The following is a 54909-nucleotide window of genomic DNA, read 5'->3' as shown; positions in this document are numbered from 1 at the left end:
GAGGATCGTGGCGAAGGCGACGGCGGAGATGACGGCGAGCATCACGGCGCCGCCGGTGGTCCCGAGCCCGCCGAGGTACTCGGCGAGCTGGGGCGCCGCGGCGTTGCCCGCCGGGTTCTTCGCCTTGATCTCCTCGGGCCCGATGAGGGCCGCCGCGCCGAAGCCGAGGGCGATCGTCATCAGGTAGAAGGCGCCGATGATGCCGATGGCCCAGTTCACGGACTTCCGGGCGGCCTTGGCGGTGGGCACGGTGTAGAAGCGGATCAGGATGTGCGGCAGGCCCGCGGTGCCGAGGACGAGCGCGATACCGAGCGAGATGAAGTCCAGCTTCGACACGTCGGTGGCGCCGTACTTGAGACCGGGCTCGAGGAACGCGGCGCCGTGGCCGCTCTTCTCCGCGGCGGTGCCGAGCAGGTCGGAGACGTTGAAGTCGAACTTCCACAGCACCATGAGGGTCATCAGCAGGGCGCCCGCGATGAGCAGCACGGCCTTGACCATCTGCACCCAGGTGGTGCCCTTCATGCCTCCGATGGTGACGTAGAGGATCATGAGCACGCCGACCAGCGCCACGATGAGGATCTTGCCCGCGTCGCTGGTGATGCCGAGCAGCAGGGCGACGAGGACGCCCGCCCCCGCCATCTGGGCCAGCAGGTAGAAGATCGACACGACGATGGTGGAGACACCGGCGGCGGTGCGGACGGGCCGCTGCCGCATCCGGTAGGCGAGGACGTCGCCCATGGTGTAGCGGCCGGAGTTGCGCAGCGGTTCGGCGACGAGCAGCAGGGCCACGAGCCAGGCGACGAGGAAGCCGATGGAGTAGAGGAAGCCGTCGTAGCCGAAGAGCGCGATGGCGCCGGCGATGCCCAGGAACGACGCCGCCGACATGTAGTCGCCGGACACGGCGAGGCCGTTCTGGAAGGCGGTGAACTGCCGTCCGCCGGCGTAGAAGTCCGAGGCGCTCTTGGTCTGCCGGCCGGCCCAGACGGTGATGCCCAGGGTCGCCGCGACGAAGACCGCGAACAGGGTGATGATCAGCGGCCGGTGCTCGCTCGTCGACGAGGTCGACGCGGCGAGCTGGGTCACGGCGTGCGATGCGTACGCGGCGCTCATGCGTCGGCCTCCAGACGGGACTTGATGGCCGCCGCCTGCGGGTCGAGCTTGTTCGTGGCGTGGCGCGAGTAGAACCAGGCGATGAGGAACGTGGTGGCGAACTGGGCGAGGCCGAACACGAAGGCGACGTTGAAGTTCGCGAAGAGGATCTTGCTCATGAAGCCGTCGGCGTAGCTGGAGAGCAGCACGTACAGCAGATACCAGGCGATGAAGCCGACGGTCAGCGGAAAGGCGAAGGACCGGTGGGAGCGGCGCAGTTCGGCGAACTCCGCACTGTTCTGCGCCTCGAGGAACGCCTCGGTCGTGGGCTGGACGGGACTGCCGTCCTCAGGGGGCTGGGGCGGCGGTGCTTCGGTGGCCACGGATTCTCCTCGCGACGCGGGTGCGGTGGTGGGAACGGTGGATTTCACGGGGAGTCCTCTGCGTTGTGGGGGTGATGAGCTGGACGCACGGCTCCCTGTGCAACGGCACGGAGAGCGCGGCGAAGCGGTTCACCGCAGGTTCGGTCTTCTCCCGCCGGCTCCCGTGGACGCGACTCCCCGAGGTCACACCTCGAACTCACTTGCCCGTATTCATTGATGCTTCGGGAAGATCAGCGATAACTTCACAGGTCATGTACCGGACCGGACACGCCTGTGTCCGGCCCCACGGCACGGATGATGTGGAGAACCCATGGCTCATCTGGCATCCAGACGGACTCGCGTACTCACGCTGCCCGTCGGACTCGCGCTCACGGCCTCCCTCGGCTTCCTCCCGACGGGGACCGCGGCCGCGGCACCCGCACAGGAGCCGGTGGCGGCGGTTCCCGCGGACGGCCCCCAGCTGTCGTACGTCGTGAACACCCGTGCGAGTCACGGCACCGTCAAGCAGGTGCGCAAGGCGATATCCGCGGCCGGCGGAACCGTCGTGACGTCGTACGACAAGATCGGCGTCATCGTCGTCCACTCGCGGAACCCGGACTTCGGCGCGACGATACGCAAGGCCAAGGGCGTCCAGTCGGCGGGTGCCACGCGCACCGCTCCGATCGAGCCGCAGGCGACGAAGGACGTCGGGGCCGGCCAGCCCCTCACCGCCGGGCAGGCGCGGGCCGCGGCGAAGGAGGCGGTGGCGGGCGAGGACCCCCTGCAGCCCCTGCAGTGGGACCTGCCCGCCATCAAGGCGGACAAGGCGCACCAGAAGTCGCTCGGCAGCAGCAAGGTCACGGTCGGCGTCATCGACACGGGTGTGGACGACACGCACCCGGACCTGGCCCCCAACTTCGACCGCGAGGCCTCGGTGAACTGCGTGTCCGGCGCCCCGGACACCACGGACGGCGCCTGGCGGCCGGCCGCCGGGGAGAGCGACCACGGCACGCACGTCGCGGGCACCATAGCCGCGGCAAAGAACGGCATCGGCGTCACCGGTGTGGCGCCGGGTGTGAAGGTCTCCGGCATCAAGGTGTCCACGCCGGCCGGCTTCTTCTACACCGAGGCCGTCGTCTGCGGCTTCGTCTGGGCCGCCGAGCACGGCGTCGACGTGACCAACAGCAGCTATTACACCGACCCGTGGCTGTTCAACTGCAAGAACGACCCGGACCAGGGCGCACTGGTCGAGGCGGTCACCCGCGCCACGCGTTACGCGGAGGGCAAGGGCGTCGTCAACGTCGCCGCGGCCGGCAACTCCGACCACGACCTGGCCCTCGACGCCATCGAGGACACGACGAGCCCCAACGACACGACGACGGTCACGCGCACGGTCGACCCGAGCGCCTGCCCCGACATCCCGACCATGCTGCCGGGTGTCGTGACGGTCTCCGCGACCGGTGCGAAGAACCTGAAGTCCTCGTACTCGAACTACGGCCTGGGTGTCATCGACGTGGCCGCCCCGGGCGGTGACTCGACGCGCTACCAGGCGCCCGACGCACCGGCCGACAACGGTCTGATCCTGTCGACGACGGTCGGCGGCGGCTACAACTACAAGGCCGGTACGTCGATGGCGTCCCCGCACGTCGCGGGCGTCGTGGCGCTGATCAAGTCGACCCACCCGTACGCCTCGGCGGCCGCGGTGAAGGCGCTGCTGACGCTCCAGGCCGACGCCACCGCGTGCGGCGCGCCGTACGACATCGACGCCGACGGCACCGTGGACGCGGTCTGCCAGGGCGGCAAGCACTACAACGGCTTCTACGGAGCCGGGATCGTGGACGCGCTCGACGCGGTCCGCCGGTAGGACGTGAGGGAAGGGCCGGGGACTGCCGTCCCCGGCCCTTTTCCGCGTACGGCCGCCGCTACGGCTTGATGAGGACCTTGAGCGCCGTGCGCTCGTCCATCGCCTTGTAGCCGCCCGGTACCCCCTCCAGCCCGACGGTCAGGTCGAAGACCGGTGACGGGTCGATGGTGCCGTCCAGCACGTCGGGAAGCAGCTCCGGGATGTACGTGCGCACGGGTGCGACACCGCCCCGCAGGGCGATGTTGCGGTCGAACATCACGCCGAGGTCGACCCCGGTACCGCTGCCGTGCGGGACTCCGACGTAGCCGACGGAGCCGCCGTCGCGGACGATGCCGATGGCCGTGCGCATCGACTCCTCGGTGCCGACCGCCTCGATCACACCGTGGGTGCCTTCGCCGCGCGTGAGCTCACGCACGGCCGCGAGCGCCGCCTCGCCGCGCTCGGCGACGACGTCGGTGGCGCCGAAGGCACGGGCGATGTCGGTACGGGCCTGGTGGCGGCCCAGCGCGATGATCCGCTCGGCGCCGAGCCGCTTGGCCGCCATGACGCCGCAGAGGCCGACCGCGCCGTCACCGACGACCGCGACGGTGCTGCCGGGCTTCACGCCCGCGCCGAGCGCGGCGTGGTGGCCGGTGCCCAGGACGTCGGAGAGCGCCAGGAGCGCGGTGAGCAGCCGGTCGTCGGACGCGGCTGCCGCGGGGAGCCTGACCAGGGTGCCGTCGGCGAACGGGACGCGGACGGCCTCGCCCTGACCGCCGTCGGAGCCGGCCGACCCCCAGAAACCTCCCTGCGGGCAGGAGGTGGTGAGCCCTTCGGCGCAGTACGTGCAGGTGCCGTCGGACCAGACGAAGGGGGCGACGACGAGGTCGCCGGCCTCGAAGCCGTTGACCCCGGAGCCCGTCTCCTCCACGACACCGAGGAATTCGTGGCCGATGCGCTGGCCGGGCTGCCGGGCGGATTCACCGCGGTAGGCCCACAGGTCGCTGCCGCAGACGCAGGCCCGCAGGACCCGTACGACCGCGTCGGTCGGCTGCCGGACCGTGGCATCGGGCACCTCCTCGACACGGATGTCGTGGGGGGCGTGGATGACTGTGGCGCGCATGCGTGAGGGTCCTCGATCGTCTCAGATTCTGATACTCCCCTCACGGTACGCCCCGGGGTCGGCGCCGGTGGAATCCGCCGGTCCGCCGAGCGCCCCCCGGGTGAGCAGGTACTGCGCCGCCAGATAGGTCAGCATGACCCAGAAGTCGTGGGCGGGCAGCTGGGGCCACTCCGCGATGCCGGTGGCGATGAGGGCGTCGGAGAACAGGAAGAGGGCGCCGCCGAGGGCCGCGTGCGGGCCGAGGACGCCTGCCCGCCAGGCCATCGCCGTGAGCAGCAGGCTGTATCCGGCCAGGGGGACGCGCAGACCGCCCGGCAGCCCCGGCCACAGCAGTACGACGAAGACCACGAGCACGACGGCGTACGCGAGGCCGGTGACCGGTCTCACGGGGGCGCGGCCGAAGAGCGCCAGGTAGCAGACGTGGCCCACGGCGAAGAAGCCCATCCCCGCGAGGAACGCGGACTCCGCGTCGGGCATCAGCAGCACGTCCCCCGCCCAGCCGCACAGCAGCGCGGCGATCAGCAGCCGGGGACCGCCTCGGGCTGCGGCGTAGGCGGCGAGCAGGAGCATCAGCAGCGGCTTGGTGGCCGTGTGTACGGCGTCCGCCCCGGCCAGGAGCCCTGCCAGGTGGACGGCCGCGACGGCCAGGAAGGCGGCGAGCAGCGGGCGGGCGAGCCGGGGCGCACCGGCACCGGGCGTCATCCCGTGCGCTCGGTGGCGGCGTGCGGCAGGGCGGCGACGGTGGGCGGCGGGGCGGCGGCGGTGGGCGGCGGGGCGGCGGCGCCCGGTGCGGCACCGGCGGTGGGCGACGGCTGCCAGCCCGGGCCCCGGAAGACCCGGCCCGCGCGCTCGCTCCAGGTCGCGGCCGCCCGTACGTCACGGGCGATGGCGGCGTACTCGTGGGTGGCGACGCGGAACGGGTTGTGGGTGGCGATGTTCTTGGTGAGGCCGAAGACGGGGCGCTCGGTCTCGCCGGCGAACGAGCCGAAGAGCCGGTCCCAGACGATGAGGATCCCGCCGAAGTTGCGGTCGAGGTAGCCGCCCTGGGAGGCGTGGTGCACCCGGTGGTGCGACGGGGTGTTGAGGACGTACTCGAAGGGCCGGGGCAGCTTGTCGATCCGCTCGGTGTGCACCCAGAACTGGTAGACGAGGTTCGCCGAGGAGCAGAAGGCCAGCGCGGCCGGGTGGACACCCAGGGCGATGAGCGGGAGGTAGAACGGCCAGGAGGTGAGCGACGTCCAGGGCTGGCGGAGCGCGGTCGTGAGGTTGAACTTCCGGCTGGAGTGGTGGACCACGTGACAGGCCCAGAGGATCCGGATGACGTGGTGCCCCCGGTGCGACCAGTAGTAGAAGAAGTCCTGGGCGAGCAGCATCAGCAGGACCGTCCACCACAGGACGGGGACGCGCAGCGGGGTCAGCTCGTAGAGGGCGGCGTAGATCGCCACGACCGGAATCTTCCACAGCAGGTCGAAGACCAGGCTGCCGAGGCCCATGGTGACGCTGGTGGCGGCGTCCTTGGCGTCGTACCCGGCGGCCTCCTCGTCCGGGTGGATGCGATACGACACCATTTCGAGGACGGCGAGCAGGACGAAGGCCGGGATCGACCACAGCACGACATCGGGCAGGTTCGGCTCCATCCGAGCACCGTAGAGCCGTCCTGTGTGCCGGGCATAGACGTTGTTACCGACAAGTATGAGAGAGATGGCGGCATCGGCGTTTGGCGGGTTCCGCCAACTGCCCCGTCGCAGGATTTCCGGCGCGCACGGCGCCGGGGCGGATGAACGGGCTTTTCCGGGCGGGCGGTCGCGGCGATCCGGCCGTCCCCATGGCCGTCCGGCGTCTTCGTCAGGTCATGTGATCACGCGCCGCGCGCTCACGCTCACACCCCGGCCGCCCCGAGCAGGGCCCCCGCCGCGTAGGTCACCCCCATGGCCACCGCTCCCCCGGTCATGTTCCGCAGCACCGCGCGCCCCGCGGGTGCCTCGCCCAGCCTGGCGCTCCACCAGCCGGTGAGGGCCAGGGCCGCGAGCACGGACAGCACGGTGACGGGAAGGCGTGCCGAGGGCGGGGGCAGCACGATCGCCAGGAGGGGCAGCAGCGCGCCCGCCGTGAAGGCGACGAAGCTCGCCCCCGCCGCGTGCCACGGATTGGTCAGCTCGTCGGGGTCGATGCCCAGCTCCACGTCGGCGTGGGCGCGCAGCGCGTCCCGCTGAGTGAGCTGCACGGCGGCCTCACGGGCGAGCCGTTCGCTCAGCCCCTTCTCCTCCAGCAGCCCGGTCAGCTCGGCGAGCTCCGCCTCCGGGGTCTCCTCGAGCTCCCGCTCCTCCGTGGCCAACGCGGCCTTCTCGGAGTCCCGCTGGGTGGAGACGGACACGTATTCGCCCGCGGCCATGGACATCGACCCCGCGAGCAGCCCGGCCAGGCCCGCCGTCAGCAGCGTGGAGCGGTCCCCGGTGGCCCCGGCCACACCGACGACGAGGCCGGCGGTCGAGACCACGCCGTCGTTGGCGCCGAGCACCGCCGCCCGCAGCCAGTTGAGCCGGGTGCCGAGCCCGCCCCCGTGGGGTTCGTCGTGTGTCTTCTCCTGTGCGTCCGTCACTCCGCGAGGGTCTCACCGCACCCGCCCCGGGGGCATCCCGGCCCGCGTCGGCGAGCCGACGGTCAACTGACCGGCACCCTCTCCGGTTTCACGGCCGAGGTCGCCCGGATAGGTCGCTGTCGGTCCCGGCCCGTATTCTCTGTGACCATGCTCGACGACCGTCAGACCGCAGCGCCGTGGCCGGCCGCGTATCCCCAGGGGTACGCGGTCGTCGACGTGGAGACCACCGGACTCGCCCGCGACGACCGGATAGTGTCCGCTGCCGTCTACCGCCTGGACGCGAGAGGCGAGATCGAGGACCACTGGTACACGCTGGTGAACCCGGAGAGGGATCCAGGTCCCGTCTGGATCCACGGGCTGACCAGCGAGGTCCTGGAGGGCGCCCCCCTCTTCCCCGAGGTCGCGGCACAGCTGTCCGAGCGGCTCGCCGGACGGGTGCTGGTCGCCCACAACGCCGCGTTCGACTGGTCGATGATCGCCCGGGAGTACGCCCGTGCCGCGGTCGTCGCGCCCGTCGAGCAGCGGCTGTGCACCATCGCGCTCTCCAAGGAGCTCCGGCTCCCCCTGCCCAACCACAAGCTGGAGTCGCTCGCGGCTCACTACGGGGTGGTGCAGCAGCGCGCGCACCACGCGCTGGACGACGCGCGGGTGCTGGCCGAGGCGTTCCGGCCGAGTCTGCACGCCGCCGCCCGGGACGAGGTGCGGCTCCCGCTCCTGGAGTGCCGCCCCCTGACGGAGTGGTACGACTCCCCCGTCACCCCGCGCGCCGGCTACCACCCCTCCCAGGGACAGGGCAACTGGCGCCCCTCCCGCAAGCGCCCCGCGTGCCCGTATCCGAATCCCGGGCGCTACGAGTCGGACAAACCACTCATGCAGGGCATGCGTGTGGCGTTCTCCGGAGACACCTCCATCGACCGGGAGCTCCTGGAGGACCGTGCCGTGGAGGCGGGGCTGCACGTGGCGACCAGTGTGTCGCGGCTGACGAGCCTGCTCGTCACCAACGACCCGGACTCGGCGACGTCCAAGACGGTGAAGGCCAAGTCGTTCGGCACCCCGGTCCTGGAGGAGAGCGCCTTCACCCATCTGCTGAGGGATGTGGCACCCGCGAGGACGGCCGCCGTACCGAAGCCGTCACCGTCATCGGAGTGAACCGGCGGCGACTCGCCCGCCGCCGGCTCGCCCCCCGCCGCCCGGCGTCCCACCCTGTGGCGCATGGCACGTTGTGAGGTCTGCGGAAACGACTACGGGATGTCCTTCGAGGTGCACGCGCAGGGCGCGGTGCACGTCTTCGACTGCTTCTCCTGCGCCATTCACCGCATGGCGCCCATCTGTGAGCACTGCCGGGTCCAGGTCATCGGCCAGGGCGTCGAGGTCGACGGCCACTGGTACTGCGGCGGCCACTGCGCCCGCGCCGAGGGAAGGGCGGGCATCGTGGACAAAGTATGACGGGCCGCCCCGTCCGCACGGGGGACCCTCCGTGCCGCACCCCATGACCCCGGTTGTACGGTCATGGGGTGTACCGCTTCCTGTTGACCCGGCAGTGGGTGATTCTCGCCCTCCTCGTCCTCGTCATGATTCCCACGATGATCGAGCTGGGTTTCTGGCAGCTGCACCGGCATGAACACCGGGTGGAGCAGAACGCGCTGATCACCCGGAACCTCGAGGCGGACCCGGCCCCGGTCACCCGTCTCACGTCCCCCGGGCACACGGTCCCCCGCTCCGACTACTGGCGTGCCGTGACGGCCACCGGGACGTTCGACACCGAGCACGAGGTGGTCGTACGGCGCCGCACCTCCCAGGACGAGCGCATCGGTGTCCTGGTCCTGACCCCGCTGGACCTCAAGGGCGGCGGAACCGTCCTGGTCAACCGGGGCTGGGTCGAGGCGGCAGCCGCCCAGCAGACGTTCCCGAAGGTCCCGGCCCCGCCCCGCGGCGAGGTCACCGTCTCGGGCCGGCTCAAGGCGGACGAGACGACGAGCGCCAGCGGCATCAAGGACCTCGATGGTCTGCCGGACCGCCAGGTGATGCTGATCAACAGTTCCCAGCAGGCGCACCTGCTCGGCCGTCCGGTGCTGGGCGGGTACATCGAGCTCACCGACCCCGCGCCCTCCGACGGCAGCCCGGAGACGATCGCCGCGCCCGACGACAGCTCGATCGGCCCCCACATGGCGTACGCCGTCCAGTGGTGGCTCTTCGCCGCCGGGGTCCCCGTGGGCTGGGTCGTTCTCGTGCGCCGCGAGAAGCGCGACCGCGAGCAGGCCGCCGAGGACGCCGCGACGGCGGCACAGCCGGAACCCGCGGCCGCCTGAGGGCACGGACGTCCGGGTCTGTTCGCACCGGTTTCGCTGCTTAGCGGGGCACAGGTTCGGGAAGACGCCCAGCGTGACCCCACGTATCGAGGACTACGCCCTCATCGGCGATCTCCAGACGGCCGCCCTGGTGGGCAGGAACGGTTCTGTCGACTGGCTCTGCCTGCCCCGCTTCGACTCGGGTGCCTGCTTCGCGGCCCTGCTCGGCGACGAGGAGAACGGCCACTGGCGCATCGCCCCCCAGGGCACCGACAGCACCGACACCTGCACCCGGCGCGCGTACGTGGAGGACTCCCTGGTTCTGGAGACGTTCTGGGAGACCAGGACGGGCACCGTCAAGGTCATCGACTTCATGCCGCAGCGCGACAAGGCGCCCGACGTCATGCGGATCGTCGAGGGGGTCAGCGGCAGCGTCGACATGAGCTCGGTCCTGCGACTGCGGTTCGACTTCGGCTCCGTGGTCCCGTGGATGCGCCGCTCGCACGGCCACCGGGTGGCCGTCGCGGGCCCCGACTCCGTCTGGCTGCGCAGCGAGCCGGAGGTCAAGACGTGGGGCCAGCAGATGAGCACATGCTCCTCCTTCACGGTCGCCGAGGGCGAGAGCGTGGCCTTCGTCCTCACCTGGCACCCCTCGCACTCCCCCCGCCCGAAGCTGATCGACCCCCACAAGTCCCTGAAGCACACCCTCTCCGACTGGGCGAAGTGGTCGGCCAAGTGCACCTACCACGGCAGGCACCGGGAGGCGGTGCTCCGCTCCCTGATCACCCTGAAGGCGCTGACCTACGCCCCCACGGGCGGGATCGTGGCGGCGCTCACGACGTCGCTCCCGGAGGAGATCGGCGGCGTGCGGAACTGGGACTACCGCTACTGCTGGCTGCGGGACTCCACGCTCACCCTGGCCGCCATGGTCTCGGCCGGGTACGTGGAGGAGGCGGCCGCATGGCGGGACTGGCTGCTGCGGGCGGTGGCCGGTGACCCCGCCGACCTCCAGATCATGTACGGCCTCGCCGGGGAGCGCAGGCTCCCCGAGACGGAGCTGCCGTGGCTGAGCGGCTACGAGAACTCGGCTCCGGTCCGTACGGGCAACGCCGCCGTGCGGCAGCTCCAGCTCGACGTGTACGGCGAGGTGATCGACTCGCTCAGGCTGGCCCGGGAGGCCGGCCTCGACGACAAGCCGCACGCCTGGAACCTGCAGCTCAGTCTGCTCGGCTTCCTGGAGTCCACCTGGCGCGAGCCCGACGAGGGCCTGTGGGAGGTCCGCGGCCCACGCCGCCACTTCGTGCACTCCAAGGTGATGGCCTGGGTCGCGGCCGACCGGGCGGTCCGCACCCTGGAGGAGAACCCGCGCCTGCCGGGCGACGCCGATCGGTGGCGCGCCATGCGGGACGCCGTGCACGCCGAGGTCTGTGAGAAGGGCTACGACCCCGTGCGCAACACCTTCACCCAGTACTACGGCTCCCGGGAGCTGGACGCCTCGACGCTCCTCATCGTGCGCACCGGTTTCCTGCCGCCCGACGACCCCCGGGTGGCGGGGACCGTGGACGCGGTACGCGGCGAGCTCGCGCACGACGGCCTCATCCGTCGCTACAGCACGGCGGGCAGGTCCGTGGACGGCCTCCCGGGCGACGAGGGGGCCTTCCTCGCCTGCTCGTTCTGGCTGGTCGACGCCCTGTGGCGGACGGGCCGCACGGACGAGGCCGAGGAGCTCTTCGAACGGCTGCTGGAGCTGCGCAACGACGTGGGGCTGCTGGCCGAGGAGTACGACCCGGTGGCCGGGCGCCAGCTGGGGAACTACCCCCAGGCGTTCAGCCACGTCGGCCTGGTGAACAGCGCGGTCGACCTCGGCCGTGAGGACTTGGCAGGATAGGGCCATGGATCTTGGACTGAAGGACCGTGTCTACATCGTCACCGGTGCCACCCGCGGACTGGGCAACGCCACCGCGCACGCACTCGCCGCCGACGGGGCGAAGGTGATCATCTCCGGCCGTGACGAGAAGAGCGCCGCCGAGGCCGCCGCCGAACTGGGCCCCGACGCGGTCGGACTCGCCGCGGACAACGCCGATCCGCTGGCCGCCCGCCGCCTGGTGGACGCGGCGAAGGAACGCTTCGGCAGGCTGGACGGCATTCTCGTCAGCGTCGGCGGCCCCGCGCCGGGTTTCCTGGCCGACAACACGGACGACCAGTGGCAGTCGGCCTTCGAGTCGGTCTTCCTCGGCGCCGTGCGTCTGGCCCGCACGGCGGCCGAGGCGCTCGGCGAGGGCGGTGTCATCGGCTTCGTCCTGTCCGGTTCGGTGCACGAGCCGATCGCCGGCCTGACGATCTCCAACGGACTGCGCCCCGGCCTCGCCGGCTTCGCCAAGTCCCTCGCGGACGAGCTCGGCCCGCGCGGCATCCGGGTCGTGGGTGTGCTGCCTTCCCGGATCGACACGGACCGGGTGCGCGAGCTCGACGCCCTGTCAGGCGACGCGGAGGCCTCCCGTACGGCCAACGAGGCGCGCATCCCGCTGCGCCGGTACGGCACCCCTGAGGAGTTCGGGAAGACCTCGGCCTTCCTGCTCTCCCCCGCCGCCTCCTACCTGACCGGCATCATGGTGCCGGTCGACGGCGGAGCCCGGCACGGCTTCTGACGGCGCCGCCGGGAGGCGCCCGGTCAGTTCACCCGCTCCGCGCGGTGCTTGACCGCCTTCAGACGGACCTCGGCGGGCAGTTCGTCCAGCCCGGCCGAGGTCCGCGCGTGGGTCAGCGCCCCCTCGGAGAGGCCGCGCAGCACCGGCCCCGGGGACGCGTGCGGCTCCATCAGCAGCCGGACCCCGGCCTTCGGGGCGGTGCGGCGGCCGGTCAGCGCCACCTTGGCCTCGGAGACCCCGTCCAGGGCTCCCGCCTCGGTGCCGAGCACACTCTCCAGGGCCCTGCCGCGCAGCAGCGCGCCCTCGCCGTCGCCGCTGTCGACCAGCACTTCAGAGAGGCGGCCGCGGCGCAGCTGGGCGAGCAGCCACCACAGCGCGAGGACCACCAGGACGGCGAGGACCGCGATGACGGCGGGCCACCACCAGCCCTCGTCCCGCCATCTGGTCCGGTCTGCCTTGCTCAGCAGCACGTCGTCCGTGCCGTCCCAGGGCCACCAGGAGGGCATGGACAGGCCGAGCCCCGTCGCGAGGACGGCGCCGCCCACGACGACGAGGACCAGCCCTGCCAGGCCGAGCAGGAGCCGGTTGACGGTCTTGATCACGGCGTCACCCCTTCTTCGCCGGGCGGCGTACGCGCACCGAGAGGCCGGGCGGCTTCGCCAGGTCCAGTTCACCGACGGCGGTCCCCAGGACGGTGTCCAGGTCGGCCCTGACGTCATCGAGTTCACGGAAGTGCGAGACCGCTCGCACGGTCGCCTTGTGACGGCTCATCCTCACCCCGACGGACTGCACTCCGGCCACCTCCATGGCCCGGTCGCGCAGGACGAGGGCGGCGGCGTTCCGGTCGAGTCCGCCCCGTACGCCGGAATGCCGGCGGTTCATGGGGAGCAGCGCGCGCAGTCCGGGGGTCGAAGCCAGCAGGAGGAGCCAGAGGCCGAGGGCGGCGGCCAGCGCGGATCCCGCCAGGACCCACACATCGTCGAGGTGACGGCTCGCCAGGTCGTCGGCGACGGAGCGCCGCCACCGCATGGCGGGGTGGCCGGCCCGCACCGCCGCGATGTCGTAGAGCAGGAGTCCCGCGCCGCCGAGGAGGATCAGCGCGACCAGCGCCGCGGGGATCCTGCGCCCGGACCAGAACCGACCGGCCCTGCCGCCCGGCTGCGCCTGCCCTGCGGCGGGCTCGTAGGTCGAGCCCGACGCCGACTGGTCCATCTCGAGCACGCCGCCGGAAGGCGCCGCCTCGATGGTGGGCAGGCGCCGCGTGCTGTTCTCGGGTTCCTGGGGCTCGTTCATCGGATGCTCCCCTCCGGTGCGGTGCCCGCTCCCGGCACGTGCAGCCGTTCGACCTGCACCGCCACCTCGGGCACCTCCATCCCCGCCAGGGCTCCTACCCGCTCGGCCACCCGACGACGCACCGCACCGCACTGACGGCCGATGTCGCAGGGGTAGGCCAGATCGAGGCTGACCCGCACCCGGGCGGTGTCACGGTGCACGGTGACGGTGGCGCGCGGTGCGGCGGCGCCCACGGGCCGCTCGTCCACGGCCTCCTTCGCCGCCTGAGCGGCGATCTTCGCGACGACCCGGTCGGCGATCCGGGTCTGCCCGCGCTCAGCGGCCTCGACCCGGCCCGTCACGCCCGTCACCGTCGCCGGTCGCCGCGCTCGCGACTCCGGAAGAAGTCGCCGGGTTCCAGGTCGCCGTCGAGGAAGCGGCCGGCGACGAAGCCGACCGCGCCCAGCGCGGCCACCAGAAGGAAGGCCCCGAACCCGCCGAAGTACCCGGCGAAACCGAGCGCCATGCCGGCCACCATGCCGACCACAGCCATGCTCATCGTGTGCTCCTCAACTGCCGCGCGGGGAAGGCCTACTGGACGCGTGACTCGGACTCGTCCTCGTCGTCGTCCTCGTCGGGCAGCTTGACGTCGCTCACGGCGATGTTGACCTCGACGACTTCCAGTCCGGTCATCCGCTCGACCGCCGCGATGACGTTCTCGCGCACGTCGCGCGCCACCTCGGCGATCGCCACGCCGTAGTCGACGACGATCTCCAGGTCGAGGGCGGCCTGCGATTCGCCGACCTCCGCCTTGACCCCGCGGGACACGGACTTGTTGCCGCCGGGCACCCGGTCGCGTACGGCGCCGAAGGTCCGGGAGAGGCCGCTGCCCATCGCGTGGACACCGACGACGTCCCGTGCCGCCATTCCGGCGATCTTCTCGACCACGCCGTCGGCGATGGTGGTACGGCCGCGCGTCGCGGGTGCGCCCCCGCCGCGCTTGCTGAACTGGCTCTGCCTGCCGTCGTCCCCGCCGGTCACACTGCCGGGGCTGTCGGGCCGGTTCCGCTGTGGGCTCTCGGTCATCGCCGCTCTTCCCTTCGGGGCGGGTTAACTTCCGTGGCCCACAGTAAGTGCGCTTGCCCGGTCCCGCGCCGTGGATGGGGCAGGGTGGAGCAATGACAACGGCTGACAGCCCGTACCGGGCCGATGGATGGACCGCCGCGGTACGCCAACGGCTAGGACTGGGGAGACTGCTCCCTCTGGGCGGCCCCGCCGACGGCTCCTGGATCGCCGAACGGGCGGCGGCGGCTGTGCTGCGGGACGCCGCGGCCGGTTCGGGGGCCGTCCTGGGGACGCTCAGGATCGCGCCGGCCGCGGAGGACCACGCCGTGGAGCCGGTGGTGCCCGGACCTCCGAGTGCGCTGCCGCCCGTACCGCTGAGGATCGAGGCCGGTTTCGCCGCGACGGCGCGGCGGCCCCTGCACACCACCGCGGACGCGCTGCGCGCCGCACTGCTGACAGCGGCTGCCCAGCGGCTCGGGCTCGTGGTCGACGAGGTGGACCTGCGGGTGACGGAACTGCTGGAGGAGGAGCCCCGGCCGGTCCCGGAGCCGCCCTCCGTCGTGCGTGCGGCGGAGCCGGACGGTGCCGCAGGGACGGCGGCGGCCGGGGTCCCCGGCGTCGTGTCGCTGACCCAGGTACTGGGCAGCGCGGCGCAGCACGCGCGGGGTCATGTCCGGGTGGAGCTCGCGACGGCCGGGGACCACCGGGCCCTGGATGTGGCGCGGGCGGTGCGCGGGGCGGTGGCCGGGGCCGTGGAGGGCCGTCCGACGGTCGCCGTGCTGGTGACCGCCGTCGTGGACCCCGCCTGACCCGGCCCCGCCGTCCGGCGGGGCCGGGCGCGTCGGACGTTCAGTCGGCGAGGCCGGCCAGGTCGCGCAGGCGGCGGCCCTGGGCGGCCCGCTCGGCGGTGCGCTGCTCCTCGTACGTACGCGAGAGGGCGCCGCTCAGCAGTGCCTTCGTCTCGACGACCGCGTCGCGGGGGGCGGCGAGCAGGGCCGCCGCCAGGTCGCGTGCCGCCGCGTCGAGCTGGTCCGCAGGCACCACGAGATTGGCGAGGCCGGTGCGCTCGGCCTCGTCGGCGTGCACGAAGCGGCCGGTGGCGCAGATCTCGAGCGCGCGGGAGTACCCCACGAGGTTCACCAGGGGATGGGTGCCCGTGAGGTCGGGAACCAGACCGAGGCTGGTCTCGCGCATGGCGAACTGCACGTCCTCGGCCGCGATGCGGAGATCGCAGGCGAGGGCGAGCTGGAAGCCGGCACCGATCGCGTGGCCCTGGACGGCCGCGACCGACACGATGTCGTTGCGGCGCCACCAGGTGAACGCCTCCTGGTACTCGGCGATGGTCGCGTCGAGCTCGGCCTCGGGGCCGCGCGCCATGTCGAGGAAGGACGGCTCACCGTCGAATCCCTCGGGTGCGAACGCCTGCCGGTCGAGGCCCGCGGAGAAGGACTTGCCCTCGCCGCGCAGCACGACGACCCGCACGCTGCCGGGGAGCGCCCGTCCGGCCTCTGCCAACGCCCGCCACAGAGCGGGAGACTGAGCGTTGCGCTTGGCCGGGTTGGTGAGCGTCACCGTGGCAACCGCGTCATCGACGGTGAGCCGTACGCCGTCCTTGTCGAGCACAGAGTCGAGCGAGGTCATGGAGCCCCTCCGGATCGGGTGCTGTCAGCACTTACTGGCAAGTACTGAACAGTAACCACCCGGACGACCTGATGGTCGGCCGGGTGGCCACCCGGTGTTCCGGTGAGCTCGCGGAGCCGGCCGGGGCCGGCTCCTGACCGCTGCCCGCCGTCAGGCCGTAGCGGCCTTCTTGCCTCGAGTCGCTCCGCCGCGTCCCCGCAGCGTGACTCCGGACTCGCTGAGCATCCGGTGGACGAATCCGTAGGAGCGGCCGGTTTCCTCGGCCAGCGCCCGGATGCTCGCACCGGAGTCGTACTTCTTCTTCAGGTCTGCCGCGAGCTTGTCACGCGCGGCGCCGGTAACCCGGCTGCCCTTCTTCAGAGTCTCGGCCACCCGTGCCTCCTCAAGGAAGTGCGCTCTGGACTCTCATGATCACCCCTCCCGGGCTTCCTGGCCACCCATTCGGCAAGGTAGGTACGACCGGTTTCCGCGTCCGGAAGCGGTCCGACACAAGCGGAATCCCTAGTTCCCAAGGGCCGGAGAGCCCGGCGGGAGGCGCTGCGGCAAAAACGGCCAGGTCAGGGCCGTACGGGGTGAGGTGGCCTGAAATGAGTGCGCCCGGCAGCTATCTGCCGGGCGCCGCGCCGGGGTACGAGACCCGCTCACCCAGATGATGGATCACCGATGGGCCGAATGATCCAGACGCGTTGGATCACCGGGCTCCGCACCGGATCCGGGAGCCCCACCGGGTCAGGCGAGGGCGACGAGGTCCCGGTAGTCCGCACCCCAGAGGTCCTCGACCCCGTCCGGCAGCAGGATGATCCGCTCCGGCTGGAGCGCCTCGACCGCGCCCTCGTCGTGGGTGACGAGGACGACCGCGCCCTTGTACGTGCGAAGGGCCCCGAGGATCTCCTCGCGGCTGGCCGGGTCGAGGTTGTTCGTGGGCTCGTCGAGCAGCAGCACGTTGGCGGAGGAGACGACGAGCGTCGCCAGGGCGAGCCGGGTCTTCTCGCCGCCGGAGAGCACTCCGGCGGGCTTGTCCACGTCGTCACCGGAGAAGAGGAACGAACCGAGCGTCTTGCGGACCGCGACGAGGTCGAGGTCGGGCGCCGCGGAGCGCATGTTCTCCAGGACGGAGCGGTCCGGGTCGAGGGTCTCGTGCTCCTGCGCGTAATAGCCGAGCTTGAGGCCGTGGCCCTCGATGACCTCGCCGGTGTCGGGCTTCTCGGCCCCGCCGAGAAGGCGCAGCAGGGTCGTCTTGCCGGCGCCGTTGAGGCCGAGGATCACGACACGGGAGCCCTTGTCGATGGCCAGGTCCACGTCGGTGAAGATCTCGAGCGACCCGTAGGACTTGGACAGGCCCTCCGCCATCAGGGGGGTCTTGCCGCACGGAGAGGGGTCGGGGAAGCGCAGCTTGGCGACCTTGTCCGAGACCCGTACGGCCTCCAGGCCCGAGAGCAGCCGGTCGGCGCGCTTGGCCATGTTCTGGGCGGCGACGGTCTTGGTCGCCTTGGCGCGCATCTTGTCGGCCTGCGCGTTGAGGGTCGCGGCCTTCTTCTCGGCGTTCTGACGCTCGCGCTTGCGGCGCTTCTCGTCGGCCTCGCGCTGCTGCTGGTAGAGCTTCCAGCCCATGTTGTAGATGTCGATCTGGGCTCGGTTGGCGTCGAGGTAGAACACCTTGTTGACCACGGTCTCCACGAGCTCGACGTCGTGGGAGATCACGATGAAGCCGCCGCGGTAGCTCTTGAGGTAGTCACGCAGCCAGACGATCGAGTCCGCGTCGAGGTGGTTGGTGGGCTCGTCGAGGAGCAGCGTGTCGGCGTCCGAGAACAGGATGCGGGCGAGCTCGACACGGCGTCGCTGGCCGCCGGAGAGGGTGTGCAGGGGCTGGCCGAGCACTCGGTCGGGCAGGCTGAGCGCGGCGGCGATGGTGGCGGCCTCGGCCTCGGCGGCGTATCCGCCCTTGGTGAGGAACTCCGTCTCCAGACGCTCGTACCGCTTCATCGCCTTCTCACGGGTGGCGCCCTTGCCGTTCGCCATCCGCTCCTCGTTCTCCCGCATCTTGCGCAGGATCTCGTCGAGTCCGCGGGCCGAGAGGATGCGGTCGCGGGCCAGGACGTCGAGGTCACCGGTGCGCGGGTCCTGCGGGAGGTAGCCCACCTCACCGCTGTTGGTGATGGTGCCGCCGGCGGGGGTCCCCTCGCCCGCGAGGCACTTGGTGAGGGTGGTCTTGCCCGCGCCGTTGCGGCCGACCAGACCGATGCGGTCACCCTTGGCGATACGGAAGGACGCGTTTTCGATGAGGATGCGGGCGCCGGCGCGCAGCTCGATGCCGGAAGCGGTGATCACGGAAATACTCCAGGGCGGTATGGACGGCGGAGGGACAGCGGGCTCACGACTCGACGCCGTCTAGTGCACAAGGAGAATTGCCATGGGACTCAGTCTACTGGCGGTGTCCACGTGCTCCTCCGCATGCTCCCGGTCCGTCACCGCGCCACCGCGCCCTGTCGCGCGCATGGGCATACCTGGACGAACCATTCGATACCCGACCCAGGGGTGCGCGGTCGCCGGGGGCCTCTCCACGCTTCCGCAGGCAGCGGCCTCCCGTGGGATCCCGTGCAGGCGGCCGCGCCGGGGCGCCACCTCCGACCGCCGCTGTCGGTGGCCGGTGCGAGACTGAGACGGAGATCACATAGCAACGGTGCGTGTGAGCTGGAGAGGGTGAGCGTGATGGCAGGCGCGAACGGCGTTCCCACGATTTTCCCGACGATTCTGTACGAGGACGCGAAGGCCGCGATCGGCGTGCTCACGCAGGCCCTGGGGTTCACCGAGGAAGCGGTGTACGAGGGCGCGGACGGCAGCGTCCTGCACGCCGAGCTGTCCTGCGGCAACGGCAGGGTGATGCTCGGCTCCAAGGGGGGCGAGGGTGTCTTCGCCCGCGCGATGTCGGGCGCCGGACCCGCCGGGGTCTACGTGGTCGTGGACGAGGTGGACGAGCACCACGCGCGGGCGGTGGAGCACGGCGTGGAGATCCTGATGCCGCCCACGGACCAGGACTACGGCTCCCGCGACTACATGGCGCGGGACGGCGAGGGCAACGTCTGGAGTTTCGGGACGTACGCCCCGGGGTCGTCGGGCTGACCGCCCCGGGGCCGTGTGTCCTCGCGGTGTTCAGACCCCGCCGGTGTGCACCTGGAAGGCCGCCCGGCGCACGGCCTTGGCGAGGGCCGGGTCCGGGTGGGCCGCGGCCAGGGCGACCAGCACCTGGACGGTCCGTGGATGCCCGACGGCACGCACCTCGTCCAGGAGCGCGGGGACCGTGCCCTGGACGGCGGAGTCGAGATGGCGGACCAGCAGGCCCGTCTCGCCGTGGTCGGCCACGGCGGCGGCGGTGTCGACCCAGAGCCAGGTGGCTTCCTCGCGGCTGAGGACGTCCTGGGCGTCGTCCGGGTCGGTGCCCTCGTACTCGGCGAGCCAGAGCAGGGCGTACGGGCGCAGCGGCGCCTCGGTGACGACGGAGCGGACGACCGGCTCCGCGGGGGCGCCGACGACGCGCAGCGCCTCGAAGGCCAGGCCGCGCAGCAGGGCGTCCTCGCCCCGTGCGACGGCCAGCAGCTCGGCCACGGCGCTGCCGACGGGCCGGGCGGCGAGCCAGGCCCGGTATTCGGCGCGGGCCGGGCCGGGGGTGAGGCGGGCGCAGCCGAGCAGCATGTCGGCGGCGGACTGCTCGATGTTGCCGGCCGGGCTCTGGGCGGCGACGCAGATCTGCTCGAGCTTGACCCAGACCGCCCAGTTGCCCAGCGGGGTGAGGGTGGCGTGACCGGCGCCGAGCGTGAGGGCTCCGACGGAGGCGAGGCCCTCCAGCGCCCAGTCGAGCAGGAGCGCGTTCAGGTCGGCGGGGTGCCCGGCGGGCGGGACGGGCCGCTCCTGCGGCCCGTAGGGCACCTCGCACCGCTCCTCGTGGAGTTCGGCCACGCGCTGGCCGAGCAGGTCGAGGAGCGCGGGCACGGTGACGGGGCCCGCCGAGAGCTGGAGGAGGGAGAGCACCTGGGGCACGGCCTCGACGGCTTCCGCCACGGCGGTCGCCTCGATGCCGTCGGGTGAGGCGTGGACGAGGGACCAGGCGTCGAAGAGCGCCACCCAGCCGCGGAGCACGGCGGAGTCGTCCCGGTCCCAGGCACGCAGCCGCCAGCCGGGGCGGGCGGTGTCGCCGTGCAGCTCGATGAGTCCGGCCAGCCTGGCCCGGTCCCAGCCGGCCCGCACCTGGGCCGGGGGCAGTTCCAGCGCGGCGGAGGCCCGTCGCAGGGCCTGGGCGGCGAGGGGGGCGGAGCCCGTACTCGTACCGTCCGCGGCCCAGTGGGCGATCCGTACGGCGTCGGCGAGCACGGCCCTGGCCTGGCGTGCCAGTTCCGCCGGGGGCGGTGTGCCCTCGGGTGGGCGGGGGGCCGGCCGGGTGCGCCGGGTCGTCACGGCCTTACGGGCGGTCGCCTGGGGTCGCGGGCGGACAAGTCGCAGCCTGGAGTCGCGCGGGGTACGGGACGTCACGGGAGCAGTCTTGCCTCTGACGGGCCGAAAGCCCAAACGGAAGCCGTGTCACCAGGGTTCGGCGGGCTTCGGGGCCGGGTCACCAACCGGGCGGTTCCGGCCCATCAGCTCACATCAGGGGCGTGAGGAAGCGCCGGAGCGCCTCTTCGTAGCCGGCCGGGTCGGCATTCCACATCGCCGCATGCGGAGCCTGCGCCACGGAGTGCAGGGTCACCAGGTCGGGCCGGCGTGCGGCGAGTTCCCGGGACGGCTGCCAGGGGGCCAGCGTGTCGTCGGGTCCGTGGACGATCAGGGTGGGGGCGTGCAGGGCCGTCGGCACCGAGGTGTCCAGGAGCGGGGCACCGCGCAGACCGGTCTGCCCCTGGGCCGCGCGGACCGCGAGGGGCAGCAGCGCGGCGGGGACACCCCGCGCCGAGGCCAGCGCCCGCAGGGTGACCCGCCAGTCGAGGACCGGGGAGTCGAGGACGAGACCGCGGACGCGGTCGCGGAGCGCGGAGTTGACGGCCGCGTGCAGGGCCATCGAGGCGCCGGTCGACCAGCCGTGGAGGATCACGCCCTCGGCCCCGTAGCGCACCGCGTAGCGGATGGCCGCGTCGAGGTCGCGCCACTCGGACTCGCCGAGGTGGGTGAGCCCGTCCGGGGAGCGCGGGGCGCCCGGGTCGCCCCGGTAGGCCAGGTCGAGCACCGGGAACTGCTGGTCGTGGAGGAACCCCATCACGTTGAGGGGGTGGTCCCTGGTGGTGCCGAGACCGTGCACGGTGATCACCCAGGTGTCGCGGGCCCCGGGCACGAACCAGGCGGGCAGGGCTCCGAGCTCTCCGGGGACCTCGACCTCCTTGTACGCGAGGCCGAGGGCGGCGAGGGGGTCTCCGCGGTGGAGCTCCGGGGTGAGGCGGACCCGGGTGCCCGGCTTCAGGCTGCCGAGGGTGACGCGTTCCAGCCGGCGTACGACGGTGTCGGCGGAGGCGCCGGAAGAGCCGGGCGGCTGATCCGCCGCCGGGCCGACGACCGCGTGGACGCCCCGGCCGGCCAGGCCGTAGGTACCGGGGCGCAGCGCGGAGAAGGAGCGGGTCAGGGTGACCTGCCCGGCGGCGGTGGCGTGCACCGTGAGACGGCGGTCGGCCGGGAAGGGACGCGGCGAGGACGCCCCGAGGGCGACGTCGCTGGCGTAGCGGCCGGCGGCGACCGCTGCCGCGCCGGCGCCGAGGATCGAGGTTGCGGCCACTGCCGCCGCTGTTGCCTGGCGCACGGCTCCAGTGTCCTGGGCCTGGGCGCCCTCTGCCAGTGGGCAGGGGCCGTACGGAGCGGCGCCCCGGGTTCAGCCGGGCTGGCCGTAGCCCTCCAGGGCCTCCTGCACGTCACGCAGCTGGGCGGCGGAGAGGAGGGCGGGGCTGTGGCCGGGCACGGAGCTCGCGGTGAGCCAGAGCCTGCACATCCATTCGAGCTGGGCGGTGCGGTCGTAGGCCTCGTCGAGGGTGCTGCCGTACGTGACGGTCCCGTGGTTCCGCAGGAGGCAGCCGGTGCGGCCGCGCAGCGCGGTCAGCATGTTGTCGGCGAGCTCCCGCGTCCCGTAGCGCGCGTAGGCGGCCGTGCGGACGGGGCCGCCCATCATGGCGGCGGCGTAGTGGATGAGCGGCACCTCGTGGACGAGGGTGGAGACAGCGGTGGCGTGCACCGCGTGGGTGTGGACGACGGCTGCGGCGTCGCTCTCGCGGTAGACGGCCAGATGGAGCGCCAGCTCGCTGGTCGGGACGAGGCCGCCGAGGACCTGACGCCCTTCGAGGTCGACGCCGACGGCGTCGCCGGGACCCAGGCGGTCGTAGGGAACCCCGCTGGGGGTGACCAGCACGATGTCGCCGACCCGGGCCGAGACGTTGCCCGAGGTGCCGACCACCAGGCCGTCCGCCGCCGTCCGCCGGGCCGTCGCGACGACTCCGTGCCACGCCTGTTCGATCGCGTCCTGCCGCTCGTCACCCATGCGGGGATCCTAGGGGTGGTGACCGATGTCTCTTCCGGGGGACACATCGGGCCGAGGGATGACGACAGGTGCGGGGCCGGCCCCGGCCCACGCCCCGCCCACGCCCCGCCCACGCCCGGCCCACGCCCCGGAGCGAGAGCCTCCGGATGTTCTCCGCGCACACAAGCGGAACCGGCACACACGGTTGGGGTCACCACGCCGCCCTGCCCAGTTCATCTTCCGTTCACCCTGGTTGCTTACGTTCCACGTGCCAATGACGTCGAACGATTGCCTGGGTAAATGGAACACATCACGCTGCTGCTCGCGATCGTGATCGTGACAGCTCTCGTGTTCGATTTCACGAACGGTTTCCACGACACCGCCAACGCGATGGCCACCACCATCTCGACCGGCGCTCTCAAGCCCAAGACAGCGGTGGCCATGTCCGCCGTTCTCAACCTCGTCGGCGCGTTCCTGTCGGTGGAGGTCGCCAAGACGATCTCCGGCGGGATCATCAACGAGAACGGCCTCAGAACCGAGGTCATCTTCGCGGCGCTCGTCGGCGCGATCCTGTGGAACCTGCTGACCTGGCTGGTCGGCCTGCCCTCCAGTTCCTCCCACGCACTCTTCGGCGGCCTCATCGGTGCCGCGGTGATGTCGGCCGGCTGGTCCTCGATCAACGGCGGCACCGTCGTCACGAAGGTCCTGCTGCCCGCGATCGCCGCGCCCCTCGTCGCGGGTGTCGCCGCACTGCTGGCCACGAAGCTGACGTACCGCCTCAACCGGAAGATCACCGACGAGGCCCAGCTGAAGTCGACCGCCAAGGGCTACCGCGCGGGCCAGATCGCCTCCGCGGGTCTCGTCTCGCTCGCCCACGGCACCAACGACGCGCAGAAGACCATGGGCATCATCACCCTGGCCCTGGTCACCGGCGGCGTCCTCTCCCCCGGCTCCAACCCGCCGGTCTGGGTCATCGCCTCCGCCGGTATCGCCATCGCGCTGGGCACCTACCTCGGCGGCTGGCGCATCATCCGCACCATGGGCAGCGGCCTCACCGACCTCCGCCCGCCGCAGGGCTTCGCCGCCCAGACGAGCGCGGCCACGGTCATCCTGGCCTCCTCGCACCTCGGCTTCTCCCTCTCGACCACCCAGTCCTGCTCCGGCGCGGTGATGGGCGCGGGCCTCGGACGCAAGGGGGGCGTGGTCCGCTGGTCCACCGCCACCCGGATGTTCGTCGCCTGGGGCCTGACGCTTCCGGCCGCCGGCCTGGTCGGCGCGGGAGCCGAGTTCCTGACCAAGCAGGGCCCCTGGGGTGTCGCGGTGGTCGCCGTCCTGCTCGTCGCCGGATCGGGCGCCATCTGGCTCCTGTCGCGCCGCAAGCCGGTCGACCACACCAACGTGAACGAGGGCGCCTCCGAACCCGCGGGCGTCGTCACGACCGCCATCGCGGCCGTCAGCCCGCCGCCCGTCGGCGTGGCCGTCCCGGAACTCAAGACCACGATCCCCGCCCCGGACACCCAGGCCGACCCGGCCCGACCGGCCACGGTGTAAGGACAGAACCGCATGAACATCGACTGGGCAGCTCTCGCTTCCGTCTTCGGCGTCAGCCTCGTGATCACCGTCGCGCTCGTCGGCCTCTTCACCCTCGGCATCACGGGCCTCGCCAGGCAGACGTCCACGTCCCAGGGCTCCGGCGCCGGAGCCCTGGCGCGCACCGGCGCGTACGCCTGCTTCGCGCTGTGCGCGGCGGCGGTCGCGTACGGGATCTACCTGATCGTCGCCTGATCACCCGCGCGGACGCGCACCGGGCCGGACACACCGAGGTGTGTCCGGCCCGGTGTGCGTCTCAGCACACTGAAGCCTCGCAGGTCAACGGCAGGTTGACGGGCGTTCACGGGGCGTGGTGGACTGCCGGAGCCATTACGGCGACAGGAGAGGAAGCCGGTGCGAATCCGGCGCGGTCCCGCCACTGTCACCGGGGAGCAGCCTCCACACGGAAGCCACGGCCCGCCACCGCGGACCGGAAGGCCGGAGGACGTGCGGATCCGGGGAGCCAGGAGACTCTCGTCGCCGGTCACGTCGAACCAGGGCGCGGACCCTGAGTGAGGACACACGCCATGTCTGGCTGCCCTGCGTCGGTCGGCGCACCACCTGTCACGAAGGCCCTTCGAGGCGCGACGGCCGGCTGAGCGGTGCGAGCCGACCGCGTCTTCGCGTACGGCGCCGTCGCCGGCCTGATCGGCGACCTGCTGCTCGGTGATCCCCGGCGTGGCCACCCCGTCGCCGCCTTCGGGCGCGCCGCGGCGGGCGTCGAGGGCCGGCTGTGGCGCGACCACCGCGGCTGGGGCGCCCTGCACACGCTCGTCTGCGCCGGAGGCGCCACGGGCGCCGCCGCGCTGGCCGCCCGTGCCGTACGGAACCGTCCCGCCGCCGCCGTGGCACTGACGGCCGCCGCCACGTGGTCCGTCGTCGGGGGTACGTCGCTGGGCCGGGAGGCCCGCGCCATCGGCGGCGCGCTGGAGGCCGGGGACATCGAGCTGGCCCGCGAGCGGCTGCCGCATCTCTGCGGCCGCGATCCGCAGGCCCTGGACGGCCCCGGAATCGCCCGCGCGGTGGTGGAGTCCGTCGCCGAGAACACCTCCGACGCAGTGGTGGGGGCCCTGGTGTGGGGTGCCCTGGGCGGTGTACCGGGGCTGGTCGGCTTCCGGGCCGTCAACACGCTCGACGCCATGGTCGGGCACAAGTCGCCCCGCCACCGGCGCTACGGCTGGGCCTCGGCCCGGCTCGACGACCTGGCCGGCTGGCCGGGCGCGCGGCTGACCGCCGCGCTCGCCGTGGCCGCCGGAGGGCGTCCGCGCGAGGCCGTCCGGGCCTGGCGGGCGGACGCGGGGCGGCATCCGAGCCCCAACGCGGGCCCCGTGGAGGCCTCGTTCGCCGGAGCGCTCGGCGTGCGGCTCGGCGGGACACTCGCGTACGGCGGACGGGTGGAGCACCGGCCGGTGCTGAACGGGGAGGCCGGCCGGGAGGTGCGGGTCGCGGACATCGAACGCGCGGTGCGGCTGTCGCACCGGGTGAGTGTGCTGGCCCTCGCCGTGTGTGCGGCGGGGCGCCTGGCCATGGGACGGAGAGCCACATGAGCGGCGGGCTGCTGGTCGCCGGAACCACATCGGACGCGGGCAAGAGCGTCGTCACGGCCGGGATCTGCCGGTGGCTGGTCCGCCGGGGGGTGAAGGTCGCGCCGTTCAAGGCGCAGAACATGTCGCTGAACTCCTTCGTCACCCGCGAGGGGGCGGAGATAGGCCGCGCCCAGGCGATGCAGGCCCAGGCCGCCCGGGTGGAGCCGTCGGCGCTGATGAACCCGGTGCTGCTCAAGCCCGGCGGTGACCGCTCCAGCCAGGTCGTCCTGATGGGGAAGCCGGTCGGCGAGATGAGTGCGCGCGGCTACCACGGAGGGCGGCAGGAGGCGCTGCTGGGGACGGTCACGGACTGTCTGGAGCAGCTGCGCTCCACGTACGACGCGGTGATCTGCGAGGGGGCGGGCAGTCCGGCCGAGATCAATCTGCGGCGCACGGACATCGTCAACATGGGCATCGCGCGGGCCGCCCGCTTCCCGGTGCTGGTCGTCGGGGACATCGACCGCGGCGGTGTGTTCGCCTCGTTCTTCGGCACGACGGCGCTGCTGAGCCCCGAGGACCAGTCGCTGATCGCCGGGTATCTGGTCAACAAGTTCCGCGGTGACGTGTCGCTGCTGGAACCCGGCCTCGACATGCTGCTCGGTCTCACCGGGCGGCCGACGTACGGGGTTCTGCCCTACGCCCACGGGCTCGGCATCGACGAGGAGGACGGGCTGCGCGTCTCGATGCGCGGGACCGTACGGGAGTCGGTCGTGGCGCCCCCGCACGGCGAGGACGTACTGCGGGTCGCGGTGTGCGCCGTACCGCTGATGTCCAACTTCACCGACGTGGACGCCCTGGCGGCCGAGCCGGGTGTGGTGGTGCGGTTCGTGGACCGGGCCGAGGAGCTCGTCGACGCGGACCTCGTGATCGTGCCCGGGACACGCGGCACCGTGAAGGCGCTCGCGTGGCTGCGGGAGCGAGGACTCGCCGACGCGCTGCTCCGGCGGGCCGCCGAGGGGCGGCCCGTGCTGGGGATCTGCGGCGGTTTCCAGGTGCTCGGCGAGCGGATCGAGGACGACGTGGAGTCGCGGGCCGGTCTGGTCGAGGGGCTCGGGCTGCTGCCCGTACGCGTCCGCTTCGGCCGGGAGAAGGTCCTGGAGCGGCCCGTCGGGTCGGCGCTCGGGGAACCCGTGGAGGGGTACGAGATCCATCACGGGGTCGCCGACGTGCGGGGCGGTGAGCCTTTCCTGGACGGCTGCCGGGTGGGCTCGGTCTGGGGGACGCACTGGCACGGGTCGCTGGAGAGCGACGCGTTCCGGCGGGCGTTCCTGGGCGAGGTCGCGCGGGCCGCGGGGCGGCGGTTCACGGCGGCGCCGGACACCAGCTTCGGGGCGCTGCGGGAGGAACAGCTGGACCGGCTGGGTGACCTGATCGAGGAACACGCGGACACGGACGCGCTGTGGCGGCTGATCGAGGGCGGGGCGCCCGAGGGGCTGCCGTTCCTCGCTCCGGGGGCGCCCGCCGTGCCGGCTCCCCCGCGTGCGGCGCCCGGTGCGGCCGGCCCGGAACGTACTGATGTGATCGCTACAGAGGAGGCTCCGTGAGCACGCCGTATCCCTTCACCGCCATCGTCGGGCAGGACGATCTACGGCTGGGGCTCCTGCTCAACGCCGTCAGTCCCGCCGTCGGCGGGGTGCTGGTCCGGGGTGAGAAGGGGACCGCCAAGTCCACCGCCGTGCGGGCGCTCGCCGCGCTCATGCCGGAGGTGGCGGTCGTGGCGGGGTGCCGCTTCTCCTGCGACCCCGGAGCGCCCGACCCGGCGTGTCCCGACGGCCCCCACGAGGCGGCGGCGGGCGTGTCGCGCCCGGCGCGGACCGTGGAGCTGCCGGTCGGGGCGTCGGAGGACCGGCTCGTCGGGGCGCTGGACATCGAGCGGGCGCTGTCGGAGGGTGTGAAGGCCTTCGAACCGGGGCTCCTCGCCGACGCCCACCGCGGGATCCTGTACGTGGACGAGGTCAACCTCCTCCACGACCACCTGGTGGACCTGCTGCTCGACGCCGCGGCCATGGGCGCCTCGTACGTCGAGCGCGAGGGTGTCTCCGTACGGCACGCCGCCCGCTTCCTGCTGGTCGGGACGATGAACCCGGAGGAGGGCGAGCTCCGTCCCCAGCTGCTGGACCGCTTCGGGCTGACCGTCGAGGTGGCCGCCTCGCGCGAGACGGACCTGCGGGTCGAGGTCGTACGGCGCAGGCTCGCCTACGACGACGATCCGGCCGGCTTCGCCGCACGGTGGGCGGACGAGGAGGCCGCGTTGCGCGAGCGGATCACCGCCGCGCGCGCCCTGCTGCCCCGTGTGGTGCTCGGCGACGGCGTGTTGCGGCAGATCGCGGCGACGTGCGCGGCCTTCGAGGTCGACGGGATGCGCGCCGACATCGTCATGGCGCGTACGGCGACGGCGCTGGCCGCGTGGGCGGGGCGGGACGAGGTCGTCGCTGACGACGTCCGGCAGGCCGCGCTCCTGGCGCTCCCCCACCGGCGCCGGCGCAATCCGTTCGACGCGCCCGGCCTGGACGAGGACAAGCTGGACGAGGCCCTCCAGGACGCGGCGGACGGCGACGGCGGGGACGACGACCCGGACCCCGACGGGCCCGGCGGCGGGGTGCCCCCGCAGGGCGGTGGCCCCGACGACGGCGGTACCGACACGGGTGGTCCCGACGACGGCGGTACCGACGCGCCCGGCCCGGAGCAGAACGGGAGCGGCGACGCGCCCGCCCCGGGCGGAGGCGCCGGGGAGCGGCAGCCCGTGCGGTCCGGTGAGCCGTTCCGCACGAAGATGCTCAGCGTGCCGGGGCTGGGTGAGGGCGCGGCGGGGCGGCGGTCCCGGGCGCGTACCGAGCACGGGCGGACCACCGGGTCGCGGCGGCCCGAGGGGGCGCTGACGAAGCTGCACCTGGCGGCGACCGTGCAGGCGGCGGCGCCGCACCAGCGGGCGCGCGGCCGGTCGGGGCGAGGGCTCGTCGTACGGCGGGACGATCTGCGGCAGGCGACGAGGGAGGGGCGCGAGGGCAATCTCGTGCTGTTCGTCGTGGACGCCTCCGGGTCGATGGCGGCCCGGCAGCGGATGAGCGCCGTGAAGGGCGCGGTGATGTCGCTGCTGCTGGACGCCTACCAGCGCCGGGACAAGGTGGGTCTGGTGACCTTCCGGGGCAGGGACGCGGAGGTGGCGCTGCCGCCGACCTCGTCGGTGGACGCGGCCGCCGCGCGGCTGGAGACGCTGCCGACCGGCGGGCGCACCCCGCTGGCCGCCGGGCTCCTGAAGGCGCACGACGTGCTGCGTGTGGAGCGGCTGCGTGACCCGTCACGGCGGGCGCTGCTCGTCGTGGTGACGGACGGGCGGGCCACGGGGGGCGTCGATCCGGTGGCACTGGCCGCGCGGGCGGGGAGGCTGCACGCCTCCGAGGGGACCGCGTCCGTCGTCGTGGACTGCGAGTCGGGGATCGTGCGCCTCGGTCTCGCCGCACAGCTCGCCCGGGATCTGGGAGGCACCGCGGTCACGCTCGACGAACTGCGCGCCGACTCGATCGCCGGGCTGGTCAAGGACATCACTGCTGCCGGGAGGGCCGCTTAATGCCACAGGGACAGCCGGTATCGGTACCGGACGACGGACTGACGACACGTCAGCGGCGCAACCGCCCGCTGCTGTTCGTCCACACGGGCGTCGGCAAGGGCAAGTCGACGGCGGCCTTCGGGCTGGCGCTGCGGGCCTGGAACCAGGGCTGGCCGATCGGGGTGTTCCAGTTCGTGAAGTCGGCGAAGTGGAAGGTCGGCGAGGAGAACGCCCTGAAGGTGCTCGGGGCGAGCGGCGAGGGCGGCACCGTCGACTGGCACAAGATGGGCGAGGGCTGGTCGTGGGTCCAGCGCGGCCTGCACGGCGACAACTCCGACAACGAGGAGAAGGCCCGCGAGGGGTGGGAGCAGGTCAAGCGGGACCTGGCCGCCGAGACGTACAAGCTCTACGTGCTCGACGAGTTCGCCTATCCGATGCACTGGGGCTGGATCGACACCGACGAGGTCGTCGAGGTGATGCGCGAGCGTCCGGGCACGCAGCACGTGGTGATCACGGGGCGCAACGCCCCGCAGAAGCTGATCGACGCCGCGGACCTGGTGACCGACATGTCGAAGGTCAAGCACCCGATGGACGCCGGCCAGAAGGGCCAGAGAGGCATCGAGTGGTGAATGTTCCTCGTCTGGTCATCGCCGCACCGGCCTCGGGCAGCGGCAAGACCACGGTCGCCACGGGCCTGATGGCCGCGTTCGCGGAACGCGGCCTCGCGGTGTCCCCCCACAAGGTGGGACCCGACTACATCGACCCGGGTTACCACGCGCTGGCCACCGGCAGGCCGGGACGCAACCTCGACGCGTACATGTGCGGGCCCGGTCTCGTCGCCCCGCTGTTCGCCCACGGTGCGGGCGGCTGCGACCTGGCCGTCGTCGAAGGGGTGATGGGGCTGTACGACGGGGCGTCGGGGCAGGGTGAACTCGCCTCGACCGCCCAGGTGTCCAAGCTGCTGCGGGCACCGGTCGTGCTGGTCGTCGACGCCTCCTCGCAGTCGCGTTCGGTCGCCGCCCTGGTCCACGGTTTCGCCTCCTGGGACCCGGAGGTACGGATCGGCGGGGTGATCCTGAACAAGGTGGCGTCCGACCGTCATGAGGCGCTGCTCCGGGAGGCTCTGGACGAGTCCGGGCTGCCGGTGCTCGGGGTGCTGCGGCGGGCGCCGCAGGTGGCGACCCCGTCCCGCCATCTGGGGCTGGTGCCGGTCGCCGAGCGGCAGACCGACGCGCTCGACGCCGTGCGGGCGATGGGCGACCGCGTACGCGAGGGCTGCGACCTGGACGCCCTGATGGCGCTGGCCCGTACGGCGCCCGCCCTTCCGGACGAGGCGTGGCGGCCGGAGCCGTCTCCGGCACCGGCGGCGCGGCCGGTGGTGGCCGTGGCGGGTGGCGCGGCGTTCACCTTCGCCTACGCGGAGCACGCCGAACTGCTCACCGCGGCGGGCGCGGAGGTGGTCGTCTTCGACCCCCTGCACGACGAGAAGCTGCCCGCGGGCACGGCGGGACTGGTCGTCGGCGGCGGGTTCCCCGAGGTGTACGCGCCGGAGCTGTCGGCGAACGAGCCGCTGCGGAGGGCGGTGACCGAACTGGCCCTGTCGGGCGCACCGGTGGCCGCCGAGTGCGCGGGGCTGCTCTACCTGGCCCGCGAGCTGGACGGCCGGCCCATGTGCGGGGTTCTGGACGCCTCGGCCCGCATGTCCGAGCGGCTGACACTCGGCTACCGGCAGGCCGTGGCGGTGTCGGACAGCGTGCTGGCGGTGGCCGGGACCCGGCTGCGCGGGCACGAGTTCCACCGGACGGTCCTGGAACCCGGGGCGGGGCCGACGCCCGCGTGGGGGCTGCACCAGCCGGAGCGGCGGGTGGAGGGCTTCGTACAGGGGGGCGTGCACGCCAGCTACCTGCACACCCACTGGGCGGCCGCGCCCTCGGTGGCCCGGCGTTTCGTGGAGCGGTGCCGGGGGTGATCTCACTCCGCGATGCCGACGACCAGCCAGATGAAGCCCACCCCCGCGACGGTGCACAGCAGTGTGGAGCGGGCCGGGTGGTCGTGGTGCGCCTCGGGGAGGATCTCGGCGGCGGCGAGGTAGAGGAGCGCTCCGCCGAAGAAGCCGAGATAGCAGCCGAGCAGTTCCTCCGGAAGGGTGAACAGCAGGGTGGTCGCCGCGCCCACGATCGGGGCGAGGGCGTCCGCGTAGAGCATCAGGAGCGCCTTGCGGCGGGCGTTCCCGTAGAGACTGGTGATCGTGTACGTGTTGAATCCGTCGGCGAAGTCGTGGGTGATGACGGCGAGCGCGACGGCTGCTCCCATCCCGCCGCCGATCTGGAACGCGGCGCCGAGCGCGACGCCGTCCATCAGGCTGTGCCCCACCATCGCGGCCGCCGCCGTCAGCCCCACCTGCGGCACCCGCTCCTCGCCCGCCCCGTGTGCCGCCTGGCGTACGGCGAGTGAGCGCTCGACGAGATGGGCCGTCAGGAAGCCGCCCACGAAGAGCAGGAGGGCGGCGGGGACACCGAAGACGACTCCGCCCGCGGCCTCCACCGCCTCGGGCAGCAGGTCGAGGCCGACGACTCCCAGCATCAGTCCGCCGGCGAAGCCGAGCACGAGGTGGCGGCGGTCGCTGACGCGTTGCGCGACCCAGCCGCCCGCCAGGGTCATCAGGAACGCGCCGAGCGCGACGAATACCGCCATGGGCCCTTGCTAGCGGATCCACCCCGTCCCCCGCACCTCAGGGCCGCCTTACCCGTACCCCCGTCCGTGTCCCCCTGCCGCCCGTGGCTCCGCCCGCGTCCCCGGCCCGTACCGCTGCCCGTCCCACCGGCCGTGCCCCGAAAGGACCTCCTCCCATGACCCGAGCCACGCTCGTCGTCGGTGTCGGCGCCCGTCGGGGCGTCCCTGCCGAGGAGGTGCTCGGGCTGGTCCTCAGGGCACTGGAGGAGGCCGGTCCGGCGGCCGGCGACGTGGTCGCGCTGGCCACGCTCGACTCCAGGGCGGACGAGCCCGGGATCGCCGCCGCGGCCGTGCGCCTGGGGGTGCCCGTGTGGTCGTACCCGGCCGCGGTGCTCGACCGGGTCCCGGTGCCGCATCCCTCGAAGGCTTCGCGTGCGGCCGCGGCCACCGGGTCCGTGGCGGAGGCCGCGGCGCTCGTGGAGGCCGGTGAACTGCTGGTTCCCAAGCGGAAGTCGGCCTCGGCGACCTGTGCCGTGGCCCGCCGGACGCCACCGGACGGAAACCGGGCATCGACGAATGGCGCCGAGCCGTCCACCATGGCTGCCATGCTGCCCCCCACGAAGCACATCGAGAGCGCCGGGCCCGACCTGCGGCACCACGGCGACGCTGAAGTACGCGGCCTGGACCTGACCGACCTCGCCGTGAACGTACGGACCGGCACGCCCCCGGACTGGCTGCGTCAGCGCATCGCCGCGTCGCTGGGTTCGCTGGCCGCCTATCCGGACGGACGGTCGGCGCGGACGGCGGTCGCCGGACGGCACGGGCTGCCCGACGAGCGGGTCCTGCTCACGGCGGGCGCGGCGGAGGCGTTCGTGCTGATCGCGCGGGCGCTGCCCGCCCGGCGGCCCGTCGTCGTGCACCCGCAGTTCACCGAGCCGGAGGCGGCCCTGCGCGCGGCGGGGCACGAGGTGGGGCGGGTGCTGCTGCGCCCGGAGGACGGCTTCCGGCTGGATCCGGCGGCGGTGCCCGAGGACGCGGACCTGGTGGTGGTCGGCAACCCGACCAACCCGACGTCCGTGCTCCACCCCGCGGACACCCTGGAGCAACTGGCGCGGCCCGGGCGGACGTTGGTGGTCGACGAGGCGTTCATGGACGCCGTGCCGGGCGAACGGGAGGCTCTGTGCGCCCGCCAGGACGTCCCCGGGCTCGTCGTCCTGCGGAGCCTGACCAAGACCTGGGGGCTCGCGGGTCTGCGGATCGGCTATGTGCTGGCCGATCCGGCGACGGTCGCGCTGCTGCAGGAGGCGCAGCCCCTGTGGCCGGTCTCCTCCCCCGCGCTGGCGGCCGCGGAGGCGTGCATGGAGCCTCGCGCGCTGGTCGAGGCGGCGGACGCGGCGGACCGGATCGCCGTGGACCGGGCGCATCTGCTGGCCGGGCTCGCGGAGTTCAGCGAGGTGCGGGTGGTGGAGCCGGCCGCCGGGCCGTTCGTGCTGCTGCGGCTGGACCGGGCGGACGAGGTGCGTCACCTCCTGCGCTCGCGCGGTTTCGCCGCGCGGCGCGGGGACACGTTTCCCGGGCTGGGCAGCGAGTGGCTACGGATCGCCGTACGCGACCGGGTGACGACCAACCGGTTCCTCCAGGCGCTCGACCTGGCCGTGCAGGGACTGCCCCGGAGAGCCGCCGACTGACGGCTCCCCGGCTTCGGTGAGCGGTGCTCCAGGACACGGATCCACCGCTCACCGGTGAGCGGTGCTCCAGGGCGCGGACACCGCTCACCTGGAGAGCGGTGTCCCACCGCGCGGGCACCGCTCTCCCTGGCCCGGGTGTGATCAGCCCCGGGCACGCCTGCGGGCGATGACCGTGGCGCCGGCGCCTGCCGCCAGGAGCACGGCAGCGCCACCCGCGATGTACGGCGTCGAGGAGCCGGCTCCGGTCTCGGCGAGGTCGCCGGTGCCGGCGGCCTGGACCGGGTCGGCACCGGTCTGCGGCTTCACGTCGACCGGCTTCTCCTTGCCGCCGGTGTCACCCGCGTCACCGCTGCCGCCGGTGCCGCCCGTGTCACCGCTGCCGCCCGTGTCACCGGAACCGTTGTCGCCGCCGGTCGATCCGCCGTCACCGGAGGAGCCGCCGTCCTCGGAACCGCCGTTGCCCGAGCCGCCGTTCTCCGAGCCCCCGTCCTCGGAACCGCCGTTGCCCGAGCCCCCGTTCCCGGAACCGCCGCCCCGCCGCGGCGTCTCGCACGTGGCCTCGGCCAGCGTGACCTCACCCTCCACCTCGGCGACGTTCAGCTTCAGCGGGTTCACGGAGACGCGCAGTCGCAGAGCCGTCGCCGCGGCCGTCCGCGAGGTCGTCCCGGTCTTCGACAGGTCGAGCGTCACCTCACCGACGCCCGGGACCTCGACCCTCGTCGTACCGCCCGACGTGAGCCGGATCCGCTTGCCGAGCACCGACACGTGCCCCAGCACGTTCGACTCAGCGACCGGCTTGCGGCCCACCTCGCACACCGCCTTGGACGTGACCTCCTCGACCTCGATCAGCGAGAGCAGCGGCAGCCCCGGGACGTGCACCCGCGCGCCGACGAGATTCGTGTACCCCTGCGCCCTGCGCGCGTCCACGGTGGCGTTCGCCGTGGCGACATGGGCCTTCAGCACGTGGACGGGACGGCCCTTCTCGGCACCGTCGAGCTCCACGCTGAGCGCGGTCTTCTCCGCGCTCGCCGGCGCGTGCACCTCGTTGAGCGTGGCCTTGAGCGGCACCTGGACCGACTTGTTCAGGAGGGAGACGTCGAGCCCGGCGCGGAGGACGACCGCGCTCGCCTTTCCGTGGCCGCCGCCCGGGGTGGCCGGGCTCGTCGCGGTGGCTGCGTGCGCGGGGACGGCGACGAGCAGGGCGACGGGTGCGGCGGCGATCGCCAGGGCGGCCAGACGGAAGGTGTTGCTGTTCAAGATGGTGGAACCCCCACAAGAGACATGGAGCCGCCGGCGCCGTCCAATGGGGGACATCGCGGGCACCAGCGGCCTCGACTCCGTGAATCTTTACGCACAGAGAGTGAACTGGCAGACACCTAAAGCCAGTTCACTCCAAAGAGGGGTTTCCGCGTGCGCATTCGAATCCACCGGCACAGGAGTTCCTCGAAATCACCCGTTTCACCGCGCCCGGGACGCACGTACCGGGCGCTCCGGGCCGCGCGTGCCGTGTTCCAACGAGAGACGAGGCCCGTGGTAACCGCCGGTCAACACGGCGCCTGTTCCGGGGTCAACCGGCGATCAGCCCATCACCCGCCCGTTGAGCACCACCTTCCGCGGGGACGACAGCACCCGTACGTCCGCCCTGGGGTCCTCGTCGTAGATCACCAGGTCCGCCGGGGCCCCTTCCTCGAGCACGGGGCGGCCGAGCCAGCGGCGCGCGCCCCAGGCCGTCGCGGAGAGCGCGTCGAGGACGGGGATGCCGGCCTTCACCAGCTCGGCGACCTCGTCCGCGATCAGGCCGTGGGCCAGCGATCCGCCCGCGTCCGTACCGGTGAAGACCGGGATCCCGGCGTCGTAGGCCGCGCGCACGGTGTCGTACCGGCGTTCGTGGAGCCGCCGCATGTGGGCCGACCAGCGGGGGTACTTGGCCTCGCCGCCCGCCGCGAGGCGGGGGAAGGTGGCGATGTTGACGAGCGTGGGGACGATCGCCACACCGCGCTCCGCGAAGAGCGGAATGGTCTCCTCCGTCAGCCCCGTCGCATGCTCGACGCAGTCGATCCCCGCCTCGACCAGGTCCCTCAGGGCTGCCTCGGCGAAGCAGTGTGCGGTGACCCGGGCACCGAGCCGGTGCGCCTCGGCGATCGCGGCCTCGACCTCGCCGCGGGGCCAGCAGGCGGTCAGATCGCCGGCGTCCCGGTCGATCCAGTCACCCACGAGCTTCACCCAGCCGTCGCCGCGGCGCGCCTCCCGTGCGACGTACGCGACGAGGTCGCCGGGCTCGATCTCATGGGCGAAGTCACGGATGTAGCGGCGGGTCCTGGCGATGTGCCGCCCCGCCCTGATGATCTTCGGCAGGTCCTCACGGTCGTCCACCCAGCGGGTGTCGGAGGGCGATCCGGCGTCCCGGATGAGCAGGGTGCCCGCCTCACGGTCGGTGAGCGCCTGCTTCTCGCTGGTCGCCGCGTCGACGGGGCCCTGGTGATCGAGGCCGACGTGGCAGTGCGCGTCGACGAGGCCGGGCAGCACCCAGCCGGTGAGCGTCACGGCGGCGTCCGCGCCCGGCGGCCTCTCATAGGTGACGCGCCCGTCGACGGCCCAGAGCCCGTCCTCCACCTCGTCGGGTCCGACGAGCACCCGTCCCTTGATCCGCAGCACCGGCGCCACCTCGTGATCGCTCATGGGCAGCACTGTACGAGGCGGCCCGCCCGGGGGTCCGGGGGGTGCTCGGTACCCTCGACGCAGGCGCTGACCGCGCACCGGCCGACCCGAAGAGAGCACCACCGTGACACACCCGTTCCTCGACCTCGCCCCGCTCACCGCCGCGCGTTTCGCCGCGATCGAGCGGCGGGTGGCCGCCCTCCTGCACACGGAGCAGGACGTCGTCATCATGCAGGGCGAGGCGCTGCTGCCTCTCGAAGGCTGTATCCGGGGCGGCGCCCGGCCCGGCTCGACCGCGCTGAACGTCGTCACCGGCCCGTACGGCCAGACCTTCGGGAACTGGCTGCGCGACTGCGGCGCCGAGGTCGTCGACCTCACGGTCCCCTTCCACTCCGCGGTCACCGCCGGGCAGGTCGAGCGCGCCCTCGCGGAGCACCCGGAGATCGACTTCGTGTCACTGGTGCACGCCGAGGCCGCGACCGGCAACACCAATCCGGTCGGCGAGATCGGCGAGGTGGTCCGGGCGCACGGCGCACTGTTCATGGTGGACGCCGTGGCGTCCGTGGCTGCGGAGCCGCTGCTGGTGGACGCCTGGGGCGTGGACCTGTGCGTCATCGGAGCACAGAAGGCCATGGGCGGCCCGGCAGGGGTGTCCGCGGTGTCGGTGAGCGACCGGGCGTGGGAGCGGATGGCGGCGAACCCGAAGGCCCCGCGCCAGTCGTACCTCTCACTGCTCGACTGGAAGGCCCGCTGGATCGACGGGGGACGCAGGGCCCTGCCGCACGCGCCCGCCCAGCTGGAGATGCTGGCGCTCGACGCGTGCCTGGAGCGGATCGAGGCGGACGGCCCGGACAGCGTCATGGCGCGGCACGCGTCGGCGGCGGCGGCGACCCGGTCGGGCGCCACGGCGCTCGGCGGCGGGCTGGAGCCCTACGTCCACGACGCCCGTGACGCGGCCCCGGTGGCCACGACCCTGCGCACGCCTGCGGGTGTGGACGCCGCGGCACTGGTCGAGCGGGCTCTGGCGGCCGACCCCTCACTGCCGCTGATCGCGGGCGGCGGGGCCCTCTCCAAGGAGATGGTCCGGGTCAACCACTACGGCGCGGACGCGACCAGGGACGCGGTACTGGCGTCCCTGACGGCCCTGGGGGCCGCACTGGCGGACGCGGGACGGGACAGCCACCCGGATGCTGCCCGCGCGGCCGTGGCGGAAACCTGGCCCAGCAGCTGAATTAATTTCGGCCGGACCGGACGGCATTTCCGGGGACAAGAAAGGGGAGCTGCTTTTCCGGGAGCAGCTCCCCGCATTCTTCTTCCCGCTCATCCCTTTCCTAAACGCAGCAGTTACGAACGGGCCGCTCCGCACAATCCAAACACGTGTCGCGACGGTTACAACGTTGTGACCGACCCCACACCATCACCCATTTGGGCGATTAATTCGGGACAAAATGGTTGAATACTTCACCCTGTCTGGGGTGGCCCGCGCCCGCGTGATAGCACATTGGTCCCGTTCACCCAACCCCTTCTGACGATGCAATTTTGATTTTCACTGGGTAAATTCAATTCACATGACCGCCGCACCAGCAGATTTTGCACGTGCCCGAAGCGAATTCATCAGGATCGACGCCCCGCGAGTGGAGGACGGAGCTGCGATCTGGCGCATTGCCCGCGACTCCGAGGTCCTGGACCTCAACTCCTCGTACAGCTACCTGCTGTGGTGCCGTGACTTCGCGGCGACCTCCGTGGTCGCCCGCGACGAGAACGGCGACCCGGTCGCCTTCGTGACCGGGTACATCCGCCCCGACCGCCCCGAGACGCTCGTCGTCTGGCAGGTGGCCGTGGACCAGGCCCACCGTGGCAAGGGACTGGCGGCCACGCTGCTGGACGCGCTGGCCACCCGGGTCGCCTCCGACCAGGGACTGACATCGGTCGAGACGACCATCACCCCGGACAACACCGCCTCCGACCGGCTGTTCACCTCCTTCGCCCAGCGGCACGACGCGCCCCTGGAGCGCGAGGTGCTCTTCGACGGGTCGCTGTTCCCCGAGGGAACGCACCTGCCGGAGGTGCTGTACCGCATCGGTCCGTTCTAGGGCCTCCATCGCCCCACCGCGCCCCGCCCGGGCGCGGCTCCCTGGGGCATGCCTGACCCGCCGCCTGTCACACCACCCCCCTCGAGCAGGAGATTCGCTGTGACCATCACCCCGCCCGCCCTGAGTGTCTTCGAGAGCCTTGAGTCCGAAGTGCGCAGCTACTGCCGTAGCTGGCCCGCGGTGTTCGACCGCGCGCAGGGTGCCCGGCTCACGGACGAGGACGGCCACTCGTACCTGGACTTCTTCGCCGGTGCCGGATCCCTCAACTACGGGCACAACAACCCGGTGCTGAAACGCGCGCTGATCGACTACATCGAGCGCGACGGCATCACCCACGGCCTGGACATGGCCACGACGGCCAAACGGGCGTTCCTCGAGACCTTCGAGAACGTGATCCTGCGCCCCCGCGACCTGCCCTACAAGGTGATGTTCCCCGGCCCGACGGGCACCAACGCCGTCGAGTCGGCGCTGAAGCTCGCCCGCAAGGTCAAGGGCCGCGAGTCCGTCGTCTCGTTCACCAACGCCTTCCACGGCATGTCGCTCGGCTCGCTCGCCGTGACCGGCAACGCCTTCAAGCGCGCCGGCGCCGGCATCCCGCTGGTGCACGGCACCCCGATGCCGTTCGACAACTACTTCGACGGCCAGGTCCCCGACTTCCTCTGGTTCGAGCGGCTCCTGGAGGACCAGGGGTCCGGGCTGAACAAGCCCGCCGCCGTGATCGTGGAGACGGTGCAGGGCGAGGGCGGCATCAACGTCGCCCGCGCCGAGTGGCTCCGCGCGCTCCAGGACCTGTGCCACCGCCAGGACATGCTCCTGATCGTCGACGACATCCAGATGGGCTGCGGCCGTACCGGCGGCTTCTTCTCCTTCGAGGAGGCCGGCATCGTCCCGGACATCGTGACGCTGTCCAAGTCCATCAGCGGCTACGGCCTGCCGATGTCCCTCTGCCTCTTCAAGGGCGAGCTGGACGTCTGGGAGCCGGGCGAGCACAACGGCACCTTCCGCGGCAACAACCCGGCCTTCGTCACCGCCGCGGCCACCCTGGACGCCTACTGGGCGGACGGCCAGATGGAGAAGCAGACCCTGGCCCGCGGCGAGCAGGTCGAGCAGACGCTGCTGGCGATCTGCGGCGAGGACGACACCGCGCAGTTCCGTGGCCGCGGCCTGGTCTGGGGCCTGGAGTTCACCGACCCGGAGCGCGCGTCCGCCGTCTGCAAGCGCGCCTTCGAGCTGGGCCTGCTGCTGGAGACCTCCGGCCCGCAGTCCGAGGTCGTGAAGCTGCTCCCGCCGCTGACCGTCACCCCCGAAGAACTGGACGAGGGCCTGCGCACACTGGCCCGTTCCGTCCGCGAGACCGCCTGAACGGGGCGCTCCCCCGCGCAGGCACAACTGAGCAGGACAGAAGAGAAAGGCACCATCCCACCGTGATCGTCCGATCTTTCAGCGACATCGAGAACACCGACCGGCACATCAGGTCCGCTTCAGGTACCTGGGAGAGCAAGCGCATCGTGCTCGCCAAGGAGAAGGTGGGCTTCTCGCTCCACGAGACCGTGCTGTACGCGGGCACGGAGACGTCGATGTGGTACGCGAACCACATCGAAGCCGTTCTGTGCACCGAGGGCGAGGCCGAGCTCACCAACGACGAGACCGGCGAGAAGCACTGGATCTCCCCCGGGACGATGTACCTGCTGAACGGGCACGAGCACCACACGCTGCGGCCCAAGACCGACTTCCGCTGCGTGTGCGTCTTCAATCCCCCCGTCACCGGACGGGAGGACCATGACGAGAACGGTGTATACCCGCTGCTGACAGAGGAGGGCTGAGCCCATGACCACCGATGTACGCGCCGATCTGTACCCCTCGCGCGGCGCCGCCGAGATGACCACTCCCCGCCAGGACCCGGTCATCTGGTCCGCGCCGGGCGCGCCCGGGCCGATCACCGCGAAGGACCTGCAGAGCTTCGAGGAGAACGGCTTCCTCGCCGTCGACCAGCTCGTGGGCCCGGACGAGGTCTCCGTCTACCGGGCGGAGCTGGACCGGCTCGTCGACGATCCGCTGGTCCGCGCCGACGAGCGCTCGATCATCGAGCCGAAGTCGCAGAGCGTGCGGTCCGTGTTCGAGGTCCACAAGCTCAGCGAGGTCTTCGCGAAGCTCGTCAGCGACGAGCGCGTCGTGGGCCGCGCCCGCCAGATCCTCGGCTCCGACGTGTACGTCCATCAGTCCAGGATCAACGTCAAGCCGGGCTTCGGTGCCTCGGGCTTCTACTGGCACTCGGACTTCGAGACGTGGCACGCCGAGGACGGCCTGCCCAACATGCGGACGGTGTCCGTCTCGATCGCGCTGACCGAGAACTTCGACACCAACGGCGGGCTGATGATCATGCCCGGCTCGCACAAGTCGTTCGTCGGCTGCGCGGGCGAGACGCCGAAGGACAACTACAAGAAGTCCCTGCAGATGCAGGACGCCGGCATCCCGTCGGACGAGGTCCTGACGAAGCTGGCCGACCGGCACGGCATCAAGCTCTTCACGGGCAAGGCCGGTTCGGCGACCTGGTTCGACTGCAACGCGATGCACGGGTCGGGGGACAACATCACCCCCTACGCCCGGAGCAACGTCTTCATCGTGTTCAACAGCGTGGACAACCTGGCGCAGGAGCCCTTCGCGGCTCCGATCCGCCGGCCCGAGTTCATCGGGGCACGCGACTTCACACCCGTGAAGTAGGGACGCACGACGGTCCGGAAGGGCGGGACGCTCCACGCGTCCCGCCCTTCCGGCGTCCGCCTCGCCCTCCTCCTGACGGGCGTCGGGCAGGGGCGTCCGGCGCGATGGGCCGCCACGGGCCGTTGGTAAGCTCCACTGCCGGTCACAGCCATGATCGTGTTCGCGGTGGAGAGGTGGGGAACCTGATGCGAGTGACGCGCGGGGCTTCGGCGGTGACGCTGTGCCTGCTGGCCGGGGTCGGTCTCGTCGGGTGCGGGGGCGGTGACGACGGCTCCGCTCAGAAGTCGGCGGCGGACCTGCTCGAAGAGGCCAACGCCAGGATGAGCAAGCTGAGTTCCGTCACCATAAAGATCACCAACACGGTCGGCGACGACCACGTGACATGGCGGATGACCACCGACCTGAAGAGCCGGTGCCAGGTGAGGAACACCTTCTCCAGCAGTGGCACCCTGGAACAGATCCGGATCGGCGAGACGGACTACGTCCGTCCGGACAAGGCGTACCTGGAGACCTGGAGCGGCAAGGATCTCGGTGCCGCCCGTCCGGGCAAGTGGGCGAAGGTGCCCGTCGCCCGGTCGGAGCCGGGCGACGGGCTGTCCCGGTGCACGCGGCCGTTCGAGTCGTTCGGCAAGGCGACGAAGGGCGGAGCCACCCGTATCGACGGCCGTGAGGCGCTCGCGTTGAAGGTGACGGATCCGTCGGACAAGGAGGGCAGGTACACCTTCTATGTCGCCGGCGAGGGCGAGCCGCATCTGCTGAGGGCCGAATACAGGAGCGGCAAGCAGGTCACCACCACGTCCTTCAGCGGATTCGACGAGCCGCTGGACATCCGGCCGCCGGCGTCGGCGGAGGTTCTGGACATGAGTGACGCCGCCGGCTCGTAGACCCGGTGCCGCTGCGGCCGCCGCCGGTGGATCTTCCCCGTGGTGACCGGCGACGGGCCCCTCCCCCGCGTCAGGGGTGCATGACGATCTTTCCCACGTGCCCCCTGCGGGCGAGTTCCTCCTGCGCCCGAGCGGCCTGGTCCAGCGGGAACGTCGCCGCGATCACGGGCTGGAACGCGGCGCGACGGGCCAGGTCCATGAGGAGGGCGAAGTGCGTGGGCGTGTGCATCGAGGAGCCGATCACCTGCGCGTTGTGCAGGTAGAGACGGCGCACGTCGAAGGCGACGTCGTACCCCCCGAGTGCGCCCGCGACGACCCACCGGCCCCCCTCACGCAGCAGTGGCAGCCCCTCTCCCATCAGGTCTCCGGCGACGACGTCGAGGCCGACGTCGATGCCTTCGGGTGCGGCGGCGCGGATCTGGCCGGCGACGTCCCGCCCGCGGTCGACGACCTCGTGGGCGCCCGCCTCGCGCACCGCACCGGTCTTGGACCCGCTGCTGACGGCGATCACCCTCGCGCCGCGCGCACGGGCGATCTGGATCAGCGCGACGCCGACACCGCCGGAGGCTCCCGAGACCAGGACGGTCTCCCCCTCCTTCAGCCGGCCCCGCTCGATCATTCCCAGCGCCGTGCCGTAGGCGGTCGGCAGTGTCGCCAGCTGGTCGTCGGTGAGCGGGGATTCCGTCACGTCGTGCACCTGCGTGGCCGGCGCGGTCACGTACTCGGCGTATCCGCCGTCGCGTTCGCTCCCCATCAGGCCCACCGGGTTCGCGTCCGGGCCCTCCGTGTCGTAGACCGCCGGGTCGACGACGACCCGGCGGCCGACGAGGCCCTCGTCCACGTCCGCGCCGACCGCCGCGACCCGGCCGGCCACGTCGGCGCCCTGGATGCGCGGGAAGTCGAGCGGGCCCCGCCAGCCCGACAGGGCCTCCGGATCTCCCGGGCGACCGTAGGCGCCCTCCCGGGTCCACAGGTCCGTGTTGTTCAGCGCCACCGCGCCGACCCGGACCAGCACCTCTCCCGCCCGGGGGACGGGCACCGCCGTCCGGGCCGGTTCGAGGACCTCCGGCCCGCCGTGCCCGGTGATCCGCACCGCGCGCATGGTCTCGGTCGCTCCCATCGCTGGACCTCCTCCTGGGTATACTGATCTGTGAACATCTTCCACGGTACACCGATCGGTGAAGGGGTGCCCCATGGAGGGACCACGGACCATGACGCCGGCCGGTAGGCGCATCGTCGCGACTGCCGAAGAGCTGTTCTACGACCGCGGCATCACGGCGGTCGGCGTGGATCTGATCGCTGAGCGCTCAGGGGTGACCAAGCGGACCCTGTACAACCAGTTCGGCTCCAAGGACCGCCTCGTGGCGGCCTACCTCATGGAGCGTGACCAGCGCTGGCGGTCACTGGTCCGCGGCGCCGTCGAGGCCTGCGAGAGCCCCGTCGAGGCGGTCACCGCGCCCTTCGACGCGCTGCGGACCTGGAGCGGGACCAACACCCGTGGATGCGCGTTCATCAACGCGCTGGCCGAGATCCCGGACCCCTCGCATCCCGCGTTCCGCGTCGCCGCGGACCAGAAGCGCTGGCTGCTGGACCTGTTCGTGGAACTCGCCACGGCGGCGGGCTGTCCGAGCCCCGCCGCCCTCGCCGCCCAGCTCCTCGTACTGCACGAGGGCGCTCTCGCCACGCAGCCGCTTCCGATGGACACCCTTTCCGCGAGCACCGACCTGGCAAGAGCTGTGGTGCGCGCCGCCGTGTGAGCCCCCACGGCAGTTCAACTCGCTGGACCCGGGCCTCTGTCAGCGGCGACAGTGGCGCCCATGACTTCGTTCGTACAGCACATCACCATCGACTGCGCCGACGCATACGAGCTGGCCTGCTTCTGGGCCGGGGTCCTGGGTTCCCCCGTGTCCGACGACGACGCGCCCGGTGACCCCGAGGCGCTCGTCGAATCACCCCGCGGGGCCCTGCTCTTCGTCACGGTGCCCGAAGCCAAGAGCGCCAAGAACCGGATCCACCTGGACCTGCGGCCCGAGAGCCGCACCCGCGACGAGGAGGTCGAGCGTCTCCTGGCACTGGGCGCCACGCTGGTCGCCGACCACCGCAAGCCGAACGGCCGTGGCTGGGCGACGCTGGCCGACCCCGAGGGCAACGAGTTCTGCGTGGAGTGCGGTGCGCGGGAACGCGCCGCGCTGACCGGTACCCGGCTCCCCGTCACCGCCGACGACGTCACCCTGGCCGTACGGCTGGCGGTCGACACCCTCGCGACGTCCCCGGCGGACGACTGGCACGTCCCGGCCGGGTCGCTGACCTGGGACTGCTGGGAGACGGTGGAGCACCTGAGCGACGACCTCTTCGCGTACGCGGTCCAGCTGGGCGGCCGCAGGCCCCCGCAGAACCGCGAGGTGCCCTACCGGTACGCGCCGGACCGCGAGGGCGGCCCCTGGAACTCGATCTTCGCGGACCCCGAGGCGGGAACCCCGGGGCTGCTCCAGACGCTGGAGTCGAGCGGCGCCCTCCTGACGGCGATGGTGCGGACGACCCCTTCGGACGTCCGCTCCCACCACGTGTTCGGGCTGTCCGATCCCGAGGGCTTCGCCGCGATGGGCATCGTGGAGACCCTCGTCCACACCTACGACGTGGCCTCGGGGCTGTCGCTCTCCTGGGCGCCTCCCCAGGACCTCTGCGACCGGGTGCTGGCCAGGCTCTTCCCCGACGCCCCGGACGACGAGGACCGGTGGACCGTCCTGCTCTGGTCCACCGGCCGCGCCGATCTGCCGGGCCGCGACCGCGTCACCTCGTGGAAGTGGCACGGCGCGCCGCTGTAGCGGCTACCGGTGCGAGAACCACCCCGCCGCAGGAAGCAGCTTGCCGTCGTAGTCGAACACCGCCTGGTTCTCCCAGGCGTTGCCCGACGCGGGGTCGGCCGGGTCCCAGCCGCTGCCGGTGGCGGCGGTCCAGGCGGGCTCCCAGTAGACGGCGCCGAGTCCCCGGCCGTTCGGGACGGCCTCGACGACGTTCATGACGTCCCGGAGGTTCGCCGCCTGGCCGGCCGGGGTGGCCGGGTAGCCGGGGACCAGCTGGCTCGCGGTGGCGACGTTGTTCTCCAGGCCGTCGTCGTCCGCGAGCGTGTGGGCGTAGGCGGTCTCGGCGACCATCACCGGCTTCCCGTAGCGGGAGGCGGCGTCGTCGAGGTTGGTCTGGAGCTCGGACAGGGAGCCGTGCCAGTAGCCGTAGTACGACAGGGCGATGACGTCGAACGGCACCTTCTGCGCCACGGCGCTGTCGAACCACCAGCGGGTGCCCGCGTTGTCGCCGCCCTCGGCGAGGTGCAGGACCACCTTCGTGCCGGAGGAGACCGCCTTGGCGGCGTCCGCCCCGGAGGTGATCAGGCCCGCCAGCTGGGACCAGTTGGCCGTGGAGCCCTCCGGCCAGAGCATTCCGCCGTTGATCTCGTTGCCGATCTGCACCATGTCCGCCGTGGTGCCCTGGGCCTTGAGGGCGTTCAGCACGTCGTAGGTGTGGTTGTAGACGTCGGTGCGCAGCCGGCTGTAGCCGTGTCCGGCCCAGGCGGCGGGCTTGTTCTGCTTGCCGGGGTCGGCCCAGGCGTCGGAGTAGTGGAAGTCGATGATCGTCTTCATGCCGAGTGCCTTGGCGCGCTTGGCCATGGCGAGGACGCGGGCCTTGCTGTTGTAGCCGTCGGCCGGGTTCACCCACACCTTCAGGCGTACGTAGTTCATCCCGGAGCTCTTGAGGATGCTCATGGCGTCCCCGGCCGCCCCGCCGGCGTCGCGGTAGGTGGCGCCGTGCGCCTCGTTCTTCGGGAGGGTGGAGAGGTCGCCGCCCCTGACGCCGAGTCCGGTGGTCCCGGGGGTGAAGGCGATGTCGTCGAAGTTCGCCCACTCCCCCGCGTGGGCGTCGGAGTTGAGGCTGATGGTGCAGGATCCGCCGGTCACCCTGACGGAGGTGACGAGCCGGATCCAGGCGCCGTCCGCGGTGGGCGGCAGGTCGGTCCGCTGCTCGGCGGCGCCGCAGTTGCGCAGGGCGATGTAGGCGGAGTTCTGTCCGCCGCCGGAGCGGACCCAGGCACTGAGGGTGTACGCGCCGTCGGTGAGGCCGCTCAGGTACTGGAAGGTCTCGACCTTGTACGCCGAGGCCGACCAGTGGCTGAGCCGGGTGCTGCCGCCGTGTCCGCCCGCCTCGGTGAAGGAGGCGGCCCCCTGTCCGCCGGCCGAGTACGTCGACCAGCCGGTCGCGCCGGACTCGAAGCCGGTGTTGGCGGGGGTGGTGGCCGCGTGGGCGGCCTGCGCGGGCAGTGCGGCGAACACGAGGCCGGAGAGCGCGGCCACCGCCCCGGCCGCCTTCGCGCGGGTGTGCGTCGTTCCGTACATCGTCGATGTCCCTTCGACAGTTGTGCGGGGTGGGCTGGGCGCCTCAGCCGTCGAGCCGTACGACACGGACCGTGCCCGCCGGGACGGCGAGCTTGTCCACGGCCGGCTCGCCGGTGAGGAGTTCGGTGCCGGGGGCGTCCAGCGCCACCTGGGCCTCGGCGTCGGTGTGGTTGATGACGAAGAGGTAGGTGCCGCTCTCGCCCGTGCGGCGTACGACCTCGACGTCGTACGGGAGGTCCGTGCGGGGTGCGATGCCCGCGTCGGCGGCGGCGCGGGCGAGGACGGTGTCCAGGTCGGCTCCCGAGAGCCGGGTGGAGACGTACCAGGCGGTGCCCTCGCCGAGCCGGTTCCGGGTGACGGCGGGCCGGCCGGCCGGGATGCCGTCGGCGTACGACCAGAGCGTCTCGGCTCCGCGCGGGATCACGACGTCCGACCAGAGGTCACCGGTCAGCTCGGGGCCCTCGGGGGCGCCCTCAGGGGTGATCAGGCGGACGGTGCCGCCCTCGCCGAGCGGGGAGAACTCCTCGACCGTCAGGCCGAGCACGTCCCGGAGCGCGCCGGGGTAGGCCCCGGGGTGCACCGCGTCGTCGGCGTCGACGATGCCGGAGAAGTACGAGACGACCAGGGTGCCGCCGTTCTCGACGTACCGGCGCAGATTGCGGCCGGTCTCCTCGGTGGCCAGGTAGAGGGCGGGGACCACGACCAGGGGATAGGCGGAGAGGTCCGCGTCCGGGTGGGCGAAGTCCACGGTGAGGTGCCGGTCGTAGAGCGAGGCGTAGAAGGTGTCGGCGCGCTCGCGGGCGTCGTGCTCCTCGCTCGGGCGCCACTCCAGGCGCTGCGCCCACCAGGACTCCCAGTCCCAGACCACGGCCACGTCGGCGACGGTCCGGGTGGAGCGGATCTCCTCCAGCAGACCGATCGCGGCGCCGAGCGCGCTCACCTCGCGCCAGATCCTGGAGTCGGTACCGGCGTGCGGGACCATCGCGGAGTGGAACTTCTCGGCGCCGCGCCGGGACTGCCGCCACTGGAAGAACATCGCACCCTCGGAGCCACGGGCGACGTGGGCGAGGCTGTTGCGGGCCATCTCCCCGGGGCGCTTGGCGGGGTTGCGGGGCTGCCAGTTGACGCCGCTGGTGGAGTGCTCCAGCAGCAGCCAGGGCGCGCCTCCCGCGACCGAACGGGTCAGGTCGGCGGCCATGGCGAGGTTGACGTGGGTGCGGCGGCCGTCGGTGATCAGGTAGTGGTCGTTGGTGACGATGTCGACCTCGCGGCCCCAGGCCCAGTAGTCGACGGACTCGCACTGGCTGAGGGCGGTCATGAAGTTGGTGGTGACGGGGACGCCGGGGGCGAGGCGGTGCAGGATGTCGCGTTCGGCTGTGAAGTTCTCCCGCATGGTGGCGTCGGCGAAGCGGGCGTAGTCGAGCTGCTGTGCGGGGTTGCCGACGGTCGGGGTGGTGCGGGGCGGGTCGATGTCGTCCAGGCCGCGGTAGCGCTGGCCCCAGAAGGCGGTGCCCCAGGCCTCGTTGACCGCTTCGGCCGAGCCGTGCCGGGCGGTGAGCCAGCGGCGGAAGTGCGCGCCGCAGTTGTCGCAGTAGCAGGCGCTGACCGGGACGCCGTACTCGTTGTGGACGTGCCACATCGCGAGGGCGGGGTGGTTCGCGTACCGGCGGCCGAGCTGCTCGGTGATGTTCGCCGCCGCCGCACGGTAGGGGGCCGAGCTGTGGCAGATGGCGCCGCGTGATCCGAAGGCGTAGCGAACCCCGTCCCGGCTGACGGGCAGGGCCTCGGGGTGGGCGCGGTAGAACCAGGCGGGCGGGGCGACCGTGGGGGTGCCCAGGTCCGCGCGGATGCCGTTGACGTGCAGCAGGTCCAGGAGGCGGTCGAGCCAGCCGAAGTCATAGGTGCCCGGCTCGGGTTCCAGCAGCGCCCAGGAGAAGATCCCGACGCTGACCATGGTCACACCGGCTTCCCGCATCAGACGTACGTCCTCGTGCCAGACCTCTTCGGGCCACTGCTCGGGGTTGTAGTCGCCGCCGAAGGCCAGCTTGTGCAGGCCCACCGGACAAGCGGCGGATTCTGAGTGCGGCATGGACAGCTCCTAGCTCTTTGGGACAACTTCTGGGAACGTGCACACACACTCTCGGCGGCGCAGGGCCAACATAACCGCACAGCAACAACCATTGACAAGTGTCGGTTTCGTTTCTCTACTGTGAACGCTCACAGCGCCTCGTTCGGCCGTCTCGCCGATGCGCTCGCCGGTCTCGTCAGGGGAGAAACCATGAAATACCGCACCGTCGCGGTGACCACCGCCGCCGCTCTCGCCGCCACCGCCCTGCTCTCGGGATGCGGCTCGGACGACGGCGGCGACGAGCCGGCCGCCTCCGGACCGGCCTCGCTCACGTACTGGGCGTGGGCACCCGGCCTGGACAAGGTCGCGGACATCTGGAACAAGGGGCCGGGCAAGGAGGCCGGCATCACCGTCACGGTCAAGAAGCAGGCGTCGGGCGACGACCTCGTCACCAAGATCATCACGGCGGCGAAGGCCCACAAGGCCCCCGACCTGGTCCAGGCCGAGTACCAGGCGCTCCCCACCCTTGTCTCCAACGACGTCCTCGCCGACATATCCGGGGAGGCGGGCGACGTGAAGGGCGACTTCGCCGAAGGGATCTGGCAGCAGGCCACGCTCGGTTCGGACGCCCTGTACGCCCTGCCGCAGGACTCGGGCCCGCTGATGTTCTACTACCGCCAGGACCTCTTCGAGCAGTACGGCCTGAAGGTGCCCACCACCTGGGACGAGTTCGCCGAGACCGCCCGTGCGCTGAAGAAGAAGGCGCCGGACAAGGACCTCACCACCTTCTCCTCCAACGACTCCGGCCTCTTCGCGGGCCTCGCCCAGCAGGCGGGCGCTCAGTGGTGGACGACCGGCGGCGACAAGTGGAAGGTCGCGATAGACGACCCGGCCACGCGGAAGGTCGCGGACTTCTGGGGCGGCCTGGTGAAGGAGGGCGCCATCGACAACCAGCCGATGTACACCCCCGCCTGGAACAAGGCCCTCAACACCGGCAAGCAGGTCGCCTGGGTCAGCGCCGTCTGGGCCCCCGGGACCCTGACCACCGCCGCGCCCGACACCAAGGGGAAGTGGGCGATGGCCCCGCTCCCGCAGTGGACCGCGGGTGAGAACGTCACCGGGAGCTGGGGCGGCTCCTCCACGGCCGTCACCAACGACTCCAGGAACAAGAAGGCGGCCGCCACCTTCGCGAAGTGGCTGAACACGGACCCGGCGGCGCTGGCCGCGCTGGTGAAGGAGAGCGGCATCTACCCCGCCGCGACCGCGGCCCAGACCGGTGGAGCGCTCGCGAAGGCCCCGGACTACTTCTCCGGCCAGCCCGAGTTCTACACCGAGGCCGCGAAGATCGCCCAGGGCACCGCACCCGCCGCCTGGGGCCCGAACGTCAACGTCGCGTACAGCGCCTTCAAGGACAACTTCGCGGCCGCCGCCAAGAACAGGTCCGACTTCGGCGCCGCGCTGACAGCCATGCAGGACGCCACGGTCGCGGACCTGAAGAAGCAGGGTTTCGGGGTCTCCGAGTGACACGCGCACCCCGCGGGAAGGCGTACGGGGTCAGGAGCGCCCCGTACGCCTTCCTGGTCCCCGCCACCGTCCTGTTCCTGCTCTTCTTCGCCCTGCCCATCGGCTACGCCGTCCACCTGAGCTTCCGCCGGACCGAGGTCAAGGGGCTCGGGCTCGGCAAGGGCGCCCGGGAGGAGATCTGGGCCGGCCTGGCCAACTACACCGACGCGCTCTCCGACTCGGAGCTTCTCCACGGCGCGCTGCGCATCCTCGGCTACGGCGCGATCGTCGTCCCGGTGATGCTCGGACTCGCCCTGCTCTTCGCCCTGCTCCTGGACACCGAGCGGCTGCGGGTACGCGGCTTCACCCGGCTCGCGATCTTCCTGCCGTACGCGATCCCCGGCGTCATCGCCGCACTGATGTGGGGCTTCCTCTACCTGCCCGACGTCAGCCCCTTCCTGTACGTGCTCGACGCGACGGGACTGCCGAGGCCCGATCTGCTGGACGGCGGGCCGCTGTACCTCTCGCTGGCGAACATCGCGGTCTGGGGCGGCACGGGCTTCAACATGATCGTGATCTACACGTCGCTGCGGGCCATCCCGGCCGAGATCTTCGAGGCCGCGCGGCTCGACGGCTGCTCGCAGTTCCAGATCGCCCTGCGGATCAAGATCCCGATGGTGGCGCCGTCACTCATCCTGACCTTCTTCTTCTCGATCATCGCGACGCTCCAGGTGTTCAGCGAGCCCACCACCCTGAAGCCGCTGACCAACTCCCTCTCCACCACGTGGAGTCCGCTGATGAAGGTCTACCAGGACGCCTTCGTCAACAACGACATCCACGCGGCGGCCGCCCAGGCGGTCATCATCGCCCTGGCCACCCTCCTCCTTTCCTTCGGCTTCCTCAAGGCGGCCAACTCCCGTACGAAGCAGGGAGACTCCCGATGAGCACCCGGTCCCTCGCCACCGGCCGCCGGCGCGTCCCGCTCGTCCCGGCCGCCGCGCTGCTGCTCGGCGCCCTGTACTGCCTGCTGCCCGTCGCCTGGGTCCTGGTCGCCTCGACGAAGTCCGGCAGCGAGCTCTTCTCCACCTTCACCTTCCTGCCGGGCTCCGGATTCGCCGACAACGTCGCCGAGCTCACGGAGTACCGGGACGGGGTGTACTGGAGGTGGATGGCCAACTCGGCCTTCTACGCGGGGGCGGGCGCCCTGCTGTCGACCGCGGTCTCCGCGGTCTCCGGCTACGCCCTGGCCGTGTACCGCTTCCGCGGCCGGGAGACGGTCTTCAACATCCTGCTCGCGGGGGTGCTGATGCCTCCGGTGATCCTGGCCGTACCCCAGTACCTGCTGCTGGCCGAGGTCGACATGACCGACTCCTACCTCTCGGTACTGCTGCCGCTGATCCTCTCCCCGTACGGCGTCTACCTGGCCAGGATCTACGCGGCTGCCGCCGTTCCCGCCGATGTGATCGAGGCGGGGCGGATGGACGGCGGCGGCGAGTGGCGGATCTTCCGGACCATCGCGCTGCCGATGATGCTGCCGGGACTGGTGACGGTCTTCCTGTTCCAGTTCGTGGCGGTCTGGAACAACTTCCTGCTGCCCTACATCATGCTCGGCGACGACGAGAAGTTCCCGGTCACCCTGGGGCTCTACACCCTGCTCCAGCAGGGCTCGAACACCCCGGCGCTCTACACGCTGGTCATCACCGGCGCGCTGCTGGCGATCATCCCGCTGATCGCCCTGTTCCTGGTGATCCAGCGGTTCTGGAGCCTCGACCTGCTCTCCGGCGCCGTAAAGTCCTGACAGCTCCTCAACAGGGCACTTCTTCATGAAAGATCGAGCACCATGAACCGCACAGAACAGAACGGCGCGGGACGCCGCAGGCCGCCGACGATCCACGACGTCGCCCGGGAGGCCGGGGTCTCCAGGGGCACGGTCTCGCGGGTGCTCAACGGCGGTCACAACGTCAGCCCGGCCGCGCTCGAAGCGGTTCAGTCCGCCATCCGGCGGACCGGCTACACCGTGAACCGGCACGCCCGGTCGCTGATCACCGGGCGCTCCGACTCGGTGGCGTTCCTCCTGACCGAACCCCAGGAACGCTTCTTCGAGGACCCGAACTTCAACGTGCTGCTGCGCGGCTGCACCACCGCGCTCGCCGCGCACGACATCCCGCTGCTGCTGATGATCGCGGGCACGGAGGCGGAGCGCCGCCGCAACATGCGCTACATCGCCGGGCACGTGGACGGGGTGCTGCTGGTCTCCAGCCACTCCGGCGACCCGGTCGCCGCCCAGCTGCACGAGGCCGGTGTGCCGCTGGTCGCCTGCGGGAAGCCGCTCGGACAGGGCTCCCGGGTCAGCTACGTGGCGGCGGACGACCGCAGCGGGGCCCGGGACATGGTCCGGTTCCTGTACGAGTCGGGGCGTCGCCGGATCGCCACGGTCACCGGGCCGCTGGACACCCCGGGCGGGGTGGAGCGGCTGGCGGGTTACCGCGAGACGCTCACCGAGTGCGGGCTGCCCGTCGACGAGGCCCTGATCGTGCCGGGCGACTACAGCCGGGCCGGCGGTGAGGCGGCGGCAGCGCTGCTGCTGGAGCGGGCACCCGACGTGGACGCGGTGTTCGTCGCGTCGGACCTGATGGCGCAGGGGGTGCTGAGCACGCTGGAGCGGGCGGGCCGGAGGGTTCCGCAGGACATCGCGGTCGGCGGATTCGACGACTCGCCGGCCGCGCTCACGGGGCGGCTGGAGCTGACGACGGTCCGTCAGCCCTGGGACCGCATCAGCGCCGAGATGGTGCGGGTACTGCTGGCGCAGATCGGCGGGGAGGACCCGGCCGCGGTGATCCTGCCCACGGAGCTGGTACGCCGGGATTCGGCGTAGGTCCCGGGCAGGGCGGGCGCCGTGCCGGGGCGCAGGGCGGTCCGTGCCGGGGCGCAGGACAATCCGTGCCGGGGCGCAGGACAATCCGTGCCGGTCTCACCCGATCCGGCGGGCCAGCACCTGACCGGGCCAGCTCCCGGACAGGAAGCGGTCCGTGGGGGCGAAGCCGTTGCGCTCGTAGAACGCGACCAGTTCGCCCCCGCCGCCCGCCCAGCAGTCGACGCGCAGCAGGTCCACTCCGGCCCGCCGGGCCTCGTCCGCGGCATGGGAGAGCAGGGCCGCCCCGATGCCCCGGCCGGCGTGCGCCCGGTCGGAGACCAGCAGGCGTACGTACCGCTCCGGTTCCCCGGCCGCCTCGATCGGCATCTGCGGGCTGGGGCCGTGGTCGAGCACCATCGCCCCGACGGCCACGCCGTCCAGTTCGGCGACGTACGGCGCGTTCTCGGTGGTGTAGCGCTCCACCCGCGCGACCCCGCCGGACGTCTGCGAATAGGGGACGGTGCCCCACTGCTCGGTGTTGCCGCGGGCGTTCATCCAGGCCACCGCGGAGTCGAGCATGTCCAGGATGGCCGGTGCGTCGGCCGGAGTGCCCGGCCTGATCCGTATGCCGTGTGCCGTCGTGTCGTTCACGGCTGAAGTTTCCCATGGTGACCGCCCGGTGCGCCGTCCTCGCCGCCTTCCGGGAAGATCTCCGCGCGGGCGGCGGTCAGGCCTCCAGCGCCGCGAGCTCCGCCTCGGCGCGCTCGGTGACCAGGGCGAGGACACGGCCGGCGGCGGCCAGGTCCCCGTCCGGGATCCCGCCCCAGATCCGGGCGGAGACGGGGGCCGACTCCGCGGCGACGGCGGCGAGCAGCTCGCGCCCCGCGTCCGTGGGACGGAGGTGCGATCCCTCCTCGATGAGCAGCCCTTTGGCCAGGAGTTCGTCGAGCGTGACCCGGATGCCGGCCGGATCCGCCTTGAGGAAGCCCCGGACCTGGGCGACGAGGTCGTCCGCCGTCTGCGGGACGTCGGCGGTGGCGGCGGCGCGCAGGGTGATCTGCTGCGGGAACGTGGCACCGTGCCGCGTCAGGAAGTGCTCCAGGACGCCGCGGGCGGCGTAGTGGGCCAGGCCGAGGGTGCGGGCGTCGGCGGCGGGTGCGGCGGTGGATGCAGTGACGGTCGATGCGGCGGCGGTGGCGGTGGCGGTGGATGCGGTGGTCGTCATGGTGTCGTCCCCTGAGTGGTCTCGTCGTTCGGTACGGACGGAGCGAGAGGTACGTCGAGCAGGGTCGTCAGCTCGTCGGTGAACGCACGCGTGCGCGGGCTGTCGAGGCCGCCGAGCGGCTCGAGCAGCTGCTGGAGGAGCTGCTGGACCACGCGGACGGCCCGTCGTGTGACGTCCTGGCCCGCCTCGGTGAGGGCGAGCTGCACGGCACGCGGATCGCGGGGGTCGCGGGTGCGCTCGATCAGACCGGCCGCCTCCAGGGCGCGCGCCAGCTTCGAGACGTACAGCGCCTCCAGGCCGGTGTGGTCGGCGAGCCGGCGCTGACTGGGCCGTTCCCCGGCGCGCTGCATGCCGTGCAACGACGCGACCAGCGAGTACTGCGCGTGCGTGAGGCCCAGCGGAGCCAGCGCGCGGTCGACGGCGACGCGCCACTTGTTGGCGAGCCGCCACACCAGATATCCGGGCGTGGGACCCGGCGAACTCCTGCTCATGACATATAAAGTACATAGCTATTATGTCCATGGCTACTGTTTTCTCGGGGTCCGGCCCGGGACCGTGGCCCGGGTCAGGCCCCGGGCAGCACACCCGGGGCGGAGCTCAGCCGGAGAGCACGTCCAGGGCCCGGTCGACGTCCGCCTCGGTGTTGTAGAGGTGGAGGGCCGCCCGCAGATTGCCCGCCCGGGCGGAGACCATCACCCCCGCCCTCGCCAGATCGGGCTCCCTGCCGCCCAGACCGGGCACGGCGACGATCGCGGAGGCGCCGGGAACCGCAGCGTGACCGATCGAAGCCAGCCCCTCCCGGAGGCGGGCGGCGAGCCCGGTGGCGTGGGTGTGCACGGCGTCCACACCGACCTCGGTCAGCAGGTCCAGGGACCGCTCGGCCCCGTGGTAGGCGAGGAACGCGACCGGCTCGTCGAAACGCCGGGCGTCGGAGGCGAGTTTCTCGACCGGCCCGTACGTGCTGTTCCAGCGGTCCTCGGCCGCGACCCAGCCCGCGTAGAGCGCCGGCAGGGTCGTCTG

General features: G+C 72.2%; 55 protein-coding genes and 1 riboswitch (2 of these 56 cut by a window edge). Of the genes, 28 read left to right on the top strand and 27 right to left on the bottom strand.

What is annotated here, in order from left to right:
• On the bottom strand, nucleotides 1–1110 hold the 5' portion of the coding sequence (locus ACIRJR_RS24305; RefSeq protein WP_403784193.1) for a cation acetate symporter. The gene continues 534 nt to the left of window position 1, outside the view; only the first 1110 of its 1644 coding nucleotides appear in the window; it begins with the start codon at nucleotides 1108–1110; its stop codon lies beyond the left edge, outside the window.
• Nucleotides 1107–1472 carry a DUF485 domain-containing protein gene (locus ACIRJR_RS24300; protein WP_403784191.1) on the bottom strand — a complete coding sequence of 122 codons (366 nt, stop codon included), beginning with the start codon at nucleotides 1470–1472 and terminating at the stop codon, nucleotides 1107–1109. Before ACIRJR_RS24300 ends, ACIRJR_RS24305 begins: the two co-directional genes overlap by 4 nt.
• Before the next feature lie 310 nt (nucleotides 1473–1782).
• Here ACIRJR_RS24300 and ACIRJR_RS24295 point away from each other — a divergent pair, with 310 nt between their 5' ends.
• The gene (locus ACIRJR_RS24295) at nucleotides 1783–3315 is read left to right on the top strand and encodes a S8 family peptidase (protein ID WP_403784189.1); all 1533 of its coding nucleotides are present in this window, start codon (nucleotides 1783–1785) and stop codon (nucleotides 3313–3315) included.
• A 58-nt stretch (nucleotides 3316–3373) separates the two neighbouring features.
• Here the strand turns inward: ACIRJR_RS24295 and ACIRJR_RS24290 are convergent, their stop codons facing one another.
• The 4 genes from ACIRJR_RS24290 to ACIRJR_RS24275 form a co-directional block, all read right to left on the bottom strand.
• A complete protein-coding gene (locus ACIRJR_RS24290) occupies nucleotides 3374–4417 on the bottom strand; it encodes a zinc-dependent alcohol dehydrogenase family protein (protein ID WP_403784187.1) in 1044 nt (347 codons plus the stop codon).
• Between the two features lie 21 nt (nucleotides 4418–4438).
• A complete protein-coding gene (locus tag ACIRJR_RS24285; protein ID WP_403784185.1) occupies nucleotides 4439–5119 on the bottom strand; it encodes a lysoplasmalogenase in 681 nt (226 codons plus the stop codon).
• On the bottom strand, nucleotides 5116–6054 hold the full coding sequence (locus ACIRJR_RS24280) for a sterol desaturase family protein (RefSeq protein ID WP_403784183.1): 939 nt from the start codon (nucleotides 6052–6054) through the stop codon (nucleotides 5116–5118). The genes ACIRJR_RS24285 and ACIRJR_RS24280 overlap by 4 nt, the downstream gene beginning before the upstream one ends.
• Before the next feature lie 242 nt (nucleotides 6055–6296).
• Complete coding sequence (locus ACIRJR_RS24275; protein ID WP_403784181.1) at nucleotides 6297–7016, bottom strand: VIT family protein; 720 nt, start codon at nucleotides 7014–7016, stop codon at nucleotides 6297–6299.
• A gap of 141 nt (nucleotides 7017–7157) precedes the next feature.
• On the opposite strand from ACIRJR_RS24275, the gene ACIRJR_RS24270 reads away from it, so the two are divergent.
• The 5 genes from ACIRJR_RS24270 (at nucleotide 7158) to ACIRJR_RS24250 (ending at nucleotide 11952) form a co-directional block, all read left to right on the top strand.
• Nucleotides 7158–8165 (top strand): DEDDh family exonuclease, encoded by a 1008-nt coding sequence (locus ACIRJR_RS24270; RefSeq protein ID WP_403784179.1) that lies wholly within the window; start codon nucleotides 7158–7160, stop codon nucleotides 8163–8165.
• A 63-nt stretch (nucleotides 8166–8228) separates the two neighbouring features.
• The gene (locus ACIRJR_RS24265) at nucleotides 8229–8462 is read left to right on the top strand and encodes a hypothetical protein (RefSeq protein WP_073747930.1); all 234 of its coding nucleotides are present in this window, start codon (nucleotides 8229–8231) and stop codon (nucleotides 8460–8462) included.
• Between the two features lie 68 nt (nucleotides 8463–8530).
• A complete protein-coding gene (locus ACIRJR_RS24260; protein ID WP_403784177.1) occupies nucleotides 8531–9325 on the top strand; it encodes an SURF1 family protein in 795 nt (264 codons plus the stop codon).
• A 73-nt stretch (nucleotides 9326–9398) separates the two neighbouring features.
• Complete coding sequence (locus tag ACIRJR_RS24255) at nucleotides 9399–11192, top strand: glycoside hydrolase family 15 protein (protein ID WP_403784175.1); 1794 nt, start codon at nucleotides 9399–9401, stop codon at nucleotides 11190–11192.
• Nucleotides 11193–11196: 4 nt separating this feature from the next.
• Complete coding sequence (locus ACIRJR_RS24250; RefSeq protein WP_403784173.1) at nucleotides 11197–11952, top strand: SDR family oxidoreductase; 756 nt, start codon at nucleotides 11197–11199, stop codon at nucleotides 11950–11952.
• 23 nt (nucleotides 11953–11975) lie between these two features.
• On the opposite strand, the gene amaP is transcribed toward ACIRJR_RS24250, so the two are convergent.
• The 5 genes from amaP to ACIRJR_RS24225 are packed head-to-tail and all read right to left on the bottom strand — an operon-like array spanning nucleotide 11976 to nucleotide 14310.
• Complete coding sequence (amaP, locus tag ACIRJR_RS24245) at nucleotides 11976–12554, bottom strand: alkaline shock response membrane anchor protein AmaP (RefSeq protein ID WP_403784171.1); 579 nt, start codon at nucleotides 12552–12554, stop codon at nucleotides 11976–11978.
• Nucleotides 12555–12558: 4 nt separating this feature from the next.
• The gene (locus ACIRJR_RS24240; RefSeq protein WP_403784169.1) at nucleotides 12559–13245 is read right to left on the bottom strand and encodes a DUF6286 domain-containing protein; all 687 of its coding nucleotides are present in this window, start codon (nucleotides 13243–13245) and stop codon (nucleotides 12559–12561) included.
• Nucleotides 13242–13595 (bottom strand): hypothetical protein, encoded by a 354-nt coding sequence (locus tag ACIRJR_RS24235; RefSeq protein ID WP_403784167.1) that lies wholly within the window; start codon nucleotides 13593–13595, stop codon nucleotides 13242–13244. The genes ACIRJR_RS24240 and ACIRJR_RS24235 overlap by 4 nt, the downstream gene beginning before the upstream one ends.
• A complete protein-coding gene (locus ACIRJR_RS24230) occupies nucleotides 13592–13783 on the bottom strand; it encodes a hypothetical protein (RefSeq protein WP_103513710.1) in 192 nt (63 codons plus the stop codon). Before ACIRJR_RS24230 ends, ACIRJR_RS24235 begins: the two co-directional genes overlap by 4 nt.
• 32 nt (nucleotides 13784–13815) lie before the next feature.
• Nucleotides 13816–14310: an Asp23/Gls24 family envelope stress response protein gene (locus ACIRJR_RS24225; protein ID WP_403784165.1), complete on the bottom strand. Its 495-nt coding sequence runs from the start codon at nucleotides 14308–14310 to the stop codon at nucleotides 13816–13818.
• A gap of 92 nt (nucleotides 14311–14402) precedes the next feature.
• On the opposite strand from ACIRJR_RS24225, the gene ACIRJR_RS24220 reads away from it, so the two are divergent.
• Nucleotides 14403–15098 carry a hypothetical protein gene (locus ACIRJR_RS24220; protein WP_403784163.1) on the top strand — a complete coding sequence of 232 codons (696 nt, stop codon included), beginning with the start codon at nucleotides 14403–14405 and terminating at the stop codon, nucleotides 15096–15098.
• Between the two features lie 40 nt (nucleotides 15099–15138).
• Here ACIRJR_RS24220 and ACIRJR_RS24215 read toward each other — a convergent pair whose 3' ends face one another.
• From ACIRJR_RS24215 to ACIRJR_RS24205, 3 genes are all read right to left on the bottom strand, one after another.
• Nucleotides 15139–15930: an enoyl-CoA hydratase/isomerase family protein gene (locus tag ACIRJR_RS24215; RefSeq protein ID WP_403784161.1), complete on the bottom strand. Its 792-nt coding sequence runs from the start codon at nucleotides 15928–15930 to the stop codon at nucleotides 15139–15141.
• A gap of 150 nt (nucleotides 15931–16080) precedes the next feature.
• On the bottom strand, nucleotides 16081–16302 hold the full coding sequence (locus ACIRJR_RS24210; protein ID WP_018518904.1) for a helix-turn-helix domain-containing protein: 222 nt from the start codon (nucleotides 16300–16302) through the stop codon (nucleotides 16081–16083).
• A gap of 357 nt (nucleotides 16303–16659) precedes the next feature.
• Entirely contained in the window at nucleotides 16660–18258 is a 1599-nt protein-coding gene (locus ACIRJR_RS24205; RefSeq protein WP_403784159.1) for an ABC-F family ATP-binding cassette domain-containing protein, read from the bottom strand.
• A 381-nt stretch (nucleotides 18259–18639) separates the two neighbouring features.
• On the opposite strand from ACIRJR_RS24205, the gene ACIRJR_RS24200 reads away from it, so the two are divergent.
• Nucleotides 18640–19050 (top strand): VOC family protein, encoded by a 411-nt coding sequence (locus tag ACIRJR_RS24200; protein WP_403784157.1) that lies wholly within the window; start codon nucleotides 18640–18642, stop codon nucleotides 19048–19050.
• 30 nt (nucleotides 19051–19080) lie between these two features.
• Here ACIRJR_RS24200 and ACIRJR_RS24195 read toward each other — a convergent pair whose 3' ends face one another.
• The 3 genes from ACIRJR_RS24195 to ACIRJR_RS24185 form a co-directional block, all read right to left on the bottom strand.
• On the bottom strand, nucleotides 19081–20379 hold the full coding sequence (locus ACIRJR_RS24195) for a hypothetical protein (RefSeq protein WP_403784276.1): 1299 nt from the start codon (nucleotides 20377–20379) through the stop codon (nucleotides 19081–19083).
• Between the two features lie 184 nt (nucleotides 20380–20563).
• Nucleotides 20564–21703 carry an alpha/beta hydrolase gene (locus tag ACIRJR_RS24190; RefSeq protein WP_403784155.1) on the bottom strand — a complete coding sequence of 380 codons (1140 nt, stop codon included), beginning with the start codon at nucleotides 21701–21703 and terminating at the stop codon, nucleotides 20564–20566.
• 69 nt (nucleotides 21704–21772) lie between these two features.
• On the bottom strand, nucleotides 21773–22432 hold the full coding sequence (locus tag ACIRJR_RS24185) for a class II aldolase/adducin family protein (RefSeq protein ID WP_403784153.1): 660 nt from the start codon (nucleotides 22430–22432) through the stop codon (nucleotides 21773–21775).
• Nucleotides 22433–22711: 279 nt separating this feature from the next.
• Between ACIRJR_RS24185 and ACIRJR_RS24180 the strand changes: the two genes are divergently transcribed.
• The 7 genes from ACIRJR_RS24180 (at nucleotide 22712) to ACIRJR_RS24150 (ending at nucleotide 31103) form a co-directional block, all read left to right on the top strand.
• Nucleotides 22712–23962, top strand: coding sequence for an anion permease (locus ACIRJR_RS24180; protein WP_403784152.1), 1251 nt, complete (start codon nucleotides 22712–22714; stop codon nucleotides 23960–23962).
• Nucleotides 23963–23974: 12 nt separating this feature from the next.
• Nucleotides 23975–24196, top strand: coding sequence for a hypothetical protein (locus ACIRJR_RS24175; RefSeq protein ID WP_403784150.1), 222 nt, complete (start codon nucleotides 23975–23977; stop codon nucleotides 24194–24196).
• A 148-nt stretch (nucleotides 24197–24344) separates the two neighbouring features.
• A riboswitch (cobalamin riboswitch) is annotated at nucleotides 24345–24475 on the top strand.
• Nucleotides 24476–24603: 128 nt separating this feature from the next.
• Complete coding sequence (locus ACIRJR_RS24170) at nucleotides 24604–25548, top strand: cobalamin biosynthesis protein (RefSeq protein WP_403784148.1); 945 nt, start codon at nucleotides 24604–24606, stop codon at nucleotides 25546–25548.
• Complete coding sequence (locus tag ACIRJR_RS24165) at nucleotides 25545–27131, top strand: cobyric acid synthase (protein WP_403784146.1); 1587 nt, start codon at nucleotides 25545–25547, stop codon at nucleotides 27129–27131. The genes ACIRJR_RS24170 and ACIRJR_RS24165 overlap by 4 nt, the downstream gene beginning before the upstream one ends.
• Nucleotides 27128–29155, top strand: coding sequence for a putative cobaltochelatase (locus ACIRJR_RS24160; protein ID WP_403784144.1), 2028 nt, complete (start codon nucleotides 27128–27130; stop codon nucleotides 29153–29155). Before ACIRJR_RS24165 ends, ACIRJR_RS24160 begins: the two co-directional genes overlap by 4 nt.
• The gene (gene cobO, locus ACIRJR_RS24155) at nucleotides 29155–29763 is read left to right on the top strand and encodes a cob(I)yrinic acid a,c-diamide adenosyltransferase (RefSeq protein ID WP_403784142.1); all 609 of its coding nucleotides are present in this window, start codon (nucleotides 29155–29157) and stop codon (nucleotides 29761–29763) included. Before ACIRJR_RS24160 ends, cobO begins: the two co-directional genes overlap by 1 nt.
• Nucleotides 29757–31103, top strand: a complete 1347-nt coding sequence (locus ACIRJR_RS24150; RefSeq protein ID WP_403784140.1) for a cobyrinate a,c-diamide synthase — start codon at nucleotides 29757–29759, stop codon at nucleotides 31101–31103. Before cobO ends, ACIRJR_RS24150 begins: the two co-directional genes overlap by 7 nt.
• 2 nt (nucleotides 31104–31105) lie before the next feature.
• Here the strand turns inward: ACIRJR_RS24150 and ACIRJR_RS24145 are convergent, their stop codons facing one another.
• Nucleotides 31106–31828, bottom strand: coding sequence for a ZIP family metal transporter (locus ACIRJR_RS24145; RefSeq protein WP_329227400.1), 723 nt, complete (start codon nucleotides 31826–31828; stop codon nucleotides 31106–31108).
• A 155-nt stretch (nucleotides 31829–31983) separates the two neighbouring features.
• Between ACIRJR_RS24145 and cobC the strand changes: the two genes are divergently transcribed.
• Nucleotides 31984–33495: an Rv2231c family pyridoxal phosphate-dependent protein CobC gene (cobC, locus tag ACIRJR_RS24140; RefSeq protein ID WP_403784138.1), complete on the top strand. Its 1512-nt coding sequence runs from the start codon at nucleotides 31984–31986 to the stop codon at nucleotides 33493–33495.
• Between the two features lie 141 nt (nucleotides 33496–33636).
• On the opposite strand, the gene ACIRJR_RS24135 is transcribed toward cobC, so the two are convergent.
• On the bottom strand, nucleotides 33637–34752 hold the full coding sequence (locus ACIRJR_RS24135) for an SCO1860 family LAETG-anchored protein (RefSeq protein ID WP_403784136.1): 1116 nt from the start codon (nucleotides 34750–34752) through the stop codon (nucleotides 33637–33639).
• A 321-nt stretch (nucleotides 34753–35073) separates the two neighbouring features.
• Nucleotides 35074–36174 carry an amidohydrolase family protein gene (locus tag ACIRJR_RS24130; protein ID WP_403784134.1) on the bottom strand — a complete coding sequence of 367 codons (1101 nt, stop codon included), beginning with the start codon at nucleotides 36172–36174 and terminating at the stop codon, nucleotides 35074–35076.
• Between the two features lie 103 nt (nucleotides 36175–36277).
• On the opposite strand from ACIRJR_RS24130, the gene ACIRJR_RS24125 reads away from it, so the two are divergent.
• The 6 genes from ACIRJR_RS24125 to ACIRJR_RS24100 all read left to right on the top strand — a co-directional run bounded on the left by ACIRJR_RS24125 (nucleotide 36278) and on the right by ACIRJR_RS24100 (nucleotide 41851).
• Nucleotides 36278–37384 carry a pyridoxal-phosphate-dependent aminotransferase family protein gene (locus ACIRJR_RS24125; protein WP_403784132.1) on the top strand — a complete coding sequence of 369 codons (1107 nt, stop codon included), beginning with the start codon at nucleotides 36278–36280 and terminating at the stop codon, nucleotides 37382–37384.
• 337 nt (nucleotides 37385–37721) lie between these two features.
• A complete protein-coding gene (ectA, locus tag ACIRJR_RS24120; RefSeq protein ID WP_403784130.1) occupies nucleotides 37722–38246 on the top strand; it encodes a diaminobutyrate acetyltransferase in 525 nt (174 codons plus the stop codon).
• Between the two features lie 99 nt (nucleotides 38247–38345).
• Nucleotides 38346–39608, top strand: a complete 1263-nt coding sequence (gene ectB, locus ACIRJR_RS24115) for a diaminobutyrate--2-oxoglutarate transaminase (protein ID WP_376370804.1) — start codon at nucleotides 38346–38348, stop codon at nucleotides 39606–39608.
• 62 nt (nucleotides 39609–39670) lie between these two features.
• Entirely contained in the window at nucleotides 39671–40069 is a 399-nt protein-coding gene (locus ACIRJR_RS24110) for an ectoine synthase (protein ID WP_073747901.1), read from the top strand.
• A gap of 4 nt (nucleotides 40070–40073) precedes the next feature.
• A complete protein-coding gene (thpD, locus tag ACIRJR_RS24105; protein ID WP_403784127.1) occupies nucleotides 40074–40967 on the top strand; it encodes an ectoine hydroxylase in 894 nt (297 codons plus the stop codon).
• 185 nt (nucleotides 40968–41152) lie between these two features.
• A complete protein-coding gene (locus ACIRJR_RS24100) occupies nucleotides 41153–41851 on the top strand; it encodes a hypothetical protein (RefSeq protein WP_403784125.1) in 699 nt (232 codons plus the stop codon).
• A 70-nt stretch (nucleotides 41852–41921) separates the two neighbouring features.
• Here the strand turns inward: ACIRJR_RS24100 and ACIRJR_RS24095 are convergent, their stop codons facing one another.
• On the bottom strand, nucleotides 41922–42971 hold the full coding sequence (locus ACIRJR_RS24095; protein ID WP_403784123.1) for a zinc-binding dehydrogenase: 1050 nt from the start codon (nucleotides 42969–42971) through the stop codon (nucleotides 41922–41924).
• A gap of 73 nt (nucleotides 42972–43044) precedes the next feature.
• On the opposite strand from ACIRJR_RS24095, the gene ACIRJR_RS24090 reads away from it, so the two are divergent.
• Nucleotides 43045–43608 carry a TetR/AcrR family transcriptional regulator gene (locus tag ACIRJR_RS24090; RefSeq protein ID WP_403784121.1) on the top strand — a complete coding sequence of 188 codons (564 nt, stop codon included), beginning with the start codon at nucleotides 43045–43047 and terminating at the stop codon, nucleotides 43606–43608.
• Nucleotides 43609–43668: 60 nt separating this feature from the next.
• On the top strand, nucleotides 43669–44676 hold the full coding sequence (locus tag ACIRJR_RS24085) for a VOC family protein (RefSeq protein ID WP_403784119.1): 1008 nt from the start codon (nucleotides 43669–43671) through the stop codon (nucleotides 44674–44676).
• Between the two features lie 3 nt (nucleotides 44677–44679).
• Here ACIRJR_RS24085 and ACIRJR_RS24080 read toward each other — a convergent pair whose 3' ends face one another.
• A complete protein-coding gene (locus ACIRJR_RS24080; RefSeq protein ID WP_403784117.1) occupies nucleotides 44680–46239 on the bottom strand; it encodes an arabinogalactan endo-beta-1,4-galactanase in 1560 nt (519 codons plus the stop codon).
• A 43-nt stretch (nucleotides 46240–46282) separates the two neighbouring features.
• The gene (locus ACIRJR_RS24075; protein ID WP_403784115.1) at nucleotides 46283–48328 is read right to left on the bottom strand and encodes a beta-galactosidase; all 2046 of its coding nucleotides are present in this window, start codon (nucleotides 48326–48328) and stop codon (nucleotides 46283–46285) included.
• Between the two features lie 189 nt (nucleotides 48329–48517).
• Between ACIRJR_RS24075 and ACIRJR_RS24070 the strand changes: the two genes are divergently transcribed.
• The 4 genes from ACIRJR_RS24070 to ACIRJR_RS24055 are packed head-to-tail and all read left to right on the top strand — an operon-like array spanning nucleotide 48518 to nucleotide 52685.
• On the top strand, nucleotides 48518–49831 hold the full coding sequence (locus tag ACIRJR_RS24070) for an ABC transporter substrate-binding protein (RefSeq protein WP_403784113.1): 1314 nt from the start codon (nucleotides 48518–48520) through the stop codon (nucleotides 49829–49831).
• Nucleotides 49828–50754: a carbohydrate ABC transporter permease gene (locus ACIRJR_RS24065; RefSeq protein ID WP_403784111.1), complete on the top strand. Its 927-nt coding sequence runs from the start codon at nucleotides 49828–49830 to the stop codon at nucleotides 50752–50754. The genes ACIRJR_RS24070 and ACIRJR_RS24065 overlap by 4 nt, the downstream gene beginning before the upstream one ends.
• A complete protein-coding gene (locus ACIRJR_RS24060; protein WP_403784109.1) occupies nucleotides 50751–51608 on the top strand; it encodes a carbohydrate ABC transporter permease in 858 nt (285 codons plus the stop codon). Before ACIRJR_RS24065 ends, ACIRJR_RS24060 begins: the two co-directional genes overlap by 4 nt.
• A 42-nt stretch (nucleotides 51609–51650) precedes the next feature.
• Nucleotides 51651–52685, top strand: a complete 1035-nt coding sequence (locus ACIRJR_RS24055; protein WP_403784107.1) for a LacI family DNA-binding transcriptional regulator — start codon at nucleotides 51651–51653, stop codon at nucleotides 52683–52685.
• A 96-nt stretch (nucleotides 52686–52781) separates the two neighbouring features.
• Here the strand turns inward: ACIRJR_RS24055 and ACIRJR_RS24050 are convergent, their stop codons facing one another.
• The 4 genes from ACIRJR_RS24050 to ACIRJR_RS24035 form a co-directional block, all read right to left on the bottom strand.
• Entirely contained in the window at nucleotides 52782–53315 is a 534-nt protein-coding gene (locus tag ACIRJR_RS24050; protein WP_403784105.1) for a GNAT family N-acetyltransferase, read from the bottom strand.
• Between the two features lie 76 nt (nucleotides 53316–53391).
• Nucleotides 53392–53889: a MarR family transcriptional regulator gene (locus ACIRJR_RS24045; RefSeq protein WP_403784103.1), complete on the bottom strand. Its 498-nt coding sequence runs from the start codon at nucleotides 53887–53889 to the stop codon at nucleotides 53392–53394.
• Entirely contained in the window at nucleotides 53886–54380 is a 495-nt protein-coding gene (locus ACIRJR_RS24040) for a MarR family winged helix-turn-helix transcriptional regulator (protein ID WP_403784101.1), read from the bottom strand. The genes ACIRJR_RS24045 and ACIRJR_RS24040 overlap by 4 nt, the downstream gene beginning before the upstream one ends.
• 106 nt (nucleotides 54381–54486) lie before the next feature.
• A protein-coding gene (locus tag ACIRJR_RS24035; RefSeq protein ID WP_403784099.1) for an aminotransferase class V-fold PLP-dependent enzyme crosses the window boundary here: on the bottom strand, nucleotides 54487–54909 show its 3' portion. The gene runs 639 nt beyond the window's last position; 423 of the gene's 1062 nt are visible here — the last part of the coding sequence; its start codon lies off the right edge, out of view; its stop codon occupies nucleotides 54487–54489.

This window comes from Streptomyces sp. NPDC102402 (genome assembly GCF_044765765.1).
GTDB lineage: Bacteria > Actinomycetota > Actinomycetes > Streptomycetales > Streptomycetaceae > Streptomyces.
This window is presented reverse-complemented; position numbering and strand designations above follow the sequence as displayed.

Excerpts from the sequence above, each read along its gene's own strand:
- ACIRJR_RS24095 (WP_403784123.1), bottom strand. The coding sequence starts at position 42,971 with ATGGGAGCGACCGAGACCATGCGCGCGGTGCGGATCACCGGGCACGGC.
- ACIRJR_RS24070 (WP_403784113.1), top strand. The coding sequence starts at position 48,518 with ATGAAATACCGCACCGTCGCGGTGACCACCGCCGCCGCTCTCGCCGCC.
- ACIRJR_RS24290 (WP_403784187.1), bottom strand. The coding sequence starts at position 4,417 with ATGCGCGCCACAGTCATCCACGCCCCCCACGACATCCGTGTCGAGGAG.
- ACIRJR_RS24145 (WP_329227400.1), bottom strand. The coding sequence starts at position 31,828 with ATGGCGGTATTCGTCGCGCTCGGCGCGTTCCTGATGACCCTGGCGGGC.
- ACIRJR_RS24280 (WP_403784183.1), bottom strand. The coding sequence starts at position 6,054 with ATGGAGCCGAACCTGCCCGATGTCGTGCTGTGGTCGATCCCGGCCTTC.
- ACIRJR_RS24265 (WP_073747930.1), top strand. The coding sequence starts at position 8,229 with ATGGCACGTTGTGAGGTCTGCGGAAACGACTACGGGATGTCCTTCGAG.
- ACIRJR_RS24240 (WP_403784169.1), bottom strand. The coding sequence starts at position 13,245 with ATGAACGAGCCCCAGGAACCCGAGAACAGCACGCGGCGCCTGCCCACC.
- ACIRJR_RS24230 (WP_103513710.1), bottom strand. The coding sequence starts at position 13,783 with ATGAGCATGGCTGTGGTCGGCATGGTGGCCGGCATGGCGCTCGGTTTC.
- thpD (WP_403784127.1), top strand. The coding sequence starts at position 40,074 with ATGACCACCGATGTACGCGCCGATCTGTACCCCTCGCGCGGCGCCGCC.
- ACIRJR_RS24250 (WP_403784173.1), top strand. The coding sequence starts at position 11,197 with ATGGATCTTGGACTGAAGGACCGTGTCTACATCGTCACCGGTGCCACC.
- ACIRJR_RS24090 (WP_403784121.1), top strand. The coding sequence starts at position 43,045 with ATGGAGGGACCACGGACCATGACGCCGGCCGGTAGGCGCATCGTCGCG.
- cobO (WP_403784142.1), top strand. The coding sequence starts at position 29,155 with ATGCCACAGGGACAGCCGGTATCGGTACCGGACGACGGACTGACGACA.
- ACIRJR_RS24220 (WP_403784163.1), top strand. The coding sequence starts at position 14,403 with ATGACAACGGCTGACAGCCCGTACCGGGCCGATGGATGGACCGCCGCG.
- ACIRJR_RS24075 (WP_403784115.1), bottom strand. The coding sequence starts at position 48,328 with ATGCCGCACTCAGAATCCGCCGCTTGTCCGGTGGGCCTGCACAAGCTG.
- ACIRJR_RS24165 (WP_403784146.1), top strand. The coding sequence starts at position 25,545 with ATGAGCGGCGGGCTGCTGGTCGCCGGAACCACATCGGACGCGGGCAAG.
- ACIRJR_RS24215 (WP_403784161.1), bottom strand. The coding sequence starts at position 15,930 with ATGACCTCGCTCGACTCTGTGCTCGACAAGGACGGCGTACGGCTCACC.
- ACIRJR_RS24225 (WP_403784165.1), bottom strand. The coding sequence starts at position 14,310 with ATGACCGAGAGCCCACAGCGGAACCGGCCCGACAGCCCCGGCAGTGTG.
- cobC (WP_403784138.1), top strand. The coding sequence starts at position 31,984 with ATGACCCGAGCCACGCTCGTCGTCGGTGTCGGCGCCCGTCGGGGCGTC.
- ACIRJR_RS24295 (WP_403784189.1), top strand. The coding sequence starts at position 1,783 with ATGGCTCATCTGGCATCCAGACGGACTCGCGTACTCACGCTGCCCGTC.
- ACIRJR_RS24185 (WP_403784153.1), bottom strand. The coding sequence starts at position 22,432 with ATGGGTGACGAGCGGCAGGACGCGATCGAACAGGCGTGGCACGGAGTC.
- ACIRJR_RS24040 (WP_403784101.1), bottom strand. The coding sequence starts at position 54,380 with ATGAGCAGGAGTTCGCCGGGTCCCACGCCCGGATATCTGGTGTGGCGG.
- ACIRJR_RS24200 (WP_403784157.1), top strand. The coding sequence starts at position 18,640 with ATGGCAGGCGCGAACGGCGTTCCCACGATTTTCCCGACGATTCTGTAC.
- ACIRJR_RS24130 (WP_403784134.1), bottom strand. The coding sequence starts at position 36,174 with ATGAGCGATCACGAGGTGGCGCCGGTGCTGCGGATCAAGGGACGGGTG.
- ACIRJR_RS24100 (WP_403784125.1), top strand. The coding sequence starts at position 41,153 with ATGCGAGTGACGCGCGGGGCTTCGGCGGTGACGCTGTGCCTGCTGGCC.
- ACIRJR_RS24080 (WP_403784117.1), bottom strand. The coding sequence starts at position 46,239 with ATGTACGGAACGACGCACACCCGCGCGAAGGCGGCCGGGGCGGTGGCC.
- ACIRJR_RS24180 (WP_403784152.1), top strand. The coding sequence starts at position 22,712 with ATGGAACACATCACGCTGCTGCTCGCGATCGTGATCGTGACAGCTCTC.
- ACIRJR_RS24045 (WP_403784103.1), bottom strand. The coding sequence starts at position 53,889 with ATGACGACCACCGCATCCACCGCCACCGCCACCGCCGCCGCATCGACC.
- ACIRJR_RS24085 (WP_403784119.1), top strand. The coding sequence starts at position 43,669 with ATGACTTCGTTCGTACAGCACATCACCATCGACTGCGCCGACGCATAC.
- ACIRJR_RS24175 (WP_403784150.1), top strand. The coding sequence starts at position 23,975 with ATGAACATCGACTGGGCAGCTCTCGCTTCCGTCTTCGGCGTCAGCCTC.
- ACIRJR_RS24060 (WP_403784109.1), top strand. The coding sequence starts at position 50,751 with ATGAGCACCCGGTCCCTCGCCACCGGCCGCCGGCGCGTCCCGCTCGTC.
- ACIRJR_RS24285 (WP_403784185.1), bottom strand. The coding sequence starts at position 5,119 with ATGACGCCCGGTGCCGGTGCGCCCCGGCTCGCCCGCCCGCTGCTCGCC.
- ectA (WP_403784130.1), top strand. The coding sequence starts at position 37,722 with ATGACCGCCGCACCAGCAGATTTTGCACGTGCCCGAAGCGAATTCATC.
- ACIRJR_RS24055 (WP_403784107.1), top strand. The coding sequence starts at position 51,651 with ATGAACCGCACAGAACAGAACGGCGCGGGACGCCGCAGGCCGCCGACG.